44 protein-coding genes and 2 pseudogenes are annotated in these 57,671 nt (G+C 35.6%); 13 read left to right on the top strand and 33 right to left on the bottom strand.

The window, feature by feature from the left end:
* The first annotated feature begins 220 nt into the window (after positions 1-220).
* The 10 genes from KQI76_RS04325 to KQI76_RS04280 all read left to right on the top strand — a co-directional run bounded on the left by KQI76_RS04325 (position 221) and on the right by KQI76_RS04280 (position 21,487).
* Positions 221-1,105, top strand: coding sequence for a zinc ribbon domain-containing protein (locus KQI76_RS04325; protein WP_216399085.1), 885 nt, complete (start codon positions 221-223; stop codon positions 1,103-1,105).
* A 936-nt stretch (positions 1,106-2,041) separates the two neighbouring features.
* Complete coding sequence (locus KQI76_RS04320; RefSeq protein ID WP_216399084.1) at positions 2,042-3,184, top strand: LCP family protein; 1,143 nt, start codon at positions 2,042-2,044, stop codon at positions 3,182-3,184.
* A 288-nt stretch (positions 3,185-3,472) separates the two neighbouring features.
* Positions 3,473-5,059, top strand: coding sequence for an acylphosphatase (locus KQI76_RS04315; RefSeq protein WP_216399083.1), 1,587 nt, complete (start codon positions 3,473-3,475; stop codon positions 5,057-5,059).
* A gap of 20 nt (positions 5,060-5,079) precedes the next feature.
* Positions 5,080-6,795: an ATP-grasp domain-containing protein gene (locus KQI76_RS04310; protein WP_216399082.1), complete on the top strand. Its 1,716-nt coding sequence runs from the start codon at positions 5,080-5,082 to the stop codon at positions 6,793-6,795.
* 84 nt (positions 6,796-6,879) lie between these two features.
* The gene (locus KQI76_RS04305; protein WP_216399081.1) at positions 6,880-8,910 is read left to right on the top strand and encodes a hypothetical protein; all 2,031 of its coding nucleotides are present in this window, start codon (positions 6,880-6,882) and stop codon (positions 8,908-8,910) included.
* A gap of 74 nt (positions 8,911-8,984) precedes the next feature.
* Positions 8,985-11,150, top strand: coding sequence for a CapA family protein (locus KQI76_RS04300; RefSeq protein ID WP_216399080.1), 2,166 nt, complete (start codon positions 8,985-8,987; stop codon positions 11,148-11,150).
* A gap of 60 nt (positions 11,151-11,210) precedes the next feature.
* Entirely contained in the window at positions 11,211-13,367 is a 2,157-nt protein-coding gene (locus KQI76_RS04295) for a CapA family protein (RefSeq protein WP_216399079.1), read from the top strand.
* Between the two features lie 561 nt (positions 13,368-13,928).
* Complete coding sequence (locus tag KQI76_RS04290; RefSeq protein WP_216399078.1) at positions 13,929-16,847, top strand: peptidoglycan-binding protein; 2,919 nt, start codon at positions 13,929-13,931, stop codon at positions 16,845-16,847.
* Between the two features lie 196 nt (positions 16,848-17,043).
* A complete protein-coding gene (locus KQI76_RS04285; RefSeq protein WP_216399077.1) occupies positions 17,044-19,857 on the top strand; it encodes a peptidoglycan-binding protein in 2,814 nt (937 codons plus the stop codon).
* A 211-nt stretch (positions 19,858-20,068) separates the two neighbouring features.
* The gene (locus tag KQI76_RS04280; protein WP_216399076.1) at positions 20,069-21,487 is read left to right on the top strand and encodes a sugar-transfer associated ATP-grasp domain-containing protein; all 1,419 of its coding nucleotides are present in this window, start codon (positions 20,069-20,071) and stop codon (positions 21,485-21,487) included.
* Between the two features lie 88 nt (positions 21,488-21,575).
* On the opposite strand, the gene KQI76_RS04275 is transcribed toward KQI76_RS04280, so the two are convergent.
* The 14 genes from KQI76_RS04275 to KQI76_RS04210 all read right to left on the bottom strand — a co-directional run bounded on the left by KQI76_RS04275 (position 21,576) and on the right by KQI76_RS04210 (position 40,076).
* Positions 21,576-22,874, bottom strand: a complete 1,299-nt coding sequence (locus tag KQI76_RS04275) for a cyanophycinase (RefSeq protein WP_216399075.1) — start codon at positions 22,872-22,874, stop codon at positions 21,576-21,578.
* Positions 22,875-23,168: 294 nt separating this feature from the next.
* On the bottom strand, positions 23,169-24,869 hold the full coding sequence (locus KQI76_RS04270; protein WP_216399074.1) for a beta-L-arabinofuranosidase domain-containing protein: 1,701 nt from the start codon (positions 24,867-24,869) through the stop codon (positions 23,169-23,171).
* A gap of 204 nt (positions 24,870-25,073) precedes the next feature.
* Positions 25,074-26,660 carry an ATP-grasp domain-containing protein gene (locus KQI76_RS04265; protein WP_216399073.1) on the bottom strand — a complete coding sequence of 529 codons (1,587 nt, stop codon included), beginning with the start codon at positions 26,658-26,660 and terminating at the stop codon, positions 25,074-25,076.
* 109 nt (positions 26,661-26,769) lie between these two features.
* Entirely contained in the window at positions 26,770-28,359 is a 1,590-nt protein-coding gene (locus KQI76_RS04260; protein ID WP_216399072.1) for an ATP-binding protein, read from the bottom strand.
* 44 nt (positions 28,360-28,403) lie between these two features.
* Positions 28,404-29,795, bottom strand: coding sequence for an ATP-grasp fold amidoligase family protein (locus KQI76_RS04255; protein WP_216399071.1), 1,392 nt, complete (start codon positions 29,793-29,795; stop codon positions 28,404-28,406).
* 14 nt (positions 29,796-29,809) lie between these two features.
* Positions 29,810-29,962: a hypothetical protein gene (locus KQI76_RS04250; RefSeq protein WP_216399070.1), complete on the bottom strand. Its 153-nt coding sequence runs from the start codon at positions 29,960-29,962 to the stop codon at positions 29,810-29,812.
* Complete coding sequence (locus KQI76_RS04245; RefSeq protein WP_216399069.1) at positions 29,959-31,827, bottom strand: glycosyltransferase family 2 protein; 1,869 nt, start codon at positions 31,825-31,827, stop codon at positions 29,959-29,961. Before KQI76_RS04245 ends, KQI76_RS04250 begins: the two co-directional genes overlap by 4 nt.
* Complete coding sequence (locus KQI76_RS04240) at positions 31,828-33,342, bottom strand: ABC transporter ATP-binding protein (protein ID WP_216399068.1); 1,515 nt, start codon at positions 33,340-33,342, stop codon at positions 31,828-31,830.
* Between the two features lie 28 nt (positions 33,343-33,370).
* Positions 33,371-34,147 carry an ABC transporter permease gene (locus KQI76_RS04235; RefSeq protein ID WP_216399067.1) on the bottom strand — a complete coding sequence of 259 codons (777 nt, stop codon included), beginning with the start codon at positions 34,145-34,147 and terminating at the stop codon, positions 33,371-33,373.
* Between the two features lie 197 nt (positions 34,148-34,344).
* Entirely contained in the window at positions 34,345-35,127 is a 783-nt protein-coding gene (locus KQI76_RS04230) for a glycosyltransferase family 2 protein (RefSeq protein WP_216399066.1), read from the bottom strand.
* Between the two features lie 52 nt (positions 35,128-35,179).
* Positions 35,180-36,322: a glycosyltransferase gene (locus KQI76_RS04225; RefSeq protein ID WP_371817648.1), complete on the bottom strand. Its 1,143-nt coding sequence runs from the start codon at positions 36,320-36,322 to the stop codon at positions 35,180-35,182.
* 12 nt (positions 36,323-36,334) lie between these two features.
* A complete protein-coding gene (locus KQI76_RS04220; protein WP_216399065.1) occupies positions 36,335-37,447 on the bottom strand; it encodes a glycosyltransferase in 1,113 nt (370 codons plus the stop codon).
* Between the two features lie 124 nt (positions 37,448-37,571).
* The gene (locus tag KQI76_RS04215) at positions 37,572-38,660 is read right to left on the bottom strand and encodes an MraY family glycosyltransferase (RefSeq protein ID WP_216399064.1); all 1,089 of its coding nucleotides are present in this window, start codon (positions 38,658-38,660) and stop codon (positions 37,572-37,574) included.
* A gap of 1,134 nt (positions 38,661-39,794) precedes the next feature.
* Complete coding sequence (locus tag KQI76_RS04210) at positions 39,795-40,076, bottom strand: hypothetical protein (protein WP_216399063.1); 282 nt, start codon at positions 40,074-40,076, stop codon at positions 39,795-39,797.
* 326 nt (positions 40,077-40,402) lie between these two features.
* Here KQI76_RS04210 and KQI76_RS12110 point away from each other — a divergent pair.
* Positions 40,403-40,579: pseudogene (locus KQI76_RS12110) on the top strand (transposase); the annotation flags it as partial.
* A 126-nt stretch (positions 40,580-40,705) separates the two neighbouring features.
* On the opposite strand, the gene fabZ reads toward KQI76_RS12110, so the two are convergent.
* The 6 genes from fabZ to spoIIID all read right to left on the bottom strand — a co-directional run bounded on the left by fabZ (position 40,706) and on the right by spoIIID (position 44,966).
* Positions 40,706-41,128 carry a 3-hydroxyacyl-ACP dehydratase FabZ gene (gene fabZ / locus KQI76_RS04205; protein ID WP_216399062.1) on the bottom strand — a complete coding sequence of 141 codons (423 nt, stop codon included), beginning with the start codon at positions 41,126-41,128 and terminating at the stop codon, positions 40,706-40,708.
* A 115-nt stretch (positions 41,129-41,243) separates the two neighbouring features.
* Positions 41,244-41,525: a DNA-directed RNA polymerase subunit beta gene (locus KQI76_RS04200; RefSeq protein WP_216399061.1), complete on the bottom strand. Its 282-nt coding sequence runs from the start codon at positions 41,523-41,525 to the stop codon at positions 41,244-41,246.
* 12 nt (positions 41,526-41,537) lie between these two features.
* Complete coding sequence (locus tag KQI76_RS04195) at positions 41,538-42,371, bottom strand: flagellar hook-basal body protein (RefSeq protein ID WP_216399060.1); 834 nt, start codon at positions 42,369-42,371, stop codon at positions 41,538-41,540.
* Positions 42,372-42,384: 13 nt separating this feature from the next.
* Positions 42,385-43,209 carry a flagellar hook-basal body protein gene (locus tag KQI76_RS04190; RefSeq protein ID WP_216399059.1) on the bottom strand — a complete coding sequence of 275 codons (825 nt, stop codon included), beginning with the start codon at positions 43,207-43,209 and terminating at the stop codon, positions 42,385-42,387.
* Positions 43,210-43,487: 278 nt separating this feature from the next.
* Positions 43,488-44,489, bottom strand: coding sequence for a rod shape-determining protein (mreB, locus tag KQI76_RS04185; RefSeq protein ID WP_216399058.1), 1,002 nt, complete (start codon positions 44,487-44,489; stop codon positions 43,488-43,490).
* Positions 44,490-44,708: 219 nt separating this feature from the next.
* The gene (gene spoIIID / locus KQI76_RS04180) at positions 44,709-44,966 is read right to left on the bottom strand and encodes a sporulation transcriptional regulator SpoIIID (protein ID WP_216399057.1); all 258 of its coding nucleotides are present in this window, start codon (positions 44,964-44,966) and stop codon (positions 44,709-44,711) included.
* 418 nt (positions 44,967-45,384) lie between these two features.
* Between spoIIID and KQI76_RS04175 the strand changes: the two genes are divergently transcribed.
* Entirely contained in the window at positions 45,385-45,588 is a 204-nt protein-coding gene (locus tag KQI76_RS04175) for a hypothetical protein (RefSeq protein ID WP_216399056.1), read from the top strand.
* Between the two features lie 289 nt (positions 45,589-45,877).
* Here the strand turns inward: KQI76_RS04175 and KQI76_RS04170 are convergent, their stop codons facing one another.
* Positions 45,878-46,396 (bottom strand): VanZ family protein, encoded by a 519-nt coding sequence (locus tag KQI76_RS04170; RefSeq protein ID WP_216399055.1) that lies wholly within the window; start codon positions 46,394-46,396, stop codon positions 45,878-45,880.
* Positions 46,397-46,749: 353 nt separating this feature from the next.
* Here KQI76_RS04170 and KQI76_RS12025 point away from each other — a divergent pair.
* Positions 46,750-46,857, top strand: a pseudogene (locus tag KQI76_RS12025) (zinc ribbon domain-containing protein); the annotation flags it as partial.
* A gap of 111 nt (positions 46,858-46,968) precedes the next feature.
* Here KQI76_RS12025 and KQI76_RS04165 read toward each other — a convergent pair.
* The 12 genes from KQI76_RS04165 to KQI76_RS04110 all read right to left on the bottom strand — a co-directional run bounded on the left by KQI76_RS04165 (position 46,969) and on the right by KQI76_RS04110 (position 57,529).
* Positions 46,969-47,262 (bottom strand): hypothetical protein, encoded by a 294-nt coding sequence (locus tag KQI76_RS04165; protein ID WP_216399054.1) that lies wholly within the window; start codon positions 47,260-47,262, stop codon positions 46,969-46,971.
* 18 nt (positions 47,263-47,280) lie between these two features.
* Positions 47,281-47,580, bottom strand: a complete 300-nt coding sequence (locus KQI76_RS04160) for a DUF5960 family protein (RefSeq protein ID WP_216399053.1) — start codon at positions 47,578-47,580, stop codon at positions 47,281-47,283.
* Positions 47,570-47,938 carry a hypothetical protein gene (locus tag KQI76_RS04155; protein ID WP_216399052.1) on the bottom strand — a complete coding sequence of 123 codons (369 nt, stop codon included), beginning with the start codon at positions 47,936-47,938 and terminating at the stop codon, positions 47,570-47,572. Before KQI76_RS04155 ends, KQI76_RS04160 begins: the two co-directional genes overlap by 11 nt.
* Complete coding sequence (locus KQI76_RS04150) at positions 47,935-49,350, bottom strand: Y-family DNA polymerase (RefSeq protein WP_216399051.1); 1,416 nt, start codon at positions 49,348-49,350, stop codon at positions 47,935-47,937. Before KQI76_RS04150 ends, KQI76_RS04155 begins: the two co-directional genes overlap by 4 nt.
* 370 nt (positions 49,351-49,720) lie before the next feature.
* Complete coding sequence (locus KQI76_RS04145; RefSeq protein WP_216399050.1) at positions 49,721-50,605, bottom strand: Rpn family recombination-promoting nuclease/putative transposase; 885 nt, start codon at positions 50,603-50,605, stop codon at positions 49,721-49,723.
* 381 nt (positions 50,606-50,986) lie between these two features.
* Positions 50,987-51,475: a hypothetical protein gene (locus KQI76_RS12105; protein ID WP_253288799.1), complete on the bottom strand. Its 489-nt coding sequence runs from the start codon at positions 51,473-51,475 to the stop codon at positions 50,987-50,989.
* Positions 51,476-51,515: 40 nt separating this feature from the next.
* Entirely contained in the window at positions 51,516-52,514 is a 999-nt protein-coding gene (locus KQI76_RS04135) for an AimR family lysis-lysogeny pheromone receptor (protein ID WP_216399049.1), read from the bottom strand.
* Positions 52,515-52,794: 280 nt separating this feature from the next.
* Positions 52,795-53,646 carry a stage II sporulation protein SpoIIQ gene (spoIIQ, locus tag KQI76_RS04130; protein ID WP_216399048.1) on the bottom strand — a complete coding sequence of 284 codons (852 nt, stop codon included), beginning with the start codon at positions 53,644-53,646 and terminating at the stop codon, positions 52,795-52,797.
* Between the two features lie 57 nt (positions 53,647-53,703).
* Positions 53,704-54,699: a stage II sporulation protein D gene (gene spoIID, locus KQI76_RS04125; RefSeq protein WP_371817647.1), complete on the bottom strand. Its 996-nt coding sequence runs from the start codon at positions 54,697-54,699 to the stop codon at positions 53,704-53,706.
* A gap of 226 nt (positions 54,700-54,925) precedes the next feature.
* Positions 54,926-56,242, bottom strand: coding sequence for a UDP-N-acetylglucosamine 1-carboxyvinyltransferase (gene murA, locus KQI76_RS04120; RefSeq protein WP_216399047.1), 1,317 nt, complete (start codon positions 56,240-56,242; stop codon positions 54,926-54,928).
* A 36-nt stretch (positions 56,243-56,278) separates the two neighbouring features.
* Positions 56,279-56,965 carry a YwmB family TATA-box binding protein gene (locus KQI76_RS04115; protein WP_216399046.1) on the bottom strand — a complete coding sequence of 229 codons (687 nt, stop codon included), beginning with the start codon at positions 56,963-56,965 and terminating at the stop codon, positions 56,279-56,281.
* A 330-nt stretch (positions 56,966-57,295) separates the two neighbouring features.
* Positions 57,296-57,529: a DUF1146 family protein gene (locus KQI76_RS04110; RefSeq protein WP_216399045.1), complete on the bottom strand. Its 234-nt coding sequence runs from the start codon at positions 57,527-57,529 to the stop codon at positions 57,296-57,298.
* Positions 57,530-57,671: the final 142 nt, after the last annotated feature.

The following is a 57,671-nucleotide window of genomic DNA, read 5'->3' as shown; positions in this document are numbered from 1 at the left end:
CTCAAAGCAATAATTGACCCATTTTACAAAAAAGCTGGTCACAAACTTGTTCTAATTTACTCTACTATCATATAGTAACATTGTATTGAATACAAAGCACTCTAAAATCTTTTATTTTTTCTAAATATTTAAATTTTTCACGAATTCCCTTTAAATTTACCGCCTACTCTTATACACTTATACCCTAAGAGAAACTTTTTTATAAAGGAGATGGATAACAATGTATTGCCCAAAATGTCAAACAGTAAACAATCCAGATTCAAAATTCTGTACGAACTGTGGTGCAAAGCTTGATCCAAAAGTTGAAGAAAGCAATATTCCACCCCTTGGTGCGAGTGAGCAAGTCGATCAAGACCAGGCAAATCTAGTTGAAACAAACGAGCAACTTACTCAACAACCAGCTAATCAAGTAGAAGAAAATGAGCAATTTGAACAAGAACCAAGCAATCAAATTGAAGAAAAACCACAGCCCACTGAACCAAATGAATTTGTTGAAAAGACAAAGGAAATTAGTAAAAACTATTGGTCATATGTATTAAATGCTTTAAAATCACCTTTTGAAGCTTCTAAACAAGTGACAAATAATCGAACTGATCTTATTAATAGTTTGATCACAGTTATTATTTTTTCTTTACTTACACCATTAATGATCTATTTTTCTTCATTAAAAGTGCCTAGATTCTTATATGAACCATCTTTTTTTGATACCGTCATTATTCCATTTTTTATTTATCTCATTGTTCTTGCGGCCCTCGTTGGGATCATCTTTGCTTGTGTCCAGCTAATGAAGGTAGAGATTGATATTTCATTAATTTTCACTCGCTTTGCAACCTTGCTAAATATCCCAGCTTGTTTAGTGCTCTTATCGATTATCCTGCTTGCCTTTAATGCTTATTTCATTAGTACCATACTCTTCTCTATCGGGTTAATCATGATAAGCTTGGTAAACATCGGAACAATGATCTCAATTAAAGAAACACACTATAAAAAAGGTGGACTTGATTTCATTTATGTAATCATCATTAATAACGCTGCAATCCTTCTTATCATCCTTTTATTAGGTGATGCCTTCATAGGTGAACTTTTCAACAGCTTCTTTTGGTAAATAGAAGCACAGTCACTGTCACAAGTTCGCCATATTGAGAGAAGATAACTTAAGTTATTTTTTTCTAGCTTGAAAAATTAGGATAATCACTTTAATCCTAAGCAGTGCTTATATGACAGGATCGGTATTCATCCAGGGATACCGATCCTTTTTCTATTCCAAGAAGTCCTCTAATCAACCCTTTTTATTTCTTCGATTCCTTTTTCACCACTAAGCTCTAGTGAATTGATTTCATTTATTTCTTTTTTATTACTAAAAAATGTTATGTTACTTTTTCCCTTTTCCTATTATTGCTTGGATTAATTAATATCCACAAGCTGTTCGGGGAAACTATCTATTATAGAGGAATTTACTTATCCGCATTCCGCTCATTTACAACTGTCGCTTGTTGTTTGCTTGATTCATTCAATGCTGTGCTAAATTTTTTGGGAAAGATTCAAACGGCATGATGCCTTGTGCGGTCGATCCATCTCCGAATAAGACTGGTTAAACAGAAAATTTAAACTGACTTTATCTAACAAGCAGACACCTACTTTTGAATGAATGACTTTACTACTTGACAATTGTTAGATTTCCTTCATAATCTCTATCTATCCTGCATTGTTTATCTGTAAGGACCCATTTAGTCTTACAAGGATAACCAACCGATTATGTAAAGAGATCAACTACCAGTAAAAAAATTTTTTTTGATGATTACAGTGGATGTTTAGCTTGCCTTAATCTGACAAAGATCATAAGATAAAGTAGTCCATTTGAACGATTTTTAGCATATCTTGTCACTTTTTCGGTAGCTAGACGACTAATCGATAAGTCGATTAAGTTCATTAAATTATTGTTACAAGCATGACTTTTACAAAAAAGCAATTTACCTTTTGGGTATTAAATAGTACAATGATTGATAGCGTAATTCATTTACTTATTTTAAGGGGATTAGGTATGAAAAAAGACAGTCAATATAAATCACGAAAAGTTAAACGTCGAATTAGAAAGAAACGAAGAAATAGGAAGTTATTATTTTTAATATTTGTACCATTATTACTATTGATAACCGCAACCTCTGTTTATGCATTTAATTTAATTAATAAAGCACAGAATACAGTGGATGAGTCCTATGAGGATGATGGTCGTGAGCATTCAGAACTAAGAGAATACAATGTTGATCCCGGTGTAGATCATGTATCCGTCCTATTTATTGGAGTAGATGAAAGTGAACACCGTGTCAATTCAGGGGACTCATTTAGATCAGATGCACTGATCTTAGCAACCTTAAACAAAGATGAAAATAGTGTAAAATTATTAAGTATTCCACGTGACTCATTAGTATATATCCCAAAGGTTGGCTATAATGACAAGATCACTCACGCCCATGCTTTGGGTGGACCGCTTGCCACAATTGGCGCCGTAGAACATACTTTTGATGTTCCAGTTGACTATTGGGTACGACTTAATTTTAATGCTTTTGTAGATGTTATCGATGCACTTGGTGGGATTGAATTCGATGTTCCTTACGAATTTACCGAATCAAATTCTGATGATAAAAGAGATGCGATTCACTTATACCCAGGTGTTCAACAGATTGATGGTGAAGAAGCTCTAGCCATTGTTCGAACAAGAAAGTTAGACAATGATATCGAACGTGGGAAACGTCAGCAACAAGTAATGGAAGCCATTCTAAATAAAGCTGTATCCTTAGGTTCAATTAATAAACTAGATAATGTCATTGAAGCTGTCGGAGATAATATGAAGACGAATCTGTTATTTAACGATATGATGGCATTCATCTCATATGGTATTTCAGGCAAACTTGAACTTGAAATGCTTAACTTAGAAGGAACTGATCTCTGGACAGATTATTACTATTATCAACTCGATGAAGAAAGTTTAGCAAAAACAAAACAAATTTTGCAACATCACTTAGGCTTAATCGACGAAAGCGAATTAACATTTGATTTAAATGAAGATGAGTCAACCACAACAGATGGCTCAACGACAACAGATGAAACACCAGGGGTAACAGAAACACCCGAAACAACTGAATCACCAGAGATAAATGGAACAACAGAAAACAATTGGGAGTAAGGAACTCACTTATCTTAATTTTAAAAAATTTACCTTACTAAGAATATCAATGGTGCTGAATTAAAATTTAGATATTAAAACAGTCCTGAAGCTTAGTTCAGGACTGTTTTTTTGAAGAAAACCTAACATATAGATAGCAAATTGACGGACATTCTAATTAACAGTAAAATGTGATTAGTAAAAGTTTGCTTTAGGTACCTTTACCTATTACAAAATTTAACATTTAATCGCCCGAAAAGGTAGGAGACTATCTTTCAAGTGGTAATAAAATAACGGAGGAAAATACTCATGACTGAAAACGAATTTAGATGGATGCCCCATCACGAAGGAGCTATTCCACCAGCCGGACAAGGAAAAAGAATTAGTACATATAATATCGCTTTAGAAGGTTGGCGCAGGGGACTAGATTTAGAATTCTATAGTGTGATTGAAGAAAAAAGTAAATTAAAATTAAGATATTCATTAAGCAATGGCAAGAAAAAGCATCATTTTCAACTCTCAATGGGTGATAAAGTTTCTCAAGAAGCATTTGATATTTGTGATGATAAAGACTTAACCAAACAATATCTAAGAAAACTAAACGTACCAGTCCCCGAAGGGAAAATGTTCACGAAAAATAGTAGTAAAAAAGAAATCGGTAATTATGCTGATCAAATCGGCTATCCAGTCGTCCTAAAACCGACTGATGGTAATGCTGGAAAAGGTGTTTTCGCAAATATTCAAACCCGTGAAGATTTACTTAATCTAGTTGATCATGTTCAAAATGAACTTGGGTATAAAGATATTCTTGTTGAAAAGTTTGTTGAAGGGAACGAATATCGTATTTACGTTTTAGACGATCAAGTTCTTGGTGCAATGATGCGCCGACCAGCAAGTGTATTGGGTGACGGTGAACACACGATCGCTCAATTGATTCACCAAAAAAATGAAATCCGGAGAACGAATCCCCATCTCACTAGTCGGTTGATTAAAGTTGACCGTGAAGTGGTTGATTTGCTTCATCGTTCTGGGTATACACTAAAATCAATTCCTGAAAAGGGAAAACGTGTTTTCTTACGATTCAAAAGTAATTTGTCAGCAGGTGGCGACTCAATCGATACAACTGATGATTTAACTCCTGAAATTAAACAAATTGTCATTGATGCAGGTAAGGCCATTCCCGGCTTAGCACACTATGGGGTTGATATGATCGTTGATCTTGAACGTAATACGGGAACGATTCTTGAAGTTAACGCTCGACCAGGTTTAGGTGGACATATGTTCCCTGTTGAGGGTACTCCTAGAGACTTTGCAGCCGAGATCATTGATTTTTATTTTCCAGAAACGAAAGGGATTGAACGCTCACCACTATTCTTTGACTTTGATGCTGTGATCGAACCAATTTTAACCCGTCAAACAAAAGTCTCTAAGATGGTAAAAACACCTGTCGGTCCATTCTACGGCATGGAGCTGTATATTTCCGGTATCGTCCAAAATGTCGGTTTTCAAGCATGGACACGTAGACAAGCATTAGATCGAGACTTACATGGTGATGTTGAGAACTTAGAAGATGGCAGAGTTCGAATTCGTGTCATGGGCACAGACAAAGACAGCTTGGATGAATTTAAAGCTGCTTGCTACTCAGGTCCCTACCGAGCAGAGGTCAGAGATGTAGAAGAACATGAATGGAATAAACCGCTTATGATTGGTTTTGAACGCGTCAAATCAATTAATAACTTAACGACTAGAGAAATTAAAAACCTTGCCAAGGAAAGAGAACGATTAGAAAGAGAAAGAGCAAAAGCAGTGCAAAAATACGAACGTCTGATTAATCGTCGAACATGGCGATACACTGAACCATTTAGAAAAGTTGCCAAGAAAGTGCTTAGAAAATAATCTTTATGGAGGTCGCCGATATGTTTAATAAAGAGCAATGGCTCGATCACTTAATTCATGCTACTCCTGTTGAGGGATATGGGAACAGAATGAGTATGTTCCTTATCTCTTTAGAAGCCTGGCGACGCGGAATTGATGTTAAGTATTATACGATTGATAATCCAGAAAATAAATTATTAGTTCGATATGCACTAAGCCATAATGGACGAACCATTCGTTTTAATTCATCATTGTCATACCAATTACCAGAGGCTACCTATAATCTTTGTCAAGACAAAGACCAAGCGAAAAAACGGCTAGCTGAATGTGGCATCCGCGTTCCTAAAGGAGAAAAACTTTCTAAAGATACTGAATTAGATGACTTAGCAAAGTTGGCAAATGCCTTAACCTATCCTGTTGTCATGAAACCAGTTAGTGAAAATGCAGGGCAAGGCGTATTCTCAAATATCACAGACGAACAAATGCTATTTGATGTCTTCGCCTATTTAACAGAAGAACTAAAATATGATGAGGTCATTCTGGAAGAGTTTATCCCTGGTGAAGAACATCGGATCTTAACCGTTGGAAATAAAGTTGTCGGTGTTGTTAAACGTGTACCGGCTAATATTGTCGGCAATGGGAAAGATACAATTAAGAAACTTATTAGGGAAAAAAATAAAAGCAAACAGTTTAATCCCGTCATTAGTAAAAAAACAATCGATATTGATAAAGAAGTCCAAAATCAATTAACAAAAGCTGGATATGAACTAGACGATATCTTAGAAGAAGGAAAACGTTTATACCTAAGATCAAAGTCTAATATCTCTACCGGTGGTGATCCAATTGATGTCATGGACGAGATCGATCCATCAGTCATTGAGATGAGTAAAAAGGCAACCGAAGCCATTCCAGGACTAGAACTTGCCGGCATCGATATGATGATTGATCCAGAAACAAATGAAAAAGCAATTATTGAAGTGAATACCCGACCAATGATCGGTCTACACGTCTTCCCTACCGAAGGGAAACCTAGAGATGTTGTGAAGGACATTGTTGACTTTTACTTTCCAGAAACAAAAGACATTGAACGATCCAGACTTTACTTTGACTTTGGAAAAGTAACAAGTAGCCTAGACGGGGTAGTAACTAAAGAAGTCGTACTACAAAGTATCATCCCAAAACCATACTTTGCAAAACGTTATCTCATTTCAATAGAAGAAAAAAGACAACAATTTCGTAGGGATATACGGAGGAATGCTTTAATTGAAGGATTATCTGGTTATGCTAAGAATGCAGGCCAAAACTATATAGAAGTGATATTAGCACACCCTATCGAAACAAAAGTAAATTCATTTTTTGCGACTTACTACCAAGATTCAAATTATACCTTTGACATTGAGGAAGAAGAAGTTTGGCAATACCCAGTTAGCATAGGTTTCACAACCGCCACACATAGTGACAATATTGTTTTAGCAGAAAAAATGATTAAAGATTCAAATGAAAAAATTAAAAAACTAAACAAAACACATCAAGCTGAAAAAGCACAAATGATTCAACAATTAGATGAGGAAAGAAGCCAAGTCTCAATATACAAAAAAGCCTTCATCAAGATTGAAAGACAAAAGAATACTTTGAAAGTAAACCAGAAAAAGCAAAAGACTATGTTAAATAAACAAAAACAAGAAATTGAAAAATTAAAGGAAGAATTAAATCGTAAATGGTATAGACGATTGATTAAGTCAAAGAGGATTCAATAGGATGTGGGAAATACCCCTCTCCCCTATTATAATCTATTTCTTTGAACTAAAAAAATAGCATCGTTAATTAAAGGAGGGATTTTTTTGGATAGGAGTAAAATGAATCATTACGAGATGGATAATACAAAGCTCATAGATCTATTTACAGGTTATTTTGAAAATATAAATATCCCAGTTAATAAAGTTGATTTGTATAGAATGATTAATATATCTGGTAGTAGGGCTTTTTTTATTAGGGCAGATTCAAGCGATCTAGGCTATATTGGAAAACAAATAGCACATGATAAGTTGTTACAGAAAGATTTTTTAAGAAAAGCAGGAATTTCTGTTGCGCAAAGTCAAGTATTTCTAGATACAGAGAAGGAACGAGCTAGAAATCTAGCGAAGGAACTATCCAGTTCTGTAGTAAAGCCCCTGCGGGGAAACCAAGCAAAAGGGGTGACTATAGGAGTTGAAACTGATTCAGAGTTTGATCTAGCTTGGGATGAAGCCTTAAGTGCTACAAGCTACAATAAAGTACTCGTTGAAGAAAACTTTCAAAATGGAACTTTAGCAAGGTATTTAGTCATCGATAACAAATGTATAGCAGTTGTTGAATTTACTAAACCTTTTGTCATCGGAAATGGTAAAGATACTATAGAAGAACTAATTAATCAGAAAAATGAACTCAGAAAACAAAATCCAAGTTTAAGTAAGGGACTTTTAAAAATAAATGAAACCTATCATAAAAATATAAAAGATCAAGGATTCACACTATCAAGTATCCCTAAATCTGGAACGAAGATTATACTTGACCACAAGGCTAATCCAAGAATTGGATCGGAAACTATCGATATTACGGATCGTGTTCACCCTTTGTTTAAAAAATTAGCAGAAGATGCTGCAAATGCTATTCCCGGTTTAACGATAACAGGAGTTGATTTATTAGCTCTAGACCATACAATTGAACCGCAGAAAGATAATTACAGGATTATTGAAATGAATAATCGTCCCGGTACAGGTGGACACATATATCCTTTATATGGTTATCCCAGAGATGTAATTAAAGCAATCGCAACTCACATATTAAATACGATTAAAATCGATCAACAAATCAATGAAGCAAGAAATATCAATCATTCTGCTGAAAATATACCAACGAACGGGGATTTATCCACTTTACAGTATGCTGAAAAACCTAATCAGTATAATGACATCATGCCATCTGAAACTGAATTGATTGCAAGTGAATTTGAAAAAGCCGGATACCACGGATCTTTTATCGGAAAGTATTTTGTTACCTCTATCGATGGAAAATCCATTGCATTTGATGGTTCACTTAGCTCCAATTTTTCATTCTTTGCTAAACAGCTATTAAAGAATCAATTTTGGGTCAGAAAATTTTTAAAACAAGATGGCTTGACTGTTATTGATGGGGGCTTATTTAAGAGTAATGCCAAGAAGAAAGCTACTGATTTTGCTGAAAAATTTAACATGCAGGTGCAATTAGAATATCAAAATAAAAAAATCTCGGTTTATTCACAGTCTGAATTTGAAAAGGCTTGGGAGGAATTATCAAAGTTATATGATCAGCACCAAATGAGAAGCGGTCGGAAAAAAAGAGGGATTTTGATCACTCGGTTATATAATAACGAAATAAAGTCTCGATATCTTATCATCCACGGTGAGTGTGTTGGGGTCATACAATACACACCATCTTCAACTGGTGGATTTGATACTTTTAATATTACACCTTATGCCCATCCCCAATATAAATATATTGCAGAAAAGGCAGCTAGAATATTTATCGGTATGGATATAGTTGGCGTAGATATTATTTCAAGTGATCATTCAAAGGACCCCGAAGAAGTCGGTTATGCAGTCGTAGGCCTTAAAGTAAATCCATCTATTCTGGAGTTCCATTATCCAAACCATGGGAAATCACAAAATATAGCTAAACTAATTGTCGAATCTACTATCAAATATGAGTCCCAGAAAAAGAAATTTAAAGAGATGCTTGATCCGATGAAAGAGGCAGATATAATGATTGAGCACATATTAAATGATCAAAAAAGTAGTGAAATGATACCCGTTCCAACTCATAAAGAGGAAAAAACTAGTATCATAAAAAAATAATAAGAAAAATAATAAAATAACAATTCTCTTCAAATTTATTGTATTGCATTCTAATAATAAAGGAGTTCTCACAAATGGGTAACGAAAAAGCTTATACAATATCTTTTGCAGGTGATACAAGTTTAGGTGAGTGGTATTTAAGAAAACCTGGGAAAGAGGATTTAGTTGATCGGTTAGAAAGTAATCCTTTATCCTTTTTTGAAGGTGTCAAACCTTTAGTTGAAAAAAGTGATTATTTTATTTTAAACTTAGAAACAGTTTTAGAAGACAGTCCCGAACAAATACTAGAAGGAAAGGAATACCCTAATTACGATCATCCAGATAGAATCTTAAAAGTTTTAGAAGACTTAGGTGTGTCAGCTGTTAGTCTAGCAAATAATCATACGATGGACTTTGGTGAAAAAGTATTATTGAAAACATTAAAACGTTTAAAAAAGGCAAAGATTAATACTTTTGGAGCTGGTAAAAATATAAAAGAGGCCTCCGCCCCACTTAAGATTTCACTTAAGGGTAAAAAGGGGAAGAAAAATGTCTACGTTTTTAATGGGATGCGTGCTGGGAAACGTTATCGTGAATATGGCTTTTTTGCAGAAGATAAAAAGCCTGGCGTAAATAGTTTACCGCAAAAGGGCTTATCCAAAGAGATTTCCGCTTTAAGAGAAAAAGACCCTGAGTCTATCATTATTGTATGCCCTCATTGGCAAGGGCTAGATTACAAATGGGCATCAGAACATTCAAGAATCCAAAAGAGATGTAGAGCTTTCGTAGATGCAGGAGCTAATTATGTTTTTGCTCATGGTACTCATATGTTAAATGATATTGAACAATATCACGGAGGAACGATTGCCTATTCAATTGGAAACTTTGTGTTTAACTCATCTGGACGATATAAAACTATGCAAGCTCCTCCCTACAGTTTTGTCATTAATATGGAGCTCAAAGAGAAAGCCGACGGAGAATGGGTTGTCAATAATAAACTGTATCCAATAATTACTGATAATAAAAAGACTAACTTCAATGTTCATTATTTACAAGAAAAGGAAATTATTGATTTTAAAAAACAATTCCCTATGAGCAAGATAAGAAAAACCAAGGAAGGTATAGCTTATTTGAAAGTAACTGATTTCTCAAATAAAGGGAATTCTCAGCTTTCTAAACCGATGCTTGAGTTATTAGATATCAACAGTACTACTGAGATTAAACAGATTAAAGATCAAAAAAGCTTTAATCAAACTGTAGATACCCTTTTAGAACTTAGAAGATTATTAGATGAAAAATACAAGCTAATTTATGAGGGATTAGATCGAAGTGAATATCTAAACAACCATAAAAAACAAGCCTTAGTAAAAATGAATTCGGTAATTGACAAAAACTATGTATCTCATAGATTTTTAAAGAAATACGAACGGACAAAGACTGATATTGATAATATATTTTCATTTCGTGAAATAGTGGTTGAAAAATCTAAATTAAGAAAAATGGGATACCAAGAATACTCATGGTGTTTGGATAACAAAATAGATGCTTATAAATTTGCTGATCGTGTCGGTTTCCGGAGACCAAAGACAGATTCTAAGGTTTATAAGCTTGAGGAATTACCAAATTTAACTCCCCCAATTGTCATAAAACCCGTTCGATCAACTGGATCCTTGGGGGTGTATTTAGTATTTAATGACAATAAAATTCTATCCGTACGTGAAGCTAAATACTTAAACAGTTGGGATGAGCTATTGAATGATGCAACAGAAAAGTTAAAGAAAAACATAATCAGAGCCGATAAATGGTTTATAGAGGAACTAATATTAGAAAACAAAGATTCAGAAATTGCAACAACTAATTTAAAATTCCACGTCTTCTATGGAAAAGTATTATTTGTTCAAGAAGAGTCCCCTGAACATTGGCATAAATACTGTTTTTGGGATGAAAACATGAACTTAGTGCAATTAGGCAAGTACGAAGATAAGTTTTATATGGGAAATGGCTTTAATAAAAAGGACTTGGAAAGCATTCAGTCATTAAGTTTGAAAATCCCTTCCCCATTTGCACGGATTGACACATTAATAGGTACAGATGGTTTAGTATTAGGTGAAATAACACCTAGAGTGGGCCAATTCCATACATTTAATGATGAGTGGGATAAAAAACTTGGCGAAGCATATGTAGATGCAGAAGCTAGAATTAAGAAAGATTTATTGAAAGGTAAAAAGTTCGAAGAGTTTTTTGATATATTCGAAGTCTAAATCAATATATCTTCTTAATTCAATCCAAAGTAATTTTTTCAATAAAAGGAGACATTACAATTGAGTAACGAGAAAACTTACACAATATCTTTTGCTGGTGATACAAGTTTAGGTGAGTGGTATTTAAGAAAACCTGGTAAAGAAGATTTAGTTGATCGGTTAGAAAGTAATCCTTTATCCTTTTTTGAAGGAGTTAAACCTTTAGTAGAAAAAAGTGATCATTTCATCTTAAACTTGGAAACAGTTTTAGAAAATAAGCCAAAGCAGGTTCTAGAAGGGAAAGAATACCCTAATTACGACCAACCGGATAGAACGCTAAAAGTTCTAAAAGACTTAGGTGTGACAGCAGTAAGTTTAGCTAATAATCACACAATGGACTTTGGTGAAAAGGTATTGCTAAAAACAATTAAACAATTGAAGAAGGAAAAGATTAATACTTTTGGGGCTGGTAAAAGTATCAAAGAAGCCTCCGCCCCACTTAAGATTTCACTTAAGGGTAAAAAGGGCAATAAAAATGTCTACGTCTTTACTGGCATGCGGGCTGGGAAACGGTATCGTGAGTATGGTTTTTTTGCAGAAGATAAAAAGCCTGGAGTGAATAATTTACCGCAAAAGGGCTTATCTAGAAAAATCTCTAGACTTAGAAAAAAGGATCCAGAGTCAATTATTATTGTATGCCCTCATTGGCAAGGACTAGATTATAAATGGGCATCAGAACATTCTAGAATCCAAAAAAGATGCAGAGCCTTTATAGATGCAGGTGCAAACTATATTTTTGCTCACGGAACACACATGTTAAACGATATTGAACAATATCATGGCGGTACAATTGCCTATTCAATTGGAAATTTTGTTTTTAACTCACCAGGTAGATATAGTAAGATGCAAGCACCACCTTATAGTTTGATAGTCAATATGGAGATTAGAGAAAATAACGATGGAACTTGGAGTGTAGATAATAAATTCTACCCTATAATAACTGATAATAAGGCTACTAATTTCAATGTTAAACATTTAGATAAAAATGATGTTGAAAGTTTTAAAAGCTACTTGCCCTTGAGTAAAATTAATAAAGACAATGATGATCTATTGTATATCAGTTCAACAACAGATACCGAAACATTAAAAGAGAGTTTTTTAGAAATATTCGATATTAGTAATATATCAAAGATAAAAGAAATTAATAACGTAGAAACTTTTGATAGTTATATTAATACTCTTGATAACTTTAATAGAACTTTAAATCAACAACTAAAAGTAATCTACGAAGGCTTAAATACCAGTACCTATATCAAAAAACATCAATATGATGGGTTAGAGAAATTAGCTTCTACAATTGATAAGGAATATGTATCCCATAATTTATTAAGAAAGTTTGAAAGAAATAAAGTAAAAGTGAAAAAGTCTTTTTCCTTTCGCGAAATAGTTGTAGAAAAATCTACTTTAAGAAAATCTGGATTCCCAGAATACTCATGGCAATTAGATAAAAAGAATCAAGCATATGCATTTGCTGATCGGGTTAACTTTAGAAGACCAAAAACAGATCCTAATATTTATAAACTTGAGGAAATACCCAAAAGTGATGAACCTATTGTGATAAAACCATTACAATCAACTGGATCTATGGGAGTATATTTGTTATTTAATCAAAATAAAATATTATCAGTTCGAGAAGCTATTTATTTAAATAGTTGGGAAGAAATGATAGAAGATGCTAAGTCGAAATTAGGAAAAAGCAATCTACTAAAAAAAGATGAATGGATGATTGAAGAGCTAATATTAGAAAATAAGAATTCTGAAATTGCAACAACCAATTTAAAGTTTCATGTTTTTTATGGTGAAATACTCTTTGTTCAAGAACAATCTCCTGAGCATAAATACAAGTACTGTTTTTGGGACAAAAACATGAATCTAATAAAAGTTGGTAGATATGATGATAAATTTTATATGGGGAATGGGTTTAATACAGAGGATTTAGAGAAAATAAAATCCTTAAGCTTAAAAATACCAACTCCATTTATACGAATTGATACATTAATTGGATCAGACGGTTTGGTTTTAGGTGAAATAACCCCTAGAATAGGAAAGTTCCATTTATTTAACGATGAATGGGATGAAAAACTAGGAAGAGCGTATAGAGAAGCTGAGGTTAGATTAAACAGAGATTTATTACAAGGGAAAAAGTTTAATGACTTTTTTAGTGTATTTGATATTTAAAGAAGTTAGTAAACATTATAGAAATTATAAATATTTAAAATCAATAGACTGTAAACAATAATTATTATTGAAAATACTATTTAAAGAAAAGATATCTAAACAGGTCTTAATTATTACATCCATAAAGTAATTCTCTTTTGCTCTGTGGTGCTAATTTGTTTGATTATTATATATCCTCTCCATTTATGAGATTAATATAATAAAAAAATAATTTGACTATAAAAGGTAAACATATTATACTAAAAACTCCGGTTGTTTACAAAGGTAGCATAAAACGGTAATAATCGGAGAAATTTATTCAATGCCGAAGTCGAATTAAAATGAGAGTTTCTAACTTAGAAATACTCGGAAACGAGACCTTGTCTTGTCCCCTCCTTCGCTTGAATTAAAATTTCATAAAACTTTATAACATTTGACTATCCGGATCCAACTGGATAGTCAATTTGTTTGTTTGATAGGTCTAAGTATTTAGGTGTATTAGGTGTTTATACCTTAATAAAAAGGCCTACAAACCGATAATAATATTATCGACAAATTTTATATCAAGGAGGTGAAACTAAAGTGAAGAAATTTACAATATTAATCACCGTTTTGTTTTTCCTCTTCCACTTTAGTCCACAAATAATAGAAGCTATTGGATCTGAAGAAACTCCCGATAATGACATGGAACAAACAATTATCGAGACAGATGATTCCGAGCGGTTAGAGGAAGAAACAAAAAGTGAGGAAGAAGAAACTGAACTAGAAAAAGATGGGGACATTGAATCACCCACGGAAGATCTAGAGCAAAATGATTTGGATATTGATGGTGATCAAGGAAGTACGGATGATCTTGATTCAATAAATTCCTTAGCCAAAAGTTCAGATGATAAAGTGATAGAGCTAAGAAATAAACTAAATCTATTGGGTTTTCCTACAAATGATGAGCCTGAAAGTAATTATGGCAAAAATACAGAAGAACAAGTTGGTAGATTCCAAGAATATTATCAATTGGATGCAGCAAGAGATCTTGATACCGTTTTAGACCAATTGGATTTCATATTGAATACTCCTTTTAAGCAAGGGGGAAAACATGATAATGTCGTAGAGTTAAAGAAAAACTTAGTCACTTTAGGATTTGGTAATTTTAAATTCAACAAGAATTATGGTTCTTCAACTGCAAAGGTTGTAGAAGAACTCCAAGACTACTACGGATTGGTTGTAAACGGAATAGCTGATCCACCTACTTTAGATAAGATCCAGGAAGTACTTAACAGCCCCTTAAGAGAAGGACAAGTAAACAAGGATGTTATCCAGCTAAAAAAAGATTTAGTCACCCTTGGCTTTGGCGACTTTAGCTTTAATCAAAACTATTTTTCTGGAACTACTAAAATCGTTAAGGAATTCCAAGCTTTTTATGAGCTAAGAGTTAATGGTATCGTTGATAGTCGAACCCAAGACAAAATCGATGAACTAATTAATACTCCGATGCAACGTGGAGATTATCGTAAAGATGTTATTATCCTTAAAGAGAAACTAGCTAAACTAGGTTTTGTGGTTTCTAGTAATCCAACACCACAATATGGATCTGCAACAGAGCGTAATGTGAAGGAATTCCAAGAATATTATGGATTAAATGATATTACAGGAATTGCAGATTCAAAGACAATAGAGAAACTAGATGAACTGCTAAATACTTCATTACAATATGGTGGACGTCATAAAGATGTCATCCAGTTAAAAAAAGATTTAGTTGTTTTAGGATTCGGTGATTTTAATTTTAATCAGAACTACTTAGGTAAAACCGTTGAGAAGGTAGAGGAATTTCAGGCATACTATGGTCTGAGAGTTAACGGAATTGCGGACTCTCGTACTTTGCAAGAAATAAATAAGATTCTTAGTAGCTATTTACAAGAAGGACAAGTTCACGATGATGTGATTGAATTAAAGAAAAATCTAGTAACATTAGGATTCGGTAATTTCACATTTAATAGAAATTATGGTTCTACCACAGCAGCTACTGTTAGAGAGTTTCAAGCCTTTTATGATCTAAGAGTAAATGGTATTGTTGATCTCCCAACACAAGAAATGCTTAATAAATTAATTAGTACGCCTATGCAACGTGGTGATTATCGTAAAGATGCGATTATCCTTAAAGAGAAACTTGCCAAACTTGGGTTTGTTGTATCAAGTAACCCAACACCGCAATATGGCTCATCAACAGAGCGTAATGTGAAAGAGTTCCAGAAATATTATGGACTGGCTAATGTAACAGGAAAAGCAGATCAAGATACTTTAAAGAAATTAGACGAACTTTTATCAACACCATTACAACGTGGCGGGCGAGATAGTTCAGTTATCGACTTAAAGAAGGATCTTGTCGCATTGGGTTTTGGCTCGTTTAATTTTAATCAAAACTATGGATCTTCTACAGAAGCAAGTGTGAAAGAGTTCCAATCATATTATGGATTAAAGGTGAATGGTATTGCAGATCCACCTACCTTAAATGAAATGCTGAATGTCTTAAATAGTCCATTCAGAGAGGGACAAGTCCATGATGATGTTATCCAACTTAAAAAGGATTTAAATAAATTAGGATTTGGTAACTTTTCCTATAATAAAAATTATTTCTCTACAACTGCTCGAGTTGTAGGTGAATTTCAAGAGTACTATGGATTAAAGGTAAATCAAATTGCAGACCAACGCACCTTAGATAAAATTCAGGAAGTACTAAATAGTCCATTAAGAAAAGGCCAAAAGAATGACAGTGTTATCAAACTTAAAAAAGACTTAAATTCATTAGGCTTTGGTAATTTTAACTTTAATAATAACTTTGGCTCAACAACAGAAAGTGTTGTCAAGCAATTCCAGAAGTCTTATGGTCTAGTTGTTAACGGGATTGCAGATGAAGTTACTTTAAGAAAACTGCAAGAAGAAGTTAATAAAAAAGTTGTTAAAATATTCTTAGATCCTGGTCATGGTGGAAAAGACCCCGGTGCTTCAGCTTATGGTTTACTAGAAAAGAATGTTGTTCTCGATATTGCTTTAAAAACAGCAGACATATTAACTACACAGTATATAGGTGTAGATGTTAAATTATCCAGAAAAACCGATAAGTTTATAGAGCTAGTAGATAGAGCAAAAATGGCAAATAATTGGGGAGCAGATTATTTTGTTAGTTTCCATACTAATGCTTATAATGGTTCTGCTAATGGTTTCGAATCTTATATCTTTAATGGTGGTGTATCGTCTACAACAAAACAGAAGCAAAAAGATATTCACACTTACCTAATTAATAGAATTGGTACAAATGATAGAGGGATGAAACAAGCAAACTTTAGTGTATTACGTAATACAAATATGCCTGCATTATTGGTAGAATACTTGTTTATTGACAATGCTACAGAAAATACTCTACTAAAAGATAAGAGTTATCGTAATTGGCTTGGTCAAATAACTGCTGAAGCCATTGCTCAATCATATGGTCTGAAAAAGAAATAAGGTCTTTAGTATTATATTACTTTTATTACAGATAAATTAAGATGTCTTTACATAAAAAAGACATCTTTTTTATTATAAAATTTGAAAAAAATAGATTTATAAATTGCGAATATCCTTGAATTATAGGACTATTTATCGCATAATGTAGTAGTAATAATGTAGCATTAAAAATTGTACATAAGGAGGTGAAACTAAAGTGAGAAAATCTATCATACTAGTTATATCGTTGCTCTTCATATTTCACTTTAGTACACAAACAATAAAAGCAAATGAAAATGAGGAATCGTCAGAGGATGTAACTGAGGAAGTGGATAAATCTAATTCAGAAGAAGAATATTTAGATGACTCTAATGAAGAAACAACAATCAACGAAGAAGAAACTACTACCGAGGTTGACACTTCTACGAATGATTTAGCTGAGGAAAGTTCAAATAATGATGAGGATCAGATTAACGAAGATAATAACAAGTCCACAGATACATTATCTATAAATAGTAAATCTGATGATAGGGTTGAAGAACTAAATAAAAAGCTAAAAACACTAGGTTTTACAACAACTGATAAACTAGAAACAACAATTAAAGAATTCCAATCATATTATGGATTCGATAAAGTCAGCGATCTTGATAAAGTCTTAAAACAAGTAGATTCCGTACTTGATACACCCTTTAAAAGTGGTGGGCGACATAAAAAGGTCATTCAATTAAAAGAAAATCTAGTAGCCTTAGAATTTGGCGATTTTGTATTTAATGAAAACTACGGATCAAAAACAAAGAAAGTTGTTAAAGAGTTTCAGAAGTATTATGGCTTAAAAGTCAATGGGATTGCGGACAACCCTACATTAGCATTACTAGATTCAATTTTAGATACACCTCTTAAACTTGGTGGACGTGATGAATCTGTTACCCAATTAAAAAAGGATCTCGTTACATTAGGCTTTGGAGACTTTAATTTTAATAAAAATTATGGCTCTTCAACTGAAGCGACAGTAAGGGAATTCCAGAAGTTTTATGACCTTAAAGCTCATGGGGTTGTAGATCATTACACTCAAGATAAGTTAACTAGTTTATTAGAAACACCAATGCAACGTGGCGATTATCGTAAAGATGTCATTATCCTAAAAGAAAAGTTAGCTAAATTAGGCTTTGTTGTTTCAAGCAATCCAACACCACAATACGGACCTGCGACAGAACGTACTGTAAAAGAGTTTCAGGAGTATTATGGACTAAGTAAAGTCTCAGGTGTTGCTGATCAGGCCACTATTAGTAAGCTAGATGAACTCGTATCAACTCATCTCCAAAAAGGGAATCTTCATGATGATGTTGTCTTGTTAAAAGAAAAGTTAGAAAAACTGGGCTTTGGTAATTTTTCTGGTAATAGAAATTTTGGTTCAGCTACGGAAAAAGCTGTAGAGGATTTACAAAAGTACTATGGACTAAGAGTCAATGGAATAGTAGATGATCGAACCAGTACAAAGATAGACCAAGTTTTAAACAGTCCACTTCGAAAAGGGCAATCCAATGATGATGTTGTCACACTAAAAGAAAACTTAGAAAGACTAGGTTTTGGTTCCTTCAGTGGAAATAAGAATTATGGTTCTGCAACTCAGGCAGCAGTTGAGGAATTCCAAACATATTATGGATTAAGAATCAATGGAATCGCAGATGAACGTACTTTATCTGAAATAGAAAAAATACTAAATAGTCCGCTAAGAGAGGGACAAGTCCATAAAGATGTTATTCAACTTAAAAAGGATTTAGATAAGTTAGGCTTTGGTAACTTTAGTTTTAACAAAAACTACTTCTCAACGACTGCTAAAGTTGTAGGTGAGTTCCAAGAACACTATGGCTTAAAAGTAAACCAAATTGCAGATCAGCCTACCCTTGATAAAATCCAATCGATCTTAAAAAGCCATTTAAGAAAAGGGCAAAAGAATAAAGATGTTATTCAGTTAAAGAAGGATTTAGTCAAAATCGGATTTGGAGACTTCAAGTTTAATAATAGTTTTGGCTCGACTACTGAAAGTGTTGTAAAGGAATTTCAAGAAGCTTATGGTCTTCCAGTCAGCGGTATTGTTGATGAAGTGACTCTAGCATTAATTAAAGACCTGGCTAAATCAATCAGGTATACAAACTATAACCTTACTTTGAATGAAGCACTAAACATTCAAATGAAAGCTACCCCACAGACAGACTTGAAATATGCTTATGTGTCAACAGATTATGTCAGTAAAAGTGGTAAAGTAACTGTATCTTCAACAGGAAGCTTAAATGTTAGAAGTGGACCAAGGACATCAAGTAATGTAATTGGTAACCTTAAACAAGGGGATAAAGTTAATATTATTAGTGAAGTGAATGGTTGGTATCAGATTGAACATTCAAGTTCAGGATGGAGAGATGCTGCTCGTTCTGATGTGAAATATTATTTGAATCCAAGCAACTTCCAAAATAATGAAAAGCAAATGTTCCAATTCCTCGATTTATCCAGACTTAGCGGTGCGAATGCATCACTACTGAATGGCTATTTAAGAGGAAAAGGAATACTAAATGGTATGGGACAAGCCTTTATTGATGCAGGGAGAATTCATGGTGTAAATGATGTTTACTTACTGTCACACGCCCTTCTTGAAACGGGACATGGAAACTCTCAATTAGCCAGAGGTGTTAAGATTAATGGTAAGACGGTGTATAACATGTTTGGAATTGGTGCAGTCGATAGCTGCCCTGTAGAATGTGGTGCACAGAGAGCATATGACGAAGGCTGGTTTACTCCAGAAGCCGCTATCATCGGTGGTGCACAATTTATCGGAAATAATTATGTAAAATCCGGCCAAAATACACTATACAAAATGCGTTGGAACCCTGATGCAATGGCTAAAAAGGGATCTGCTTCACATCAATATGCAACAGATATTGGTTGGGCTTCAAAGCAAGTGAATTCAATCTATAATCTCTATAATGATATTGGAGTGAACACATATTTCTTTGACATACCGGAATATTTAAAATGATCAGTTGGCGTTAATATTTGCTAGTCTAGTTCTCTTTGTAGGGCTAGACTAGTTTTTCGCTTTAAAAAAGAGTAAAATTATAAGTAACTGTTTTATAATGATGAAATGTTTGATTGGCTATGAACCTCCCCCCATCAATTCTATTCATCAAGTAGAATTCATTTAAACAAACTTAGCTAATTTATTTAGATAATATAAGGAGCATAAAAAAATGGATACAGAAACAATTAAAGATTTATCTGTATATAGTGATTTAGGAATAAACACGAAGACTAATAATTTTATTAAGTGGTATAATAACGGCTTATTTAATGATGTTGATGAGAACTTTGTTACAGAAGTTCAAGATTACTGGTTAAAAAATTATAATAAGAAGATAAACCCATATATACATATAGCCTTTATGAATTTAACTGGCAGAAAAGACACACGATTAATCCCACAGGATATTATGCGAAAAGAAATCCTGCCTGTATTTAATGATTATGATAAATCACCTTTTTATGGGGATAAAAATCTTTACGATATTGTAATCAATCCAGCCCGTTCTGTTGAAACAGTCTTGAGAAATATTAACGGAAATTACTTCGATACAAACCATGAAAGCATTAGTTTTGCCAAGGCTAATGATATTTTATTAAGTCATGATCGTGAGCTAATTATTAAGCCTAGCCAAACAAATAACGGAACTGGGATTGAAAAGATCCGTATAGAAGGTCAACATATCTACTTTAAGGGTGAAACCGTAAGTTTTAAATATTTAGAAGAAGTTTATGAAGAAAATTTTATGATTCAAAAGGTTATCCAGCAACATCCAAACATGGCTGCACCGCACCCAGCCTCAGTAAATACTCTTAGAATGGTTACCTTCAGATGGAAAAATGAAATAAAGCTTTTACTAACCTTTGCACGTTTTGGTAGCGGTGAGGATATAAGGGATAATGGTGATGTAGATACAAGTCCACGTATTGCTGTCTCTGATTCAGGTGAGTTTTCTAAAATTGGATTAAGTCAGAATGGACAAACATTCACCCATCATCCTACTACTGGATTCTGCTTTGCTGATCTTGAACCCATCCCGAACTTTGATGAATTCAAACAATTTGTGATTGATTGTCACAAGAAGATTCTTCATTTGAACTTTGCTTCATGGGATATTGTGATTGGTGAGGATGGGAAACCAATTTTCCTAGAGGTAAACTTTGGAGGATCAACATCGTTTTATCAATTGGTTACCCAAAAGCCAATCTTCGGTGATTTAACTGAAGAAGTGCTTGAATATGTCAGCGCAGAATTGCAAAGAAAAGAACCTGTACTTATGTTACGTCATAGAAGACAGATTGCGGAAAGAGAAGCAAAAAGACAAGAAAGAGAAATGAAAAAGAAAGATCGAGAGTTATCTCGCCGTAAACAGACCATAAAAGAACTGGAAGAAAAGAATAAAAAGTTGAAAAAACAAAGGCGAGTGCTTAAGGAAAAGTTAGAGGCTAAGGAAAATGAGCTCAAACGAGCCAAAAAGAAGCATAGTAAAGAAGTAAAAATACTCAATGAAAAATATAAGAAGATAATCAATAGTAAAAGCTATCGATATACGCGCCCTTTACGAAAATTAGCTAATTGGTTCAAATAAACGATGATTTCTACTCTATCGTTTTAAAAAGACTGCTTTTATGTCTTATAAATACAGAACCTCAAGGATCTCCTTGAGGTTCTGTTTATTATGAATCTTGCATAACGGGTTCAAAATCAACATATAAGCCCGTATATGAAATCGTTCGTTTTCCTTTTTCATCAATATAATAGGCCTGGGTTTCTTCTGATTTATTGAAAGTAACCTTGTATTTAAATTCTTTCGTTGGTACATATCCATAAGCAGTGTCCTGATCATATGTATTAACGAGATTAAATGCAGTATTAATAAATTCGCTACGCCCATTTTTACGTGTGCTAAATATATTTTCAGAAGGGGTTAATTCACCTCTGTAAACTTCATTGTTACGAATATTGCTTTTATCTGAACAGAATATAACTTTCTCCTTCTTAGGTAGATATTGATCTCCATTAGTTAGATAAGTCGCGTGAACATCATTGATTAACCATAACTTTAATTCATTCATGCTTGTTGTAGCCCTAAATAGGTTGAAAATTTGTACACCATTTTGACCGATCACTTCCATTTTTGCATGTGGTTTGTTAGCCTTTGTCACAACAAGTGCAGTTGCCTCGTCAATACCATATACCATATCACATCCGGTTGAGGAAGCTAGGCGAATAGCACGTCCTTCACGTCCACGCTGGGAAAAGTGTGAATCGATAATTCCAAAGTCAAATAGATTGAAGCCACCATTAATTAAATATTGCAAAGTGGAGCGATCATATTTTTCTTTTTTTAATTGCGGTCCTTCAAGTACAGCAAAGTTACTCTTCCCTCTTACAATCATAATTTCTGAGGATTGAACAACTGCACCAGCTGAGGTGCCGGCAATTACTATACCGCCTAATCTAAATTGGTCCCGAATCTCCTTCAATATTAAACTATCCACCTGCTCACCATCTGCATTGCTTCGATAAAATAATTCGGTATATTGATCTTGTTTTCCCCCACAAAAAAAGAAACAAGTAAATTCACCTTCAGCAATCCGTTGGGCCCACTTGCTGTCATTGGCAACTCTTTTATTGGCTAAATCGATAGGAATCCACTCTGCATCAATTCCATACTGCTTGAAGCGCTCAATATAAGTTTTAGCGACCATTTTACTGTTCTTTGCCTTCGGGTCATTACATCCCCCTACTTCAGAATCGCCCCTTTCTTTACAATCCCAGTCATATGGTTTACTAGCAGAGGTAATGATCGCGATCTTACCATTTTCCCCACCAGATAATTCAACGATTTTCTTATAAATAGCATCTGCATGTTCACCAGTTCCTGTTTTGCCGCCAAGTAAAACTAGGCTACTATTCCTTTTTAAACCGACTGTAGATCCTATTTTCTTCATAACAGATTTTAAAGAATACATAACGATACGCTCTCCCTTCTTATTAAATCATCATAGGTACGTCATACTTGTAGCAATGGTAAAACAGATAGAAGAAACCCTATACTAGGGTAATGAAACTTCATATCGTGGCATATCTTCTCCTAGTCCATCTTAGCTAAACAAACCGGACTTTTACTAGTCTTTATCTTTAATTTAAGTGTCTCACTAGCTTTACTATCGTCTTTTTATTCCAGACTTTCAATAAAAAAAGTAGTATAATATACAGATTGCTAATATTATACTACTTGATAATCCCCTAATGATTAACAGGTTTTATTTATAATGTTTCATAATGTTGTAATAGGAGATAAAGCTTGAAATATTATGTTGTGTATAGTCATTTCTAATTTCGTAATTTGTAAGACTGGCATGAACAGCACCTAAACAAAATCTCTTATTATCGTAGTACATAACAGATTCGGGCTTGAAGTGCATTTGCAATTGGAACTTAATCGCTTCTTCTATCGCCTTTTTATATTGTGCAGCCTTTTCAGGATAATTAAAGTCATGAGCTAATCTAAAGGCCGCACCTAGTCCTTCACTTCTACATGCAGTCGGAGTTGAAGGTGCTTTAGAATGTGAGTCAAATGATCCAATCCATTCTTGATCGAACTTCTCCAGGTCAAAGCGTTGAATCTTCAAGATTGCTTCAGCTATAAAGAATGAGTGTTTGAGATACATTTCTTTTGGTCGCTCACGGTATAGATCATTTAATCCATATAGGAGCCAGTGGTCATGAGCAATCGTATCTAAATCCGCTTCAACATCTCTCTCATTAATCAGATAATTAGCTTCATTCTCTGCTAAATCCAGCCACTTCTCATTTTTATCAATTTGATAAAGTCTACATAATGCCAAGATGGCTTCGCCTGGATAATAATGTGAGGTAAAACCAGAATCCTCGCCAGTAGAGAAAATTTGCTTATGGATGGCAAATTTACCTGTCTCATCTTGAAGTTCTCCCATCCATGTTGCCATACTCTGCATCAGTGGAACATATTGCTTATCACCAGTAATCTGTGTATACTTTGCTAATGCAACAACAGAAAGGCCATTTCCACCTAATTTAGCTGCATCTTTTTCAACAATTACTTGTGCCTTTTTCCCATTGATTTCTGTTGTTTCTACTTTAGTTAACAAATATTTAATCGCTCTTTCTATCGCTCTCATTAAGCCGTCATTTGGCATTAATTCATAGGTTTCGAGCATGGAATATGTTGTCCCAGCATGTCTTAGAATATTGTATCTTGCTGGTACAGTATTATCTTCTGGGTGGTAAATATAAGCAAATTTCCCTTTTGAATTAACAGCTTGTTTAAAATAATTATTTCTTGTTAGTTTAATTGCACTCCATAAATCTTTCCGTGTTAATTTCTCATACCTTCTATGACCTCTAAAGAGTGGGAAGGCGTCTTTCTCATCAACAAACCATGACTCTGTTCTAAACTTATATAAGTTCATAAATTGAGACGTGAGCAGTTTCTTCACTAGATTTTGTTGATCAAGTAAAAAGTGTTTTTCAAATGCAGCAAAAACATGGTTAGGTTGAAGCCGTCTTCTCTGAATCATTTTGTATGCTTCTACTTCTTCAGGTAAGAAGGCTGCAGAGAAATCCTTGCTTAACAATAAGCCATCTTCTCCACGACGGTATTTTATCTCATTCGTTCTAATATTAATTCGACTCTTGTTCTTACTTCTTAAAACTGGGAAGACATCTGTTACAATATCTAATTTTATTGATACTGGTTTAAAATTGCTAGTGAGCTTTTCTCTATATTGATTAATTGCCTTATTTAAGGCGATTTCCAAGGTCTCCCCTTTCCCAGTCGTCACATAGGAACGTGAATAACCATTATCAATCGAGAGTAATACAACTAGCTCGTTGTCTTCGTTTTTGTAATACTTCTCTTCATTAAAATCGGAAATCGACACTTCATCCTTATTGTCTATGATGACATCATATAAATTCCTCATCATGTTCTCCACATAAAACACCTCTTTTTTTCAATAAATTTTTTAATTCATGCTTACAAAGATAAGACTAAAAGTAGATTTGACTTAAAAACTATGTATTAGAAACAATACACGATCATGATCTTTTCTTAGTTAAGAAGATCCAGCATTTAATGTTAATTTCCACAAGCCAATCTCCCCCTATAAACCCCATTTGTATTCAAATCATTTGCTTAAGACTCTCTGAAATGGCGTTTTTAAACCTTTTACTGCTTTATCAAGCATAGCTTTGATTCTTCGTTTATGCCCACTTGCAGTTCGTCTAAGAGCATTCATGTTTTTCTCTAATTCACTTAGATCAAATGCGATTATTTCAGGTCTTTGATCGCGGGGGCTTCCTTTAATTTCAAATCCCATTTGAATCGGTTGACTATATTCCTCTACCTTTAGATCAATTATCTTCTTTCCGAATGCTCCTTCAAGTGCTTTGATAAAATGATTGAGCTTGTCCTCATCTTCAACTGCAATCACTAAGTCAATGTTTCTCCTTGACTTTTTATCAAGCCAACCATTTAAATTGTTGGTTAATGCTAGCTGTTGAATCTTTTTAATTTTATTTCGGCTATGGTATTTAAAAGTTAATTGAATACACTTGCCAATTAATTCATTTTCTGGGCTATCTTTTATTTCGACTTCTGCCAAGCTATCATGTTCTAATGAAGCAAAAGCAGATTTTAAGTTGAAATAGATATTTGTATGCTTTCGTTTGTGGTACTTTGTTTCTGGAAAGTAGTAATCGATCATATATTTAGGTACATCTACTGCTCTTCCTTCAAGGGGAAATAGATGAAAGCCAAGTCCAGGTCGAGTATTTAACTCGATGATCACGCCTCGGTTATTTTCTTCATCAATTATCATGTCGATCCCACTGTGAAGTAATCCTGGGATTGCCTGTCTTGCCTTTACCGCAATTTCCTTTAATTGATCAGAAAGCTTATCGGTATAGTCAATTGGATCACCACCTGTTGATATATTGCTTGTTTTTCTTAAATAGATCTGTTGGCCTTTGGGTGGGATTGTTTCCAATGTACAGTTCTGTTCTTTTAGATTTCTATATAATTCAGCATTGATTCGCATGGGTTGGTAATAAAGATGGGGACTAATCTTTCTTAACTCATTCTTTTCTTTAAGCAGTTCTCTAATGGTTTGTTCACCGTCTCCGATGACATTGCCAGGAACTCGATTAATCGCACTTAATACCTTATCTTTAAAAACATAAATCCGGACTTCTTTTCCTTCAATATGTTGTTGAAGGATCACTTCTTGACAGCCTAATTTCCCTCTGACCATCTTAATCGCATGGCTGAGTTCTGTTTCCGTTTGAATATTGGCAAATACACCTTTGCCTCCACTACCATCTGTTGGCTTCAAAACAAGTGGATAGGTTAACTGTCTAGCATATTCAATTATTTCATGATCAGCATGTGATTGATTAAATGTTTTTCCTTGTGGGATGGGAACTCCCGCCTGTTCTAAGTATTGATAAGTCAAGCTTTTATCCCCACATATAGTGACTGCTTCTGGTGTGATTAAATCCCCCATTGAGCCTTGAAAGTAGTGGGTTTTGTCACCATATGTTAATTTATAATCATACTGCTTTTTCCCATCTTCGATTTTTTGATAAAAACTTAGGCTGATCCCACGTCGCCAAGCTTCTAAGGCGATCGTATACATGCTCATTCTTTTTTTCATGGCTTCTTCAGGGATAGCGCCATTTAAGTAAGGTAACCAGACAAAATTATTAGTTAACATGAATCTTCCTCCACCTTAGTTATCCATATAGATGAGATAGCACAGATCTGTCACTTCAAGCAATATGGCTACGAATCTTCTTCTATTCTTTCTTAGCCATACTTCAACATTATTTTCTTCGCCGGTATAATTTTACCATAAAACTAGATCGAAGCGCGATGTATAGCTTATCTGATAGAGTTAAGAGTTTATCTAGTATGAAATGTTTTCTTTTCATTTTTTGATAGGCTTGTTTTAAGTTGCTTTCTTTCTCGGTATGAAACCCTAATTGAATCGGTTCATGTGGGTTCATTTGGTCAACTTTTTTAATCTTTGTTTTTTTATTAAGGTTTGTAATAAAGTGGTTAAACCTTGTCAGAGCCTCTTGATCGTTTGTCGCGATCAGAAGTTCTGCTTCTCGATAACCCTTCTTTTTAATATAACCATTAATCATTTGCAATTGGACCGCTTCATTTTTTAATCTTCGTTGATATTTAAATGTATTTACTTTTCCCCGAAGATAATAGTGCTCTTGATAGAGTTCCCCTAAGGGGGCCGGTTTCACTGTGACGGCTTGCGTTGCCTGATTAAATAAGGGTTGCAAAATATCATCAAGTGGTAGATAGAAGCTCGACTTGAACTCCTGGGCTACTTTTGACTTTGGAAAGTAATAATCAATGATTGCTGCTGGAACATCACGTGCTTTCCCTTGGCCCGGAAATAGGATGGAGCCAATTTGGGCCGTTGGATTTAACTCGATCACAACAGCTTGATCTGTTTCTTGATCAAGCAAGAGATCAACGCCACAATGGTAAAGTCCCGGAACTGCTTTCACTGCTTTAACGGCAATTGCTTTGACTTTATCTGTTAAGCAATCAAGTTTATCTTCGGCATCGCCACCGATTGAAATATTACTTTTTGCATTTAAGAAGATATAGTCATCTTTTTCAGGAACTGTCGACAAGCTTCTTTGGTCTTTTTTGATAAACGCGATTAATTCATCATCGATTTTAATTAAACAGTTAGCTAATCGTGGGTTGGTCTTTCTGACTTGGTTTTTCTTCTGAATTAATTCTTCAATTGTCGATTGTCCATCACCGATCACATAGGCAGGGGTTCGCCTGATCGCACCAACAACCTGGTCACCAACAACGTAGAGGCGATAATCGTCCCCCTTGATATGTTCTTCAACAAGGATATCCTGGTAACCTTCTTTGTGGCGCGTACGAATTAGACTTTGGCGAAAGTCATTTATATCAGTGATGTTGACGGTGATTCCTCTACCAAAGCTACCATCAGTAGGCTTGATGACTAATGGGAAATTAAGCTCTTTGGCATAACGGATAATCTCATCGTCTGAGCAATCAGGCTCAAACCGCGCTCCTTTTGGAAAAGGAAGTTGGTGTTTTGCTAAATATTCTTTTGTTCGATCTTTATCAGCAGCGATTGCGACTGCTTGATTGGATACCTTGTCGCTACGTGTTCTAAAGAAATAGCGAGTGTGCTCCCCATCTGATAGTGAATAGAGTTTTCCTGGTTTATCGACATACCATGTCTTCATCTCCTTAAAGGCAGGTGCATCTTTGCTATACCACTTCAGCTCTAAGCCTCTTCTCCATCCCTCTAATGCAATCGCATAGGCATCTAGTAAGTAGCCATCAATACGAGCAAAAACACTTGGCGCATAATCTTCTAGCCACTCTGGATTCATACTGGTCATCCGTCGAACCTCCGTCTTGGTAACAATTGAACTTGCATGATACATTACTGATTTACTTTCTCTATATCGGCGATCTTTAAATAAGCGTCAAATGACTTGCCATTTAATAAATCATTAAATAGCTCAGCCTCTGCTTGTAAATATAATTCTCCTAGCTCTTGATCGATCTCAGCATTAAAATGGTCAAAGTGGCCTGGTTTAGGGGTGAATTCACCAAATACCAGCCCTTTTTCTGTTCGTAAAAAATCAATCCGCATAAATGGAACAGGTAGTTCTTTACTTAATTGTTTCACTTGCTCGATTTCTTCCTTTGTTACACCGATGCCAGTAAAGAGTTGACCATTGTATTTACCCGTCTCGATTATTTCGCCTTGATCATTCCACCAGCAATATTCCGTTTTACCTGTTCGTTTAATTTCTAAGATCAATGGGATTTGGCCATAGAAACTATAAAATTTAAGGTCTCTTGCGGGTTCTTGATCATTTAACTGCAATAAGCTTTCATAATACCATTGATCTTCTTTCACCCATTTTTTAGCTAGATCTGCCTGCATGGACTTCACTAATTGGCTCCAGCTCGTTAAATGTCTATTACGTTTAATATCGTAAATATCTTTACTATGCTTAACTAAGTAGACTCCTCTACCCCCATCACTATCCGTTGGTTTAATCACTACATCTGATAAGGTGGGTAAGGTTGCTGTCGTGAAAGTTTCCTTACTCTCCTCAGGACGTGCAATACCTAGCTGATCAACAAAACGATAAGCGATTCTTTTATCATCTAAAATTAGGTCAGGTAATTGCACGCCCAACTGTTTGAGGCGAAATCTTCGCACCATGCTATCACTATATGAATCTAACTTTGCTAGCGAGATATTCTTTTCTTCTGCTTGGCGAACGATATATTCAGGAAATCTTGCCTTTTTGTACAATAATGCCGTTTCTTGATAGAGATATTTCTCTAATTCAGCCTCTTCCAAATGGTCATAGTTACGGGATAATTGATCAAGAATTCGTTTGGTCTGTTCTTTTAGGCGTTGATCTTCGGCGCTTAGTTGTGCGATAAAGTTAAAGGTCAGTCCATTTAAATTAATTAATTCAGCAATCTTGGCTTCTGAATTAAGGTCATTTTTCCTTAAGCCTTCAATGACGCGATCGACTAATTCAGCTTGAGCCGAGTGTTCGAGTAAATAATCCTTCTTTATCAATTCCTTTTGTAAGTTGAGATTTTCTCGATAAATTGAGCGACCTCTAAACAAAATGAGAAAGAAGGCCTTTATATAAGTAAAGGGACGCATCAGTTTACTGAATTTAACTAAGCGACTGTTTTTTAAATGGTCGATATCTTTCTCTAGGCGCTTCGTTTCTTGCATGAGTCGTCCATATGCTTCCACTTTATCGCCTTGTTCATTGAGCATGGCTTGATCTACTTCCATTTCGCACTTCTCCTCTATGGCTTTAACCGTTTTCGCATCCGTTTAATCAATGGATTTCGTTCAACTTGCTTAAAATGATATTGCTCTTCTGCATATTCGCTTAATAGCAGCTCTTTATCTTTTTCAAGTTTTTGAATGCGTTTATTTAATGATCGGTCGTTTATCATTTGGATTCAACCTTTTTCAAACTTGGTTTTATTTCATAGGATTGATCAAAATACTTTGCTAATGTCCTCGTTTGGGTTTGATTTAATGCTTGCGCTGAAATCACTTCGATTCTCTTCGCTTTTATTTCCGGGCGATAAACTTGCTGTTCGTTAAGCGCATTCGGTGTTCGGATGATTAGACGATCGGTAGTAATATGCTCCCCGTAACAAACCACAGTTAGTTTCTTTTGGTTGATCAACTTTCGAATCGATGATGCGATCGGTTGATCAGGTCTAGCAGCAAACTGATCCATTTGGACAATGGCTATGTTTTCAGTCTCTTGGATTAAATCATTGAGTTCGGTGAATATCTGATCGATTTCTCGATTAGAGTCACGAAAATCAGCACTATAAACGAGCTTGAAAAAGCGACTATCTCCACTTGTACTTTCTCGTTCAGGTAAGATCGGGTTGGGAACTTGAAATAGACGATCAGTTTGAGGGAAAGAGTAGTATAGGTCATCATGTGTCTGATGATAATGGATTTGAGCTTCTCGATACTCCTTCCGAACACCCATAAAATAACCTGGGAAGCCAAAGACTGAGTTCCCTGTCAATGAGTTAGCTGATTGTCTTTGGAAAGATAATGGACCAATCGGTAAATCAACTACTGATCTTGGGCCAAAAACCTTTTTGATTCTTAAGATAAATTCTGAATCAGCTGCAAAACGGACTGCATCCCAATGTCCCAACTTAGCAAGAACTTCCTTTCTTCGAAACATAAATGATGACATATTACTAAAAATATATTCACCAGGTTTACCGCGTCGGTAAAATTGTAAATCGTCTGTTAATCGAGTTTGTTCCGAAGTGTTCCCCATCACTTTCTTATTCTTGAGTAAGTGGCTTGCTTGACGAGCGATTTTCTCTGGGTGTGACCAATCATCCCCATCATTAATCGTTATAAAATCACCAGTTGCTTGTTGTAAAGCAATGTTTCTTGCGACGTAAGAGCCACTATTTCTTGGTGTCTTTAAATAGTTGACTCTTGGGTCTTTATCTAAATAAGCTTGGATAATTGCCGCTGTCCCGTCTGTGCTACAATCATCAACAACAAGTACTTCAAGGTTGGTCCATGTTTGTTGTAGGACTGAGTCAATCGCTGTACGCACTTGTTCACCAGCATTATAAACAGGGAGGATGACCGTTACTTTTGCTTGGTCTGTCTCTGGATCTGATGCTAACCATTCAACTTGCAAGCGATCATAATCGGATTTGCCCGCCTGTCCATTTAGCGAGATTGGAGCAAGATCATAGCTGGCTAATGCACGATTGATCCAGACTAACTTGGTTTCTTGATCATCGACTAAATTAGCATAGGCCAAATACAGATCTGGATGGCTTTGTTCTGCCATGACTTGCTCCAAGATAGCTTTTGCCTTTTCCTGTTGATTTAACTGAATAAGATCTTCACTTTTAATGATCGTTCTTTTTCGTTTTTGATCAGTCGTCAGCTTATTTGACTGTAATTGATCGAGATAGTTCAAGCTTTTTTCAGCATCTTCTGGATTGTATTGATCCGCATGCCAAAGGGCCAATTCAAAACCGGCTAGATCCGATAGATCAGGGTCTTCTGTTTGTTCAAATAGTGCGAGTAATTCTCGATAACCCGCTTCTTGAAAGCCAAGATTTTTCATGCGGTATTTTGCTTCATATACCTTGAGCAATCTTTTTTGTTTATGACTAGCTGAAAATAACTGCCGCAATTGATTTTTTCTTTCATCAGTTAAACTTCTTCTAAGATAGTCTTTCATCGCTTTTGGCAACAAAGCATCATAGATAAGTTGTCCACCATCTGCCAGCTTTTTCTTGAGCAAGGTCAACATCTAGTTCACTCGCCTTCTTCGTTCATTATCCTTGTTAGCTTTTTCTCGATACTTGGCAACAACCTCTTTGGCTTCACCATCCATCATGATTTGACCTTGGTCAATCCAGATCGCTCTAGAACAGACATTCTCAACAAATCTCATACTATGGGTAACAATGACAACAGCCTTTGACTGTTCCATCATGTCTTGGATTTTTTCACTTGCTTTTTGTTGGAAAGCCATATCACCTGTTGATAAGGCCTCATCAATAATAAAGATATCCGGTTCAAGAGCGGCCGCAATACTAAAACCTAGTCGTGCCCGCATCCCACTGGAATAATGTTTAATTGATTTATCGATTGATTTATTTAAACCGGAAAACTCAACAATTTTCTCTAAATTAGCTGCTACAACATCTTTAGGAATACCAAGCAACATCCCATTTAAATAAATATTGTCTATTCCCGATAAATGACGGTTAAAACCCGTTCCGTAATTTAACAGGGCAGTTGTCTCACCATTGACGATGATTTCACCTTCATCTGGTTTTAAAATTTTTGTCATCGCCTTACATAGGGTAGTTTTCCCTGCTCCATTTCGGCCAATGATACCAACGACTTCACCTTCATGAATAGTAAAGGATAGCTTTCGAAGGGCCCAGTGATTCTCGTGTCGTAATTTGAAATTAATCCCCATATCTTTTGCTTCAATCACAACATTGTCTTTCTTTTCAATATCGACATTTTTTAATTGCAGGCGTTTCACTACTCTTCGTTTAGCTTTCGGTACGGTTTGTTCATATTGGCTAATGACTGTTTCAGGGTCACCAATAGCCCGCACTTCTCCCTTTTCTAACCACATGACACGGTCACAATGCTGCCGTGCAAATCGGTGACTGTGGGTAACGATGATTACCATTTTAGCTTTTTTGACAAGTTCCCTAATTTTCTCGCCTGCTTTTTTACTGAAGGCTTGATCACCAGTATTTAAGGCTTCATCCAGGATTAAGATTTCAGGTTCCAGGTGGGCGGCTACACTAAAGCCAAGTCGTGCCCGCATTCCGCTCGAGTACTTTTTCATCGGTTGATCAAAAAAGTCACCTAAACCTGAAAATTCGTGTATTTCATCAATGAATTTTGTGATTGTATCTTTTGGAATCCCAATCATCATTCCATTTAAATAAACATTTTCCCGGCCAGTTAATTTACGATTCGTCCCCATTCCATAAGAGAACAATGCCGATACTTTGCCATCGACTGTTAACTTGCCCTCGTCTGGTTTAAGAATTCCTGTTAGGGCTTTACAAATTGTTGTTTTTCCTGATCCATTAGAACCAACGATACCAAGAACTTCTCCTTGATAGCCCTTGAAACTAACTCCTCTTAACGGCCAGAAGACTCGGTTCTTTTCCTTCCGTTTTTCACCTTTCATTAAGTCAATCACTTGTGATTTATAATCATCACCTTTATATTTCGACTGGTAGCTAACTCCAAGGTTTTCTGCTTCGATAATAACATTTTTATCTGAACTCATTTTAAAACCTCATTCTCCTATTGATAAGTTATAGAGCTTTAATAATCTTATGTTCATTTTTGCTGTAGTGACGTAATAACAATAGAATGACGACAATTGACATGATTGCCACGATTGTTAAACTCATAAAATCTGGTGATGTTCGATACATTAAAATATCCCGATAACTATTGATAATAACTGCAAATGGGTTTAAATCGATTAATATTTGTGGAAATCTCATATTTCCATCATCACCCCAAATAATCGGTGTGGTGAAAAACAAAATCCGTGTGATATGTTTTGTCAAATTATCAATATCTCGAATAAATACGGCGACATAACCAAAAAACAAAGCAATCGCCAACAGGAATAATAATTGAACTAAAATTATAATTGGTAAATAAATAACCTGCCAACCCGGAACAACACCAAAGAGCGCTAAAAAGATCGCAATGACAATTAAACCAAACATAAAGTTAAACATCTGGGTGAGTGACAAGGCGATTGGAAAAATGGATTTCGGTAAATACACTTGGTTAATGATTGATGAATACCGTGTAATTGATCGTGTTGAGCCATTAATCGTTGTGCTCATCCAACGCCATACAACTAATCCAATGGCTAAGTAGACAGGGAAGTTTGGCCCGCCCCCACCTAGAATAACAACTCTCAGTAAATAGTAGATTCCAACGTTTAAGAGCGGGTCTAATAACCACCAAAAGTAACCCAAATAACTATCTCGATTGTCTGCCTTTAAGCCAGATTTCACAAGGTAAATTAGTAAATCTTTTCTTTTTCGCATTTCTTTTATATAGTTACGCATATTTTTCACTCCACTTATTAAATTAGGCATATTGGATAATGATCAAGTTTTATCCTAGATTAAGGGTCTATATACCCCCACTCCCACCATACAGGAAAATCCATCAGATGATATGCAGGTGATCAAGAGTCAGTAAATGCCCGATTCATTCATCTCACATGCAGTAAGGGATGAAGAAAACCCTTCTGAGTGAAACTTCATTTTATATAATGAACATACTCCCATGATTTTAAAATTGCATAATGAATGAAGTACCAGATCGCAACTGGTAAACTTAACTTCTCTATATCACGATAAACCCGCCAATTTTGTTTGGCCATTTTCAGTTTATTGCTTGACAATGAGTCAACACGGACCCGATAATTTGCTAGTGGTTTAGGTATACCTAGAGCGGTAAAACCACGACGTGTTAAGTCAAGCCATAGGGCGTAATCTTGCCGAGAACGAATATCTGCCATTTGGATCGGTCCAGTTTGGTCTTGGTCAATCATAACCGTCAAGCAGCCAATGACATTTTTCTTCAATAATTGCTTATAGGACACGGTTTCCGGGACGATCACGGGCTTGATTTCTTTCCGACCATCCGCATGTAGTTGGATTCGATTGTAAGAAGTATAGCTTAAGGCTGCCCCGGTTGATTGCATAAAAGCAATTTGGCTCGCTAATTTGTTTGGCAACCATTGATCATCACTGTCTAAAAAGGCGATATAGCGGCCTTTTGCCTCTCTTAAACCAGCATTTCTTGTCCGAGCGGGTCCCTCATTTTTGCTTCGCTCAATTAGGCGAATCCGAGGTTCTTGTGACATCATCTCTTTAACAGTTTTAACAGTATTGTCCTTTGAGTGATCATCAATCACAATCATTTCCCAATTGGAATAATTTTGTTGTCGGACAGATTCAATCGTATCGATTATAAAAGACTCCGCATTATAGGTTGGTGTGATAATCGATACCATTGGATTTATTTGTTCTTTATTCATCGTATCCCGCCTTAATTACAATCATCTCATCTTTCAGTGCTTATTCATAAAGCTACTGAAGCTTCTGATACCAGGTCAAAAGTTTACTTTCTTCGACTTGCCAGTTTAATTCATTTTTAATAGCTTGTCTACCTTTTTCAATCATCTCTTTTCGTTCTTCTGGATGGTTTTTTAAGTAGTCAAGCGCTTGTTCCCAATCGTTCGGATCATTTGGATCAACTGTTATACCACATTGATGGCGGTCAATAAAAGCTTGCCAGGTGGGAAAGTTTGAACAGACAATAGGAATCCCGGCTGTCATGTACTCAAAGAATTTGGTTAATTCCTTCCGTTTATAATGGGCTGTCGGCGGGAACACGGCCATACCAGCTAACCAATTTCGCTTTAAATAAGCTTTATCAATCTCTTGACGTTCCACAAATTGATCAATCCCCGTAAAGTGAAGCTGATCTTTCGCCGCCCCTGCTAATGCTTCCATTTTATCCGCAATTTCCCGCTGACACTTTCCATAGAAATAAATATCTAGCTGTGACGGTAATTTGGGCAGTATAGCATGTAAATAGGCACCCCGCACTTCGGTTACATTTCCAGTATAAATGACAGCATTCGCCGGCTCTTCTTCATCACGTCGAGCCGTTAATAATTGTTCATTTAAGATAGGGTAATTTAAGATAGGCTGACCATTTGGGTAGCGTTCTTGGTAATACTTTTCCGCCAAACAAATATCAAGCTTTCTGATCAAAAAGGCTTCTATTTTATTATAAAGGTGCGCGACAATGTTTTTAATCGGCTTTTTAAGATAGTCTTTTTGCAAAATGCTTGTTTGATAATCTTCATGAACATCATAAATAACTGTATTGTTTGTCTTCTTTAATAGCCAGCCAACCCAGAGTAGTTCTGGATCATGAAAATGATAATAGTCGGCTTGTTCTTTTTTTGCTAAGCGATAGGTTTGCCATGTTGATCCAATCATTCGTAATAAACGGTTTTTTCGCTTTCTTGTTGCTATGAGTTGAATACCTTCTTCCGTCACTAGCCTAGCGCCAGATTCCTTATCGTCTAATGGAACGATCAGACTGACATCATAACCTGCTTTATGTAAAGAAAGGCATTCTTTATGATAAATTCGCGTATCAAAGGGGTGGTGAACAGTCGTCAAATGAACGACTTTTTTCTGTTTTCCCAAATTAGACATCTCCCTAACTTCCTATTGTATCACATCTTCAAAAACAGATTGGTATTGCTCAACTATGTCGTCTACATTGAAAAATTGAACGCGCTCATAGCCCTCGTTAATTATATCATTAAGTTCGCTATTTGCTAAATGCAAAACGTCTATCATATTTTCCTTTAATCCATCTATGTCACCAACCTCAACAAGGCGACCATAGCGACCGTTTACTAATATTTCAGCTGGGCCAGACTTACAATTTGTTGAGACAACAGGTGTTCCAGTTGCAAGAGCTTCAGCAACCACATGCGCAAAGCCTTCAAACTTCGAGCTTAAAACAAATAAATCGGCAGCTTTTAAGAATGTATAGGGATTTTTTTGAAATCCGACAAAATGAACATATTGTGAAACATTCTCCTGCTCTGCTAGTTGCTTTAATTCTGTTTCTAGAGGGCCTTCTCCTAAAATAATTAATCGGCTCTTTAACTGCTGATTAACTTGGGCAAAAGATTTAATTAGTGTCGCTTGATCTTTTTGGTCAACAAGTCTCCCTGCTGTGACAATATTTTTCCGATCAGCCGCGAAAAGCGCCTGGTGGCTGATCGACAAAGGTTCTTCTGCTTTTTTGGTGATTTCCTTGATGTCAACTGGATTATAAATCACTTTTATCCGTTCAGGTTTAACTCGGTACCGCTTGATAAGGTTGTCCTTTACCCCTTCTGATAAAGAAATGACCTGATCGGATAAATTATATATCAAGCCAAATCCTCGTAGTCTCAGGCGCTCAACAAAATCACCATCTAAATTAGAGGCTTCCCGCACAATGCTTTTTGCTTTTGTGAAGGATAAGATCTTGGCTAAGACAGCAATTGTATTGACACGTGGAATTGTACTAAAAACGATATCAACCTCTTCCTGACGAATGACTCGGGCAAGTTTGAAGACGGATCGACTTAATCGTTTCGTGTCTAGCTTATGAAAGATGACATCATCCTTTATTTCTGATTCATAGGAACCTTGATAATTTAAGGTTACAAGAACGGGTTGAAATCTTTCTCTGTCTAAATTATTAATCAGATTTAGTAACGTTCGAGCCGCACCACCGGCTCCCATTTGGTAAATGAAAAAAAGGACCTTTACCTTTTTCATTTAAAACACAACCTTTCCTTAAAAGCTAACGATCTCTCAGTTCGCAGATCGTTCTTTACCTGAAACCATGAATTAACATGCAAAAGGATTTGTGTCTTCACACAAACCCCATCAATTTTTTTCTTCACTGATTGCTTTTATAATCTACATTTTTCTTTTTGCACGTACGGTGCACCATATTTATTAATGGCATCTTACCATTGCCAATTACCCCTGCTAATTCCGCAAAAGCTTGAAGTAGCAAAAGTAGCGCTAAAGAAAGGATAAAGGTAACAACTAGAGATGCTTTTGAATAGAGGATTGCGATTAGACCAAATAATGCCGAGAATCCATAAATGATTAAGACCGTTGCCCGATGGCTAAAACCCGCCTCAAGCAAACGATAATGGATATGTTTTTTATCCGGTAACAAAATGCTTTCCCCATCAAGTATCCGACGAACAATCGCAAATAAGGTGTCGAAAATCGGAATCGCTAAGATAATAATTGGTAAGATAAAACTAAATATTGTTACATTTTTAAATAATCCCAGCGTTGAAATTACAGCTATCGAATAGCCGAGAAACATTGATCCCGTATCCCCCATATAGATTTTAGCAGGGTAGAAGTTGTGAAAAAGGAATCCAATATTTCCAGCAATTAAAACGGTGGCCAAGTAAATAACAACAACATTGTTATCCATAAAGGCCATAATTAAAATACTGATTAATCCAATGGTCGTCACTCCTGATGCCAATCCATCCAATCCATCAATTAAATTGATTGCATTGGTAATCCCAACAATCCACATAACCGTAATAAAGACGGCTACGACTTGATTAAATTCGATTGTTCCGAATAAAGGGAGGGTAATCCTTTCTATAATGACTCCTCCTGATATAACAACCGTCGTAGCCAGTAATTGTCCGGCTAATTTAACAAGTGGCCGAATTTGATATTTATCATCAATTATACCGACGATTGTGACGATAATCGCACCATAAAAAACAGCGGGCAACTCGGGATGACTAGGTTGTAAATATAGAAGCCCAAGCGCAACGCCGATAAATATGGCAAGCCCCCCGAGTCTTGGAGTAACATGTTTATGAATTTTTCTTTTTGACGGTAAATCAACAAAACCAAATTTGAAGGCGAATTTCTTAATAGGAAAGACCAATATTAAGGTTGAAGTTAAAGTAATGACAAATGCGATAATTAAATTTTGTATATTCATCTTTTCCCCTACTTTTAAAATTGTTATCTAAAGACGGTTCGTTCTACTTCTCCACTCTATTGCTCCACATAATCTGACGTTTTCTCATTACATTACGTTACAAATCGTTTTAATTATAGCCGAACCATGATCCATTTAAAGTGAAACTTTACTCACAGTGGAACGTCTTTCCTCCACTAAGTATTTGATGAACAAATCGGGCCTTTACTGACTGTTGATCCACCGATTATCAGCAAATGGTCTCCCTTGTATAATTGAGGTGGAGACTTATAATCAGTTAATTTGTGGCAAAATCAGCGTTCATCACTAGTGGCATCCACATGATCTATGGTTTCTTGTCTATTATTCGAGTGAAAACAAGTGAGACATTTATTTATACTGTTCTATCCCAAATGTTCCTCTTATCGTTATTTGTGTATGTGAAAAGAGTTAAGACTGAATCGTAACAGTCATTAGAAGTAGCGTTCTGTTTTCTACAGACTTTTTTCATTTTTGACAGAATTCAACTACTTAATCAATAAGTAAAAACAACATAAACAGTATAGCATAAATTACTCTGGAAATTGTGGAATATTTGTATGATTCATTACGGTTCCTTTATGTTGAATCATTCATAGTCTATCACAACATGAATCTTATGTGGATATATTTCATCATAAATCGCGACTATTTATGAGGGTGAAGGGGATCGTCTGAAGGATGATATTGTGGAAAATAGTTAAAATTTATCAAATTGAAGATCTATGCTATTTTTAATCAATTAAATCTTGATTCAATGAGAATTAAGTTCGGTAAGCCTGCTTTTTTAGCAACTAGGGTCTCTACTAGAAGGTCTTGGCTTAGATGACTTGGCTTGTGTATTGAATGTGTTTTGTGTCACTGCAAATACGCCAGTCTTATTATTTCCCTATCTTTTTAGGAACTGATATCACCGTTATCCCCCACTTATTATTTCGAAGAATTAAAGTGGGGGCATGGCGATGGCTAGCATGTGTTCCTATTAAAAGTGTATCAGGGTAAGACATTCAATTAGATTGAGGTAAAACTTATCTGTCCTATTATAATTAACTATCGGATTATACTTAATTAACAAATCACTTTAGAATTCATTTTTTTCATAATTAATCACTCAAATTATTCTTTATCTTCTTTTAGATCTTTTTGGTCTTCTTCATTGTCCATATTAGGATCTGTTTCTTCATCTGTTTCAGGATCTATGTTATCTTGGTCCATGTCTTCTTCGAATAGATCTTTAGTTTCATCACCTATGTCATCTATACCTTCTTGAACATCTTCCTCAACGGACTGATTGTCATTTTCAACAGGTTGATCATCTTCAGGCGGTGTATCTTGATTTTGATTACAACCTAACAATAATCCAACCATCATTAGAGAAATAATGATTTTTCCAAACATATCGTCACCTCTTTTCTGCATTTTTACATTTATAGCTTGCCCTGCTTAATTAATTCTAATCATTCAGAAGCAGAAAATTTTATCGAGGTCGATTGAATCAAATTGAGTATGTAACCACTTGATTTGGAGTGTGTTGGTTATCTCTCATAGATATAGCCATTGAGCAATTTCCTGATCATAACTCTTTAAATAGGTGTAGTGAATAATTCATCTTATCTCATAACGATAAGGTGAATTTAATGAATGGGTAAATGTTTAAATATCAGACTGGTTTTTTGTTGGTAAAATAAATCTTCAGTCAGTTAATCTGCGGTAAAGCGATAAGAAAGACTTTAGAAGAAAAGACTGGCGAAACTTACGGTCAAGGTAAAATTGATGTTGAGCCGTTCTTTGGGTTTTTGAAGGCTAATTTGGGTTTCACTTGTTTATCTTTAAGGGATAAATCTAAAGTACACAATGAAGAGAATTTGCGTTATTGGCTGTGAACTTAAGGAAATTCACGACTAATAACTCTAAGACTCCAAAGCGTTCAAACCACTACAAAAATGAAAAGGGTTCTATTTACGAAAAAAACGTAAATAGAACCCTTTTTTACTCACTGGGACTAATTATGTGCATCAGCTAATTTCTTATTGAATAGCAAACATAATTTCGGCTTCACAGGCTATTTCGCCATCGACGGTGGCCTTGGCTTTACCTTTGCCTATTGGCCCTTTAAGTCTGGTGATCTCAACTTCTAATCTTAATGTATCACCTGGTTTAACTTGTCGCTTAAAACGGCATTTGTCTATTCCAGCCAGAAAACCAATCTTCCCTTTGTTCTCTTCCTTGCTCAGCATTGCGACAGCTCCCGCCTGTGCCAATGCTTCAACAATAAGTACACCTGGCATCACTGGATAATCGGGAAAATGACCTTGAAAAAAGGGTTCATTTATTGTTACATTTTTCTTTGCCACAACGCGTTTCCCTTCCTCAACCTCAATGATTTCATCAACGAGTAAGAATGGATAGCGATGTGGAATCGTCGCTTTAATTTGTTCAATGTCCAACATTTTAACTCTAACTCCTTTTACGCTCTTCTATATTTAACGCTCATTCATACAAGTTCACATTATTGTCAAGACTAAAGAGCAACTTAATCAATTGTTTAATTAAGTTGCTCATCTATCATTCTACTCCATTTATAATATCAAGAACATGACGCCAAAAGTCAAAGCTTAGGACATCCAGTGGATTCCCATCTCCTAATACACTAAAACCAATAATCATACCAAGAATAAGAGCAAATATGGCAAGCAAAAAGATCACGATCAGACGTAGCCAAATAGGAAAAATCCGGCGAATTGGTTTCTTTGTTCGCTTTTGTTTTTTACTTTTTTGCCGACTTCTTTGTTTACTATTAGGTGCTTGATTCGGCTTATCTTGTTGATTCATATTCGTTCTTTCCATAGGTAAAGCTCCTTAGCGTAGCTGATTAACCAGCCCGCGCATTTGATCATGCATTGTAATCGTACGTGCATTAAATTGATATGCACGTTGCGTCTGTGATAACTCTGCCATTTGTTCAGCAAAATCAACATTCGACTGCTCAAGTGTACCACTTTTAATTGAATTTTCAAGTGGGGCGACTTCAGTAACTATATCTTCAGCAACATAGGCAGTGTCTGTTATATCTGGTAATCGGAATAAATTATCACCGACCGCCTCAAGAAATTGAGGTCTAACCGCTTCTACAAGAGCTAACTGATCTTCGATAAATTCTCTTCCTGCACGTTCTGTGATAATTTGTCCAGCTTCATCAATCCGAATACCATCAATATCCTCAGCAAAAACAATCGGTGTTCCCGCCTGACCAATGACCGGATGACCATCACTTGTAGATAGCATCAATCGGCCATCTGCTAAAGGTTGCAAATAAAGAGCACCATCCCGAGTATAACGCGTTTCTGTATTTCCATTCTCAGTTACTTGAATTTGCAATAAGTGGTTATCCTCCATTAAAGCCACATCAAGCCCACGATCTGTCACACGTAAGGCACCTGCTGACAAGTTTATATTGGTATGACCGATTCGAGCACCTGAACCTAGACGAATACCATGTGGAGTTTGTCGTCCAGTTGCATTTGCCTCAACATCTTTAAAGTTATCAATGTTCTGATACATTAATGATGAGAAATTTGCTGACTGTGCTTTATATCCACTCGTGTTTAAATTCGCAATATTATTTCCAATTAAATCGAGTTTATTTTGAAGCTGACGCATGGTAACGGCAGCTTGTATATTCATTCGACTCATGCTTCATCGCTCCTTATGTTAATCTTGCGATCTGATTCACCGCAAGATCCATACTTTGGTCGTATGCTTGGACAACTTTTTGATTGGCTTCAAACAACCGATAAGCCTGCATCATATCTGTCATCGTTTGAACTTCATCGACATTTGAACTTTCTAAGAAGCGCTGTTGAACTGAAAATGCTAAATCTGCGACATTTCGAGCATCAACGATAGTTCCATCATTATCTGCAAGCATAAATAGGTCTTCATTATCTTTAATTAAATCATTTACATTTTCTGTGTAGGAAATATTTAGTGGAATAAGTCTTCCATCTAGTTCAATTTGGCCTTCATCTGTGACTGAAAAAACTTGGCCATCAGTAAAAATAGGCTCACCTGCTTGATCTAAGACATAGTAACCTTGATTTGTTGTCAAGTAGCCTTCACCATCTACCGTGAAATTACCATTACGAGTGTATCGGATCTCTCCATCTGCATTTTGAACAGTAAAAAATAGACTACCGGATTCATCAGGCAATACGACATTTATTAATGCCATATCCGTTGCCATACCTGTTTCTTGTAGTCCACCTTGTTGATGATCGGCAATTGTTTCTTGGACATACACGCCCGTATTAATTGAACCGATTTGTTGTTGATTAGGTATAGAAAATGGACGAGTGGTTTGTAATGTCTCTTTTCCCATCCGGTTAATTAATAATTCTGGGAATGCACGAATAGTCGCTTGATCTTGCTTAAATCCCGGTGTTTGTGCATTAGCAATATTATTTGATAATGTGTCTTGGCGACGTTGTTGTGTTATCATTCCACTTGCCGCTGTATAAAATCCCCTTAACAATATACCTCTCCCCTTTGACTGACGATCTATAAGTATAGATTCTTATTGATGAATAGATAGATCCAACTTGGACTTCCACCATAAAGATTGGACAGAAGCCAAGTTTTATCATCAAATGATTGTCAAATTTATTTTATCATAAAATCAGCAATAAAAATCATTTTCAATGTATTTAGAATACTCCTTGGAAATGTTGCAAAATCGCACCATTCACTTTTGAACGCTTTCTCTAATTAAATACATTGTTTATCTTATATTTCGGCCAAATCAGGGAAATATTAAATAATTGATTTCTTTTCGATTTTATCAATGTTTTCTAACATGATTCCTGTCCCTTTAGCAACACATTGCATCGGTTCTTCTGCAAGGAAAACAGGAACTTTTAATTCTTCAGCGAGTAGTTGGTCAATTCCGTGAATAAGTGCCCCGCCACCTGTTAGAATGACACCGCGATCAATAATATCTGCTGATAATTCTGGTGGTGTCTTTTCTAAAATGTTCTTAGCAGCATGGGTAATAATTGAAACCGGTTCACGTAGTGCGTTCTCAATTTCACTTGATTCAACTGTAATCGTTCTTGGTAGACCTGTAATCATATCTCGTCCACGAATGTCAATCGATTCATTACGTCCATTTGGGAAAACAGTAGCAACATGAACTTTAATATCTTCAGCTGTTCGTTCACCAATGAGAAGTTTATAATGACGTTTTACATAATTCAAAATTTCCATGTCAAATTTGTCACCAGCCATCTTAATGGATTGTGCTGTGACAATATCACCCATTGATAGAACAGCAACGTCTGTCGTTCCTCCACCGATATCAACGATCATATTTCCGCTCGGTTGGAAAATATCCATTCCCGCACCAATCGCAGCAACCTTAGGCTCTTCTTCTAAATAAATCTTTTTACCACCTGATTTTTCAGCTGCTTCTTTGATTGCTTTTTGTTCGACTTTAGTTATGTTTGTTGGGCAACAGATGAGCATGCGCGGTTTAGAGAACATGCCACGCACATTAATTTTATTAATAAAGTGTTTTAGCATCGATTCGGTGACGTCGAAATCTGCAATAACCCCATCCCGTAAAGGACGAATCGCTTCTATATTTCCCGGTGTCCGTCCAACCATCCGACGAGCTTCTTCGCCAACTTCTAAAACACGTCCATTTTTGCGATCCATGGCTACAACGGATGGTTCATTTAATACGACACCTTTTCCCTTAACATGAATTAAAACATTTGCAGTTCCAAGGTCAATTCCAATATCTCTTGCAAACATGAGTTCAATCCTCCCTATGTAAATAACTTCCTTTATATTCCTCATACCTCTAATAGTATATAATAACATATATAGCCAAGTAAAGATAAACTATTTTATTAAAATATGTTAAATTTTGATTCTTGCTTATTTTTTGAAAATAGGATTTGTTGTCGATGGTATTGAAATCACTCGAGTAAAAATAGGGATAATTTTAGAGAGGATGACAGCTGAACCTTACTACTGTGTTGCTTTACCTTCGTATTTGCGTTTTGTTGCTTCGCCGCCTCTTAAGTGCCGAATCGATTTATGGTATTCAAGAATTTCCTTAACTTCCTTTGCAAGTGCTGGATTAAGTTCAGGTAGGCGATCTGTTAAATCTTTGTGAACTGTACTTTTTGAAACACCGAATTCCTTGGCAATCGTTCGAACAGTTTTCCTTGTGTCAATAATATACTGACCGATCTGAATCGTTCTTTCTTTAATATAATCATGCACATCATTTGCCTCCTCTTGTTGTCTGGTCAAGGTGGGGAAGTTTGGATAGCACGAATAAATAATATTAATAAGTCAATTAAAAATCCTCAGACCTTCATAAGCTTTTGTATCATTTTATTATCTGTGGAGGATGATTATGCCTGTTGAGATGCTTTTATCGCTGTGTAAATGTCCGTAGGATTTCCACTTCAAGCATTCGAAGGAAGCTGAAAATTGTAAGTGAGAGATCAACTGACAGTAACGGTCCGATTGATTCAAGGGCCTTTAGGTCATACCCTTGTGGTACTAACAAATGCTTTCGGTGGGACGAGTAATCGCAAATATTTTCGATGGGGCGAGTAACCGCAAATCACTTCGATTGGACGAGTAACCACGGTCCCAGCCCCAGTCCCATTCAGTGGGGATGCCCCCCCGCTGAATGAAGTTTCACTTTATCGCAGTGCAACTGTCAGTAAGACTCCGACTTGGAGAATTCGAAGGAAACCAGGAATTGAAGGTGGGAGATCAACCGACAGTAACGGCCCGATTGGTTCAAGGGCCTTTAGGTCATACCCTTGTGGTACTAACAAATGTTTTCGGTGGGACGAGTAACCGCAGTCCCAGTCCCATTCAGCGGGGATAACCTTCCCGCTGAATGAAGTTTCACTTTATCACTTGTGGGATTGTCCGTGTTTTTAAAAGTTTTTTTGAAAAATTCAATTAAATTAAGGCAGGGGACGAATGGAGCATGATACGAATTGAAAGGTTGGCTTTGATTGCTTTTGAAAAAAATATTTTTTTAGTTCATTTAGTCAAAGAGACCAGCTAATTAAGCGGCTCTTCAACTGATATTTTCTAGTAAAATAATGATAGATTACCCCTTTTAGTAGGGCATTCATATGGATGACTTATTTAGCAATATGTATTGAGTGTCAAGCGAATTTTTCATGAACGACACTGACGATATAACCAAGTAAGATCCCTAATGCGTTTAAAATCCAATCATCAATATCAACTGATCGTGACACGACATGGAATTGATGGAGTAGAAACTGTCCACCTTCAAATAAAATCGGGATTAATAAGGCTGCTAGACAAACACGAATAAAACCATATCGTTTATAATGAAGCCAAAATCCTATTGGAAACATTAATACAACATTACCAACTAGATTTACGCCAATGATAGATAGGGGTAATGTATTGGCTTTATAGGCACGAATATACAATTTAATCGTTTCTAATGGTTCCATATTAATCGAAAGCTGATCCCTAACATCACCTAACCCTTGAAACCAAATTAAATAACTTAACAGTAAAATATAAATCAGCATTAAGCTATTATATAAGATACGTTTGCTAGTTTCGGACTTTAAGGTCCTCATCAAAATATAAACGCCAATCAAAACAGGTAAACTAAGTGCTAGTCCTAAATGTATGTAAGATAACAACGAAAGACCTCCCAAATCCATCACAATTTCAACAATGCTAGCACTGTTGATCGCACATCATTCATTATCTTATAAAATAAGCCTATGCACAATGGAAAATGAGAATTCTCTTTTACGTTTTTTTGAATTTTATCGTGTGTATTTGGCGTCCCTTAATGTAACTTCTAGTTTATTTATTAATTATCATCGATAATTTTTTCTATCAAACTTATCTTTTAATCATTGCTTGAATGCAATGCAAAATGGTCCAGTAAGGAAGTTGTATCAATTGCTAGAAATTCCCTTTCTGGTTAACACCTTCTACTTGTGGCTATCGACATAAAGCCGCTAAGAACTTCGAATTAGACAAGTAGCAATGCCCATCATGTCAGACAGAACACAATCGAGATATTAACGCAAGTAAAAATATCGAACTTGAAGCCATCAGACCTTTAACTGTCGATGCAACAGGGATCGCCTAATCAATAATCAGGTATTAGGTTGGTGTTCTTAGGAATCCCCCACTTCAATCGACTCGTAAGAGCGATAAGTGGGGGGAGTTCAATTCATCACTATGTCTTCAGTCCCACTTATTATGATCTACCTTTTTTTAATGTTCGTTCTAAAATTATAGGTGTCATATTTAGTAAAATTGAAATAATCGTTGAAATCCATAACGCTGTTTTCATCGTAGGTACTACATCTAATAAAGCAGACCAATCTTCTGCTATTACCCAATCAGACAACATACTGTATGCTGCAAGGAGTGCTAATCCTGTAAATGATAAACCCATTGCCATTGCTAACTTGTAGTCTTTTCCTTTTCCATACAGATAGAGATTTATAAAAGTTGCCACGATAGCTATTAATCCTAATATTATTTGCATCATTATCGCTCCTCTTTATTATTTATCATCGATAGTCAAAGTGTGTTTGACATATTCATATACTCTGATTTGCTTAGATTCATTTGATGTTCTAATTTTAAAAATATAATAGTGATCTTGTGAATCAACTGCATTTTTTTCATTTAATTTGAAATAGTTTTTTTGCGCGTTGGCCATTGACAATAATATATCATCTGTAATGAAGGTTAAGGGCGTATCCAAAGTGGAGAACTTATAAAAGTCTTCCTCAAATTGATGAAAATTAGCACTAAAATAATCAAACTGAATTTCATTTTGCTTAAATTTTCTAGTCCTCATTTTCAATCGCCTCCGCTAAACTAATCATTAGGATTTCTTCAAGACTAATGAAATAATATTTCTCTTTTGCTTGAATGCCAATTTGCTCATGGGAAAGATGAGTAATAAATCCCTTGATATTTTTCGTTTGATCATTTTCTAAAAATGTGATGTCTGCTAGAAATTTATTGGAGTAGGCTTGACTTATCAATAATACCTTTTCAGCGAGTGAAAGTGCATTACTAAAATCAATGACTTGTTCTGGTTTATTTAAAGCTGTGGTATGTTCTGATAAAAAGAAACCCTGCCATTTTGCCATTTTACGATCTTGATATTCTCTTGCTGATTTAAAAGGCAAATAACTTCGGTCCACACTCATGATAAGCCATCCAATCCACCGGCAGAATGACCACCGATCAACTTACTCCTTGCAATACTTCTTGAATTTTCAAATAAGGCTGTTGCTTTTTGAATTGAAAGAAATCCATGCTCTTCTCTAATTTGATCAATCGTTTTCTCCAATTTTTCTTGGCGTTCTAGTGCTTCAACATCATCAAATAGGCTATAAACCGTATATTTTTCATCGACCAAACCATCATACCTTACCGCAATATTCCGCACTGCCCCATGACTATATTTCTTTCTAAATAATTCAAGTACATGTTTCGTCAACTCATGTGTGCTTTGCGTCGGGTCGATTTTCCTCTGAATATCGATAGACTTTTTCTCTTCATCCCTTGAAAACCCAACATGAATAGAGACAACTGTTGCCTTGCGATGTCTTTTCCGTAGTCGGATCGCTACCTGTTCAGCCATTTCTGCTAGCACGATTTCAATATCACGTTGATGGATATAATCTTTAGGTAAAACCTGTGAATTTCCAATACTAGTTGATTTAGGGCAATAAGGTTCCGTCACTTTACTTTCATCAATTCCATTTGAATGGAAAAATAATTGCAGACCCATTATGCCAAATTCCTTTTTTAGAATATCGGGATTCGTATTTGCTAATTCTTTAATTGAATAGATCCCTAATTTATTTAAACGAATTTCAGTTCGGCGACCAATTCCCCAAAAATCAGTCATCTCTTTTATACTCCAAACCTTAGTTTCAACGTCCTCATAGGACCAATTTGCACGCATTGTTTTAGTATGTTTTGCTTCATTATCCAGTGCTAACTTCGCCAATAGCGGATTGGCATTACTCATACCGACTGTAGAATAAACACCTGTTTTGGCCCAAATGTCATGTTGGATTTTACTCGATACTAAATCTAGTTTCTCTTTTCTAGACATGTTTTTACTCTTAACGAAGTAATTCAAAGATTTTGTTAGATCAATGAATCCCTCATCAATAGAGTAAGGAAGGATCTCTTCCTTTGGCGCATAATTCTGCAAAACGGCTTGAATTTCAAGATTTCGCTCAATATATAACCCCATTCTTGGTGGAACGATCAAAGTCCGCTTCGCCCAACTTTCTATAAAACGAACATATTCATCCGTTATTGGTATTCGATTTTTCTTAGCAATGAAACCACGGAATTTCCGTGTTCTTACATCAAATGGGAGATCATAGCTTCTGCCGACATTTTCTCTGCCAAAAACCTTTTTAAAAGTAGGTGAGCTTGCCAAAATCAAACCCTTTGAATTATCCGCTCGACTCATCACACAAAGGGATGTTGTTAAAGGATTTAATCCTCGTTCTACACATTCAACACTGGCATAGAATGACTTGATATCGAAAAAGGCAATATCAGATTTAGGTTCTCTACTGTAATCAATCAGTCCCATTACATTCATCTCCGTAAATTACTTTGCAAATCCTAAATCCATTATACGAACTAATGTTCGATTTATCAAGTAGAATTATTTACCTCAGTATAGCCATCAGTGAGACGCCCACTTCAAATTTCATTGAATGTTAAAGGTCAAAGAATTCAATCGAGTCTTGTAGTTGATCAAATAACTCTTCACTCAGTAGTAACTTTCCTTCTTTTACTTATTAGCCAGTCGCTTCCCTTCTATAATTGAAGTTGGAAGCAACCCGTCCGTTAATCTGTAATGAAAAGTAACTATGAAAAAGCCCAAACAGGATTGATCCTATCTAGGCTCTTATCAGGCTTTTAATTTAGTAAACAAGTTAATTAAAAAGTCGCCCTTCCTACTGACCAGCGGATTTTCTTAATTGTTCAATCTCTGCCTGATCTAGCTTTGTTACCCTGGAGATAAAATCAATCGTCGCTCCCTCTTTTAACATCTCAAGCGCAACTTCTTTTTTTCCTTCCTTTTTTCCTTCTTTTTTTCCTTCTTTCCTTCCCTTTTCCTCCCATGAATTTGGTAACTGAGTAAATTCATGCGCATTATCTAGTTGGCTTATCTCTCGCATGAGTATCGCCTCCTCCTCTTCATTGAGTTTTAAATACTGTTCAAAAAAGTCATGGATAAATCGTGTTCGTGCTGGATCCAATTTCATATTTACTAAAATCCGTAAAAATTCCTTTTTCACCTGGATCTTTTCTTCTTCCTTATATCCCATTTTACTTAATAATGCAGCGGCTACCGGATTATTTGACTTCAGATAGTCTTTCCAATGCTTTTTCTTTAATTCTAAAGTCAAAAAATTAAAGGATAAGACTTGGAAACCTAGCAAATCAAGCTTAAACTGGTTTTCTTCTGTGCGTATATCATCATAACTAAAAACAGCAATGGGTAGGATTGGCTTTCTATACTTTTGATAAAGTAAACAAAAATATAAGAACATTCGCTGATGAAAGTTTTCTTGAAAGCTACTTTGGGGTTCGACGTGAACGACAATGAGCGTTTCTCTTCTTTTTAGTTTTGCTTCAATTACAAGATCAACCCGACGATTTTCACCATCCATTAGATCCGTGAATAATTCTTCCGATAAGGGTTTGATCGATCCAAAATCGATATCAGCATGGAACTCAGGAAAAAAGGCTTCTAGAAACTCCTCAAAAAAATTTCCAATCAATTCTTTAAACAACTGATCATGCTTAATATACGTTTTCTTTTTTTCATAAATCATTAGTCGTGGGTCATTTACAGCGTAATCGTTAGAAGATAATTTGTGTGTTTGATGTTAGGATCATTTTAACACATCCTTTAAAATAATGAGGATTAATCTGGGGTGTATTCTCTAATAACATGATAGCAAAAAATTAATATGGGATCAAGTGTTCGTATATGTTTTTATAGAGAAATGGTAATAAAGTGAGGTTTCCCCATTAAGTTCCAGATGAACAGATCAAGCTTTTACTAACTATCAAGCCCTACCATCAACCCATCCAGTTATTTGATTGAAGTAGTGGTCTTAAAGACAGTTAATCGATAGCAAAATTCATCTGTGCAAAAAAAAGTGACTTTCCACTCATCAAGGGAAAGCCACAATCACAAACGCGTATTCAGCTTAAAAAATTTCACCATGTTCTGGATCTCGGAAGATCTCGCCATGTTCTGGATCTCCAAAGATTTCACCATGCTCTGGATCTCGGAAGATCTCGCCATGTTCTGGATCTCCAAAGATTTCACCATGCTCTGGATCTCGGAAGATCTCGCCGTGTTCTGGATCTCTAAAGATTTCACCATGTTCTGGGTCTCGGAAGATCTCGCCATGTTCTGGATCTCTAAAGATCTCACCATGTTCTGGGTCTCGGAAAATCTCGCCGTGTTCTGGATCTCGGAAGATCTCACCATGCTCTGGGTCTCGGGAGATCTCACCGTGTTCTGGATCTCCAAAGATTTCACCATGCTCTGGGTCTCCAAAAATTTCACCATGCTCTGGATCTTGATAAAGATTCTTTTCAGCCTTAACAGAAGGTGTAGAGTCTAGTTGTATGACTGATAACCCTGTAACAATCATGAGCGTTAGGGTAACTTTAGGTAGTTTACGCAACATGCTTGTCACCTCCTTAGCATTATTTATGAATTAACTGAAGTTACAGATTCTTCAATGCTGTTAAAGGTAGGCGCGCAAAAAAATGATCGCTTCGTTGCTCTAAGAATTCATTATAAGACTGAAGAAGAAGGCGGCGATCCTGATGTGCACGACCTAAATAATACTTGGTGAACGGTGTATCTTCAGTTACTTCCGATAATAATTGTTGTGCTGTTAATAAATCGCCCCGTGCTATTGCTAAATGGGCCTGCTCACTTTTCACTGGTGTTACAATATTATTTGGTTGATTAAAATGAGCATATATAAAAGGGATATTATTATTATTAACTAAATTAAGTAATCTTGTTAACTTAATTTCTTTTGCAAATTTTATTGTCTCATCCAAATGATATTTTGCCGATTCAAAATCATCAAAAATATAGGATAAACTCAAATTAATGTGTAAGTTTGCTAAAATCCGCTTATTGTTTGTTTGTGCTAAGGCATCAAAACCATGTTTTCGTGCTAGAAGCATCTCATTTCGCTTCCAATAATGGTTAAATTGTACAAGCTTTAAACGTTGATTCAGAAGTGGCCCTAATATTCGATGATTAACCTTCTTTATTTTATCTGTTAGAAGATCAAGTTTATTTGCTAATATCTCATATTCAAACATATCAAAATGAAGGGAAATGATAAAAAATAACTGAATACATTGTAAGGATAGATCTTCTGTTTTAAAATCCTGAGCCATTGAAAGTAACTTTGTATGGTTAATTGCTCGACTCTGTTTAGCCATAATAAGCCGATATAAGTTTGCCCATTCTTGGTTTTTATAATTTGCATGGTGCCTATTCTTTTCAATGAGCTCGTCCAACTCTGAATAATAGCCATTCATCAACAAATACTCTAAACCAACACATTGAGAATAGGGATCATTCGTGTTGAGAAAAAAATTTTTCAATCTGTTAGGATGTTCTTCAATATCGACATGCATTTCTAACCAAACTGAATAGTGTTCGGCATCCATTCTACTCGTTGTATGTTCCAAGTGCGACATTGAATTCCCCTCCTATTAAACAATTTTATCTTATATCTCTATTGTTACATGTATTCAAAATTTTACAAGTTCTTTTTTTGATAAATCGTTCGACAAATTACCACATTTTTTGATATTAAGATCAATATAGTAAGCCCTTATCCGATTGCCGACAGAAGGCTACCATTTTAAACTTTGTTAGAAATTAAGCGATGAGTAGTTTAAGCAATAGCTTCTTTTATCAGTTACTTGAAAATAAAAAAACCCAGCACCCTTTTAAAAGTACTGAGTTTTTTAATAATTAGGTATGTGTTGTTGTTATGCCTGATTCTAGTTCCTGATCAGATTGATCTGGTTCTGGATTAGACTGCTCTGGTTCCGGTTCTGATTGATCTGGTTCCAGCTCAGATTGATTTAGATCTTGATCAGTAGGGTCATCTGATACATCCGCTGTTTCTTCAACGGTTATATCTGTAACAGGTTGATCTAAAAACGATTCTGGATTAACAGGTTGACCATCTTTTCGAATTTCAAAATGGACATGGATGCCTTTATCTTGACTAAATAAACTTGTTCCTGCATGAGCAATGATATCTCCTTGAGATACCTTCTGACTTGGTTCAACTTCAACATCAGTTAAGCTTGAGTAATAGGTAGTTACATCATGTTCATGTTCAATTTGAACGACATAACCGAGCAAAGGGTCTTCTTTTACTTCAATAACTTCACCACTTAATGCAGCCACTACTTGTAATGGGTCTTCATTTGTAGCAGCGATATCAATTCCCTGGCTTTGGTAATAGTTATTGTTGTAAAATACGAGTGCTTGTTCTTGCTCTTCCTGATCAATTCCATGCTCATAAAACTTTGTGACAATCTGCGTGTTCTCTTCTGACAATATCGGTAAGCTTACATTTTCCACTGGTGTTGTCGCAGGTTCTGATGGTTCATCTAAATCAAGTGGATTCTCCCCGCGTAATTCATCTTGGTAATTTAAATTTAAATCGGGTTCTGAGACTCGGTTTAGATTTTGATACCATAGCACCCCTGTAAGCAGGATTGCTGCGATCACAAGATAAAGTGCTGGGAAAAAGCCTTTTTTCCTTACAATTTGTTTCCAGTGGTTTTTAAGCCCACGTTTTTCCTCTTTCATTTTTATCACCTCAGCAACCATTCTGATCAGAAAGAGGAATTTATATACATTTAATTTTTATTTTTTTGCGAGATAAGGAGAATTGATCTCATCTATCGTTGATATTTCAACCCCACGATAATAATGAGTAACAATATCTTGATAGCTTTTTCCTTCTTGCGCCATGCCATTAGCTCCATATTGACTCATGCCAACACCATGACCGAAACCTCTTGTTGTAAAAATAATATGATCATTTTTTTGTTCAATTTCAAAATCTGTTGATTGTAAATCAAATGTTTCCCGTACTTCTCTTCCAGTAAAAGTATGTCCTCCTAATTCTACTGTTTGAACTCGGTGGCTATCAGTGTATGTCATTGGAGGTTCATTAATAGGTTCTGTTAAGTTAATCCCTAGCTCTTGCTCCAGCTCCGCAGTTGGAATGCTTTTTTGATCTAAGTATTTTGGTGACTCTAGATCCCAGGGACTATCAACACTCACGAGGTATGGTAGTGCATTTTCCCAATAGTCTTCTGCATTTTCTGTTTTTCCATTACTTGTTGAGAAAAACACCGGTGTGATTGGGCTTTGATCATAGGTTAAAATTTGCCCTGCTGTTGTTCGTACTGCTTCAGTAATTTTCTCCATTTTCCAATGGTAGTCACTACCCCATAGTTCTTTAAGCTCAACATCATTTCGATATACTTGATGTTGAACCGTATCTGTGATCGTCTGTTCGGGATCAACAGAACCTGTCGCAAGTAAATATTGAACAATATAGGTACGCGCAGCCAACGCTTGTGCTTTTAGTGCCTCTAGTTCAAAATCCGCTGGCATTTCAGAAGCAACAACACTGGCAACATACTGTTCAAGGGGGATCGACTCCACTTCACTCGTTGCAGATCGTTCAACATTAACCATCACAGCACTCTCAGCTTCCAAATTTTCCTCCATATTTATTGGTTCGCTAACCGATTCTTCTATTGGCTCTTTGGAAAAGAGTAGGATAATAATAGTTGGTAGACTTAGAACAATCATTGTAATCAGCGTACTTAGAACGACAATCGGCTTCATTATCATGTGCTTCTTTGAGTTTAATCGAATCGTAAAGCCCTCCAATCTAAAAAAATTGATAACAATATAATCTATGTAAATAGTAGAATAACTATACATCGATTCATTATTTTTTAATTGGAAGATTATTTTCCTCAAAAACAAAGCCGATAATCATGCCTATTTTTATTTTTTGTATAGAAAAAAACTAATCACCCTTATGATGATTAGTTTTTGATATTTCATCCTATAATGAAGATACTTGTTCGATTTGTTCTTCTGATTGAGTCGAAAGATCGATTTGAACTTCATCTACACGTTCAATTTCAGCACCTAATGCAGCTAATTTCCCAACGAGATCAACATAACCGCGGTCAATATGCTTTAATTCTGTAACACGTGTATAGCCTTCTGATACTAAGCCAAGTAAAACAAGTGAAGCACCTGCTCTTAGATCCGTTGCTTGCACTTCGGCGCCTTGCAATTCTCGATCGCCTTTAATCACAACACTTCGACCTTCAATTTTCATATTGGCATTCATTCGTCTGAATTCTTCAACATGCATAAAGCGATTTTCAAAAACAGTTTCTGTCACTACACTTGTACCTTCTGCTTTCAACATCAATGTCATCATTTGTGATTGCATATCTGTAGGGAAGCCTGGATAAGGGAGTGTTTTGATATCGACTGGATTTAATTTCTCTGGACCAATCACTCTGATTCCGTTTGGTTCTTCAATAAACGTCACACCCATTTCTTCCATTTTAGAAATGATCGAACGTGAGTGTTCTAATTCTGCTCCTTCAACAAGGACATTTCCGCCTGTCAAAGCTGCTGCGACCATAAATGTACCTGCTTCAATACGATCAGGAATAATCGTATGTTCTGCACCATGTAAAGAATCAACACCATAAATTTTAATCATTTCAGTACCAGCGCCGACCACTCTAGCGCCCATTTTGTTCAAGAAGTTTGCTAGATCAACAATTTCAGGTTCTTTTGCGGCATTTTCAATAATTGTTTTTCCTTTAGCTAACGCTGCTGCCATCATAATATTCTCTGTTGCTCCTACACTAGGCATGTCTAAATAAACCTTCGCACCTTTCAAAGGTTTATCCTTGTATACTTCCACAAATCCATTTCCGACATGGACATGAGCGCCTAGAGCCTCAAAGCCTTTTAGATGTAGGTCAATTGGACGAGACCCAATGGCACATCCACCTGGCATAGCAACCTTTGCGTGCCCATATCTCGCCAACAAAGGTCCTAAAACAAGCACAGATGCACGCATTTTAGTCACATATTCTAGTGGTGCTTCCGTTAATAAAGGTTTAACGGCATTCACCTTTAATTGATTATCGCTAAAGTTTATTTCAGCATTCATATGTTTTAAAACATCATTCATTGTATATACATCGGCTAAGGCTGGGACATTATGAATCTTAGATTCACCACTACTCGCCATCAGTGTTGCTGCTATAACAGGTAATACAGCGTTTTTTGCTCCTTCAACCTTTACTGTTCCAGATAGGCGGCAACCACCTTTAATTATTATCTTTTCCAAGATGCATTCTCCTCTAATATCAAAGTCTATATATCATTAGTATTCAGTCGTTAGGATTGGTGTGCCTATCATAAAGGTGAATTCACCATTCCTTCCTTTTCGTGCTGAAATTTGCATATTCATTTGTTCATTTTCAATAGGTATCGTTTGACTAAATTGGGCTGAATAACCGGATATCACAATGAAATCTGGTTCTTCTAGTCTATCAATCTCTTGGTAATTTAAGTTTTCTTCTAATCTTTCTAAAAAATAACCACTTACAATCATATCATGTTCTGATAAGCTAATACAAGCATAATCATACTTCTCTTTTGTGTAAATAGTTCCAATGAATGATTTAAACAAATTGTAATATTCTCTATTTTGAAATAAACTAATCACATCACCTGATAGATTATAATTAATCGTCATTTCTCGCTTGTCACCAGTCCGAATAATGGTTAATTCTTCTTTAAGATTTTCCCCCAATTGACGTTGATAATTCCCCAAGAGATAGTCAAAATCAGTCTCCTGCTTTGTAAAACCTGCCTGAATAATTTCTGCGTCTAGATCATCTAATTTCTCAAACTGAAAAGATTCCTTTATTGTTAATTCACCATATTCAACTTGATAGTGATGTTCTTCTGCAAAAGATAATAACTCTTCTAAAGGTGTAGCTTCTTGAATTGGAATGAATGTCTCTAGTAAACTAAAGATGAGTAGACTATGAATGATTCGCTTCATTATCGTTTCTCCTCAATCGTTTTACTATCAAGTATGACCTGAATGAAACGATCTTATACGATAATCTAATAGTAAGTTACCCTATTTTAACTACATTCAACACTCAATTTTCAAACTATCTATGCTTCTATCAACTTGCTCGAATGAAATAGCAATATCGAAGCAATTTATCCTAGCTTAATTGGTTGTAAAACTTATACTTCAATCACATGGCAAAAGCCATCTAGTGATTAGTCGAAGATCAGTAGTCAATCTAGTAAAACTTCGATCAGAGGGAGATGAAGAATCCGCTTAGATTAAGGTTCACCACGATTGACTCAATGATCCTAATTAAAATAAATATAAAAGTTGCTGTGTCCAATGGATTAAATCAAGGAAAAAGTTGCTGACAGTTGCACCAATTGTAATGGTCAAAAATATGATTACAATTCTCGCTTCAAAAATACGATTTTTCTTAAATATTTCATCCAGTCTTACAGCTTGTAACACCTGCCAAGTAATGATAATAAATACAATATGTGAGGTTATACTCATGAGTGCCTGAGTTCCAAGTTCTTCAATCATTTTTAACCCTCCTAAAATTTTTGGGTAATGTAAAAAGTTCTATGAAAACTAAGGAATAAATAAAAACATGAGATTTAGCTATTAAAAATTGGTTAAATACTAATTTAATGTTCTTGGAAAAGAGAATAATTGTTATTGATCC

It is taken from the genome of Amphibacillus sp. MSJ-3 (assembly GCF_018919165.1).
Lineage (GTDB): Bacteria > Bacillota > Bacilli > Bacillales > Amphibacillaceae > Amphibacillus.
This window is presented reverse-complemented; position numbering and strand designations above follow the sequence as displayed.

Bases quoted from the DNA above. Each gene is read 5' to 3' on its own strand.
- KQI76_RS04225 (WP_371817648.1), bottom strand. From the start codon at position 36,322: ATGTCTAATTTGGGAAAACAGAAAAAAGTCGTTCATTTGACGACTGTT.
- KQI76_RS04250 (WP_216399070.1), bottom strand. From the start codon at position 29,962: ATGATAAACGACCGATCATTAAATAAACGCATTCAAAAACTTGAAAAA.
- KQI76_RS04110 (WP_216399045.1), bottom strand. From the start codon at position 57,529: ATGATTGAAGAACTTGGAACTCAGGCACTCATGAGTATAACCTCACAT.
- KQI76_RS04215 (WP_216399064.1), bottom strand. From the start codon at position 38,660: ATGAATATACAAAATTTAATTATCGCATTTGTCATTACTTTAACTTCA.
- KQI76_RS04320 (WP_216399084.1), top strand. From the start codon at position 2,042: ATGAAAAAAGACAGTCAATATAAATCACGAAAAGTTAAACGTCGAATT.
- mreB (WP_216399058.1), bottom strand. From the start codon at position 44,489: ATGTTTGCAAGAGATATTGGAATTGACCTTGGAACTGCAAATGTTTTA.
- KQI76_RS04165 (WP_216399054.1), bottom strand. From the start codon at position 47,262: ATGCAAATAATATTAGGATTAATAGCTATCGTGGCAACTTTTATAAAT.
- KQI76_RS04280 (WP_216399076.1), top strand. From the start codon at position 20,069: ATGGATACAGAAACAATTAAAGATTTATCTGTATATAGTGATTTAGGA.
- KQI76_RS04160 (WP_216399053.1), bottom strand. From the start codon at position 47,580: ATGAGGACTAGAAAATTTAAGCAAAATGAAATTCAGTTTGATTATTTT.
- KQI76_RS04135 (WP_216399049.1), bottom strand. From the start codon at position 52,514: ATGTCGCACTTGGAACATACAACGAGTAGAATGGATGCCGAACACTAT.
- KQI76_RS04315 (WP_216399083.1), top strand. From the start codon at position 3,473: ATGACTGAAAACGAATTTAGATGGATGCCCCATCACGAAGGAGCTATT.
- KQI76_RS04325 (WP_216399085.1), top strand. From the start codon at position 221: ATGTATTGCCCAAAATGTCAAACAGTAAACAATCCAGATTCAAAATTC.
- fabZ (WP_216399062.1), bottom strand. From the start codon at position 41,128: ATGTTGGACATTGAACAAATTAAAGCGACGATTCCACATCGCTATCCA.
- KQI76_RS04255 (WP_216399071.1), bottom strand. From the start codon at position 29,795: ATGGAAGTAGATCAAGCCATGCTCAATGAACAAGGCGATAAAGTGGAA.
- KQI76_RS04210 (WP_216399063.1), bottom strand. From the start codon at position 40,076: ATGTTTGGAAAAATCATTATTTCTCTAATGATGGTTGGATTATTGTTA.
- KQI76_RS04195 (WP_216399060.1), bottom strand. From the start codon at position 42,371: ATGAGTCGAATGAATATACAAGCTGCCGTTACCATGCGTCAGCTTCAA.
- KQI76_RS04300 (WP_216399080.1), top strand. From the start codon at position 8,985: ATGGGTAACGAAAAAGCTTATACAATATCTTTTGCAGGTGATACAAGT.
- KQI76_RS04265 (WP_216399073.1), bottom strand. From the start codon at position 26,660: ATGTTAACTAATAATTTTGTCTGGTTACCTTACTTAAATGGCGCTATC.
- KQI76_RS04245 (WP_216399069.1), bottom strand. From the start codon at position 31,827: ATGTTGACCTTGCTCAAGAAAAAGCTGGCAGATGGTGGACAACTTATC.
- KQI76_RS04115 (WP_216399046.1), bottom strand. From the start codon at position 56,965: ATGAAGCGAATCATTCATAGTCTACTCATCTTTAGTTTACTAGAGACA.
- KQI76_RS04155 (WP_216399052.1), bottom strand. From the start codon at position 47,938: ATGAGTGTGGACCGAAGTTATTTGCCTTTTAAATCAGCAAGAGAATAT.
- KQI76_RS04260 (WP_216399072.1), bottom strand. From the start codon at position 28,359: ATGACCAGTATGAATCCAGAGTGGCTAGAAGATTATGCGCCAAGTGTT.
- spoIIQ (WP_216399048.1), bottom strand. From the start codon at position 53,646: ATGAAAGAGGAAAAACGTGGGCTTAAAAACCACTGGAAACAAATTGTA.
- KQI76_RS04145 (WP_216399050.1), bottom strand. From the start codon at position 50,605: ATGATTTATGAAAAAAAGAAAACGTATATTAAGCATGATCAGTTGTTT.
- KQI76_RS04240 (WP_216399068.1), bottom strand. From the start codon at position 33,342: ATGAGTTCAGATAAAAATGTTATTATCGAAGCAGAAAACCTTGGAGTT.
- KQI76_RS04235 (WP_216399067.1), bottom strand. From the start codon at position 34,147: ATGCGTAACTATATAAAAGAAATGCGAAAAAGAAAAGATTTACTAATT.
- KQI76_RS04175 (WP_216399056.1), top strand. From the start codon at position 45,385: ATGAAGTTTCACTTTATCGCAGTGCAACTGTCAGTAAGACTCCGACTT.
- KQI76_RS04230 (WP_216399066.1), bottom strand. From the start codon at position 35,127: ATGAATAAAGAACAAATAAATCCAATGGTATCGATTATCACACCAACC.
- KQI76_RS04150 (WP_216399051.1), bottom strand. From the start codon at position 49,350: ATGGGACTGATTGATTACAGTAGAGAACCTAAATCTGATATTGCCTTT.
- spoIID (WP_371817647.1), bottom strand. From the start codon at position 54,699: ATGAAGCCGATTGTCGTTCTAAGTACGCTGATTACAATGATTGTTCTA.
- KQI76_RS04220 (WP_216399065.1), bottom strand. From the start codon at position 37,447: ATGAAAAAGGTAAAGGTCCTTTTTTTCATTTACCAAATGGGAGCCGGT.
- KQI76_RS04275 (WP_216399075.1), bottom strand. From the start codon at position 22,874: ATGTATTCTTTAAAATCTGTTATGAAGAAAATAGGATCTACAGTCGGT.
- KQI76_RS12105 (WP_253288799.1), bottom strand. From the start codon at position 51,475: ATGTTGCGTAAACTACCTAAAGTTACCCTAACGCTCATGATTGTTACA.
- KQI76_RS04270 (WP_216399074.1), bottom strand. From the start codon at position 24,869: ATGAGGAATTTATATGATGTCATCATAGACAATAAGGATGAAGTGTCG.
- KQI76_RS04200 (WP_216399061.1), bottom strand. From the start codon at position 41,525: ATGGAAAGAACGAATATGAATCAACAAGATAAGCCGAATCAAGCACCT.
- KQI76_RS04310 (WP_216399082.1), top strand. From the start codon at position 5,080: ATGTTTAATAAAGAGCAATGGCTCGATCACTTAATTCATGCTACTCCT.